At 63.8% G+C, this 56,599-nt stretch carries 51 protein-coding genes and 2 pseudogenes (2 of these 53 cut by a window edge); 19 read left to right on the plus strand and 34 right to left on the minus strand.

Annotation, left to right across the window (positions count from 1 at the left end):
• The 13 genes from ACPJXG_RS18810 to flhD all read right to left on the minus strand — a co-directional run.
• Nucleotides 1-439: the 5' portion of a protein-glutamate methylesterase/protein-glutamine glutaminase gene (locus ACPJXG_RS18810; RefSeq protein WP_035826603.1), read on the minus strand. The gene continues 632 nt to the left of window position 1, outside the view; 439 of the gene's 1,071 nt are visible here — the first part of the coding sequence; the start codon lies at nt 437-439; the stop codon falls past the left edge of the window.
• Nucleotides 440-548: 109 nt separating this feature from the next.
• Complete coding sequence (gene cheD, locus ACPJXG_RS18815) at nt 549-1,157, minus strand: chemoreceptor glutamine deamidase CheD (protein WP_034758343.1); 609 nt, start codon at nt 1,155-1,157, stop codon at nt 549-551.
• Nucleotides 1,158-1,166: 9 nt separating this feature from the next.
• Nucleotides 1,167-2,039 (minus strand): CheR family methyltransferase, encoded by an 873-nt coding sequence (locus ACPJXG_RS18820; protein WP_035826600.1) that lies wholly within the window; start codon nt 2,037-2,039, stop codon nt 1,167-1,169.
• 71 nt (nt 2,040-2,110) lie between these two features.
• Entirely contained in the window at nt 2,111-3,832 is a 1,722-nt protein-coding gene (locus ACPJXG_RS18825; RefSeq protein ID WP_425251979.1) for a methyl-accepting chemotaxis protein, read from the minus strand.
• Nucleotides 3,833-4,020: 188 nt separating this feature from the next.
• Nucleotides 4,021-4,527, minus strand: a complete 507-nt coding sequence (locus ACPJXG_RS18830; protein ID WP_034758356.1) for a chemotaxis protein CheW — start codon at nt 4,525-4,527, stop codon at nt 4,021-4,023.
• 30 nt (nt 4,528-4,557) lie between these two features.
• On the minus strand, nt 4,558-6,747 hold the full coding sequence (gene cheA, locus ACPJXG_RS18835; protein ID WP_425251980.1) for a chemotaxis protein CheA: 2,190 nt from the start codon (nt 6,745-6,747) through the stop codon (nt 4,558-4,560).
• 43 nt (nt 6,748-6,790) lie between these two features.
• Complete coding sequence (locus ACPJXG_RS18840; protein ID WP_034758362.1) at nt 6,791-7,156, minus strand: response regulator; 366 nt, start codon at nt 7,154-7,156, stop codon at nt 6,791-6,793.
• An 83-nt stretch (nt 7,157-7,239) separates the two neighbouring features.
• Complete coding sequence (locus tag ACPJXG_RS18845; RefSeq protein WP_034758366.1) at nt 7,240-7,788, minus strand: hypothetical protein; 549 nt, start codon at nt 7,786-7,788, stop codon at nt 7,240-7,242.
• A gap of 46 nt (nt 7,789-7,834) precedes the next feature.
• Nucleotides 7,835-8,812, minus strand: coding sequence for a flagellar motor protein MotB (gene motB / locus ACPJXG_RS18850; RefSeq protein WP_034778017.1), 978 nt, complete (start codon nt 8,810-8,812; stop codon nt 7,835-7,837).
• A gap of 58 nt (nt 8,813-8,870) precedes the next feature.
• Entirely contained in the window at nt 8,871-9,731 is an 861-nt protein-coding gene (gene motA, locus ACPJXG_RS18855) for a flagellar motor stator protein MotA (protein WP_034758373.1), read from the minus strand.
• A gap of 218 nt (nt 9,732-9,949) precedes the next feature.
• Nucleotides 9,950-10,756, minus strand: a complete 807-nt coding sequence (locus tag ACPJXG_RS18860) for a class I SAM-dependent methyltransferase (protein WP_425251981.1) — start codon at nt 10,754-10,756, stop codon at nt 9,950-9,952.
• Nucleotides 10,757-10,832: 76 nt separating this feature from the next.
• Nucleotides 10,833-11,396 carry a flagellar transcriptional regulator FlhC gene (gene flhC / locus ACPJXG_RS18865; protein WP_035826585.1) on the minus strand — a complete coding sequence of 188 codons (564 nt, stop codon included), beginning with the start codon at nt 11,394-11,396 and terminating at the stop codon, nt 10,833-10,835.
• Between the two features lie 59 nt (nt 11,397-11,455).
• Nucleotides 11,456-11,773 (minus strand): flagellar transcriptional regulator FlhD, encoded by a 318-nt coding sequence (flhD, locus tag ACPJXG_RS18870; protein WP_034758381.1) that lies wholly within the window; start codon nt 11,771-11,773, stop codon nt 11,456-11,458.
• 606 nt (nt 11,774-12,379) lie between these two features.
• On the opposite strand from flhD, the gene kynU reads away from it, so the two are divergent.
• The 5 genes from kynU to ACPJXG_RS18895 all read left to right on the plus strand — a co-directional run bounded on the left by kynU (nt 12,380) and on the right by ACPJXG_RS18895 (nt 18,272).
• Nucleotides 12,380-13,630: a kynureninase gene (kynU, locus tag ACPJXG_RS18875; protein ID WP_425251982.1), complete on the plus strand. Its 1,251-nt coding sequence runs from the start codon at nt 12,380-12,382 to the stop codon at nt 13,628-13,630.
• 8 nt (nt 13,631-13,638) lie between these two features.
• Complete coding sequence (gene kynA / locus ACPJXG_RS18880; protein WP_176390346.1) at nt 13,639-14,526, plus strand: tryptophan 2,3-dioxygenase; 888 nt, start codon at nt 13,639-13,641, stop codon at nt 14,524-14,526.
• 15 nt (nt 14,527-14,541) lie between these two features.
• Entirely contained in the window at nt 14,542-15,087 is a 546-nt protein-coding gene (locus ACPJXG_RS18885; protein ID WP_425251983.1) for an RBBP9/YdeN family alpha/beta hydrolase, read from the plus strand.
• 102 nt (nt 15,088-15,189) lie between these two features.
• Entirely contained in the window at nt 15,190-17,244 is a 2,055-nt protein-coding gene (locus tag ACPJXG_RS18890; protein ID WP_425251984.1) for a hypothetical protein, read from the plus strand.
• A 2-nt stretch (nt 17,245-17,246) separates the two neighbouring features.
• Nucleotides 17,247-18,272, plus strand: coding sequence for a hypothetical protein (locus tag ACPJXG_RS18895; RefSeq protein ID WP_425251985.1), 1,026 nt, complete (start codon nt 17,247-17,249; stop codon nt 18,270-18,272).
• A gap of 2 nt (nt 18,273-18,274) precedes the next feature.
• Here the strand turns inward: ACPJXG_RS18895 and ACPJXG_RS18900 are convergent, their stop codons facing one another.
• The gene (locus ACPJXG_RS18900) at nt 18,275-19,312 is read right to left on the minus strand and encodes a hypothetical protein (RefSeq protein WP_425251986.1); all 1,038 of its coding nucleotides are present in this window, start codon (nt 19,310-19,312) and stop codon (nt 18,275-18,277) included.
• 134 nt (nt 19,313-19,446) lie between these two features.
• Here ACPJXG_RS18900 and ACPJXG_RS18905 point away from each other — a divergent pair, with 134 nt between their 5' ends.
• The gene (locus tag ACPJXG_RS18905; RefSeq protein ID WP_425251987.1) at nt 19,447-20,178 is read left to right on the plus strand and encodes an alpha/beta fold hydrolase; all 732 of its coding nucleotides are present in this window, start codon (nt 19,447-19,449) and stop codon (nt 20,176-20,178) included.
• Here ACPJXG_RS18905 and ACPJXG_RS18910 read toward each other — a convergent pair.
• The gene (locus ACPJXG_RS18910; protein ID WP_035828967.1) at nt 20,155-20,520 is read right to left on the minus strand and encodes a hypothetical protein; all 366 of its coding nucleotides are present in this window, start codon (nt 20,518-20,520) and stop codon (nt 20,155-20,157) included. The genes ACPJXG_RS18905 and ACPJXG_RS18910 overlap by 24 nt on opposite strands.
• Before the next feature lie 165 nt (nt 20,521-20,685).
• On the opposite strand from ACPJXG_RS18910, the pseudogene ACPJXG_RS18915 reads away from it, so the two are divergent.
• From ACPJXG_RS18915 to ACPJXG_RS18930, 4 genes and pseudogenes are all read left to right on the plus strand, one after another.
• Nucleotides 20,686-21,780: pseudogene (locus ACPJXG_RS18915) on the plus strand (alkene reductase); the annotation flags it as partial.
• Nucleotides 21,781-21,801: 21 nt separating this feature from the next.
• Complete coding sequence (locus ACPJXG_RS18920; RefSeq protein WP_425254768.1) at nt 21,802-22,347, plus strand: OsmC family protein; 546 nt, start codon at nt 21,802-21,804, stop codon at nt 22,345-22,347.
• A 63-nt stretch (nt 22,348-22,410) separates the two neighbouring features.
• Nucleotides 22,411-22,743, plus strand: coding sequence for a carboxymuconolactone decarboxylase family protein (locus ACPJXG_RS18925; protein ID WP_176390353.1), 333 nt, complete (start codon nt 22,411-22,413; stop codon nt 22,741-22,743).
• 88 nt (nt 22,744-22,831) lie between these two features.
• Nucleotides 22,832-23,482, plus strand: a pseudogene (locus ACPJXG_RS18930) (DsbA family oxidoreductase); the annotation flags it as partial.
• Here the strand turns inward: ACPJXG_RS18930 and ACPJXG_RS18935 are convergent.
• Nucleotides 23,479-24,108: a TetR/AcrR family transcriptional regulator gene (locus ACPJXG_RS18935; RefSeq protein ID WP_425251988.1), complete on the minus strand. Its 630-nt coding sequence runs from the start codon at nt 24,106-24,108 to the stop codon at nt 23,479-23,481. The pseudogene ACPJXG_RS18930 and the gene ACPJXG_RS18935 overlap by 4 nt on opposite strands.
• 80 nt (nt 24,109-24,188) lie before the next feature.
• Here ACPJXG_RS18935 and ACPJXG_RS18940 point away from each other — a divergent pair, with 80 nt between their 5' ends.
• Nucleotides 24,189-24,605, plus strand: a complete 417-nt coding sequence (locus ACPJXG_RS18940) for a hypothetical protein (protein WP_425251989.1) — start codon at nt 24,189-24,191, stop codon at nt 24,603-24,605.
• Between the two features lie 15 nt (nt 24,606-24,620).
• Here the strand turns inward: ACPJXG_RS18940 and ACPJXG_RS18945 are convergent, their stop codons facing one another.
• From ACPJXG_RS18945 to ACPJXG_RS18955, 3 genes are all read right to left on the minus strand, one after another.
• A complete protein-coding gene (locus ACPJXG_RS18945) occupies nt 24,621-25,184 on the minus strand; it encodes a TetR/AcrR family transcriptional regulator (RefSeq protein ID WP_046684796.1) in 564 nt (187 codons plus the stop codon).
• Nucleotides 25,185-25,385: 201 nt separating this feature from the next.
• Complete coding sequence (gene htpG / locus ACPJXG_RS18950; RefSeq protein WP_425251990.1) at nt 25,386-27,305, minus strand: molecular chaperone HtpG; 1,920 nt, start codon at nt 27,303-27,305, stop codon at nt 25,386-25,388.
• 88 nt (nt 27,306-27,393) lie between these two features.
• A complete protein-coding gene (locus ACPJXG_RS18955; RefSeq protein ID WP_425251991.1) occupies nt 27,394-28,827 on the minus strand; it encodes a PLP-dependent aminotransferase family protein in 1,434 nt (477 codons plus the stop codon).
• Nucleotides 28,828-28,963: 136 nt separating this feature from the next.
• On the opposite strand from ACPJXG_RS18955, the gene ACPJXG_RS18960 reads away from it, so the two are divergent.
• The 3 genes from ACPJXG_RS18960 (at nt 28,964) to ACPJXG_RS18970 (ending at nt 32,890) form a co-directional block, all read left to right on the plus strand.
• Nucleotides 28,964-29,875, plus strand: a complete 912-nt coding sequence (locus ACPJXG_RS18960; RefSeq protein WP_425251992.1) for a DMT family transporter — start codon at nt 28,964-28,966, stop codon at nt 29,873-29,875.
• Between the two features lie 175 nt (nt 29,876-30,050).
• Nucleotides 30,051-31,244: a PLP-dependent aminotransferase family protein gene (locus ACPJXG_RS18965; RefSeq protein WP_099402695.1), complete on the plus strand. Its 1,194-nt coding sequence runs from the start codon at nt 30,051-30,053 to the stop codon at nt 31,242-31,244.
• A gap of 287 nt (nt 31,245-31,531) precedes the next feature.
• Nucleotides 31,532-32,890: a diguanylate cyclase domain-containing protein gene (locus ACPJXG_RS18970; RefSeq protein ID WP_425251993.1), complete on the plus strand. Its 1,359-nt coding sequence runs from the start codon at nt 31,532-31,534 to the stop codon at nt 32,888-32,890.
• Between the two features lie 4 nt (nt 32,891-32,894).
• Here the strand turns inward: ACPJXG_RS18970 and ACPJXG_RS18975 are convergent, their stop codons facing one another.
• Genes ACPJXG_RS18975 through ACPJXG_RS18990 form a run of 4 tightly spaced genes read right to left on the minus strand, consistent with a single transcriptional unit; the run spans nt 32,895 to nt 37,998 of the window.
• Entirely contained in the window at nt 32,895-34,475 is a 1,581-nt protein-coding gene (locus ACPJXG_RS18975) for an FGGY-family carbohydrate kinase (RefSeq protein ID WP_425251994.1), read from the minus strand.
• Between the two features lie 4 nt (nt 34,476-34,479).
• Nucleotides 34,480-34,917 carry a hypothetical protein gene (locus ACPJXG_RS18980; protein WP_425251995.1) on the minus strand — a complete coding sequence of 146 codons (438 nt, stop codon included), beginning with the start codon at nt 34,915-34,917 and terminating at the stop codon, nt 34,480-34,482.
• Nucleotides 34,823-36,391: a glycerol-3-phosphate dehydrogenase/oxidase gene (locus ACPJXG_RS18985; RefSeq protein ID WP_425251996.1), complete on the minus strand. Its 1,569-nt coding sequence runs from the start codon at nt 36,389-36,391 to the stop codon at nt 34,823-34,825. Before ACPJXG_RS18985 ends, ACPJXG_RS18980 begins: the two co-directional genes overlap by 95 nt.
• Nucleotides 36,388-37,998, minus strand: a complete 1,611-nt coding sequence (locus tag ACPJXG_RS18990) for an FAD-binding oxidoreductase (RefSeq protein WP_425251997.1) — start codon at nt 37,996-37,998, stop codon at nt 36,388-36,390. The genes ACPJXG_RS18985 and ACPJXG_RS18990 overlap by 4 nt, the downstream gene beginning before the upstream one ends.
• 165 nt (nt 37,999-38,163) lie before the next feature.
• On the opposite strand from ACPJXG_RS18990, the gene ACPJXG_RS18995 reads away from it, so the two are divergent.
• The 3 genes from ACPJXG_RS18995 to ACPJXG_RS19005 all read left to right on the plus strand — a co-directional run bounded on the left by ACPJXG_RS18995 (nt 38,164) and on the right by ACPJXG_RS19005 (nt 41,013).
• Complete coding sequence (locus ACPJXG_RS18995; RefSeq protein WP_278318380.1) at nt 38,164-39,225, plus strand: AraC family transcriptional regulator; 1,062 nt, start codon at nt 38,164-38,166, stop codon at nt 39,223-39,225.
• Between the two features lie 92 nt (nt 39,226-39,317).
• Nucleotides 39,318-40,100 carry a 3-hydroxybutyrate dehydrogenase gene (locus tag ACPJXG_RS19000; RefSeq protein WP_070257772.1) on the plus strand — a complete coding sequence of 261 codons (783 nt, stop codon included), beginning with the start codon at nt 39,318-39,320 and terminating at the stop codon, nt 40,098-40,100.
• Between the two features lie 64 nt (nt 40,101-40,164).
• Complete coding sequence (locus tag ACPJXG_RS19005; RefSeq protein ID WP_425251998.1) at nt 40,165-41,013, plus strand: DUF2071 domain-containing protein; 849 nt, start codon at nt 40,165-40,167, stop codon at nt 41,011-41,013.
• Here ACPJXG_RS19005 and ACPJXG_RS19010 read toward each other — a convergent pair.
• The 4 genes from ACPJXG_RS19010 to ACPJXG_RS19025 all read right to left on the minus strand — a co-directional run bounded on the left by ACPJXG_RS19010 (nt 40,985) and on the right by ACPJXG_RS19025 (nt 45,395).
• Nucleotides 40,985-42,628, minus strand: coding sequence for a methyl-accepting chemotaxis protein (locus tag ACPJXG_RS19010; protein ID WP_425251999.1), 1,644 nt, complete (start codon nt 42,626-42,628; stop codon nt 40,985-40,987). The genes ACPJXG_RS19005 and ACPJXG_RS19010 overlap by 29 nt on opposite strands.
• A gap of 145 nt (nt 42,629-42,773) precedes the next feature.
• Nucleotides 42,774-44,000 carry an HD-GYP domain-containing protein gene (locus ACPJXG_RS19015; RefSeq protein ID WP_425252000.1) on the minus strand — a complete coding sequence of 409 codons (1,227 nt, stop codon included), beginning with the start codon at nt 43,998-44,000 and terminating at the stop codon, nt 42,774-42,776.
• A 377-nt stretch (nt 44,001-44,377) separates the two neighbouring features.
• Nucleotides 44,378-44,968, minus strand: coding sequence for a hypothetical protein (locus ACPJXG_RS19020; RefSeq protein ID WP_425252001.1), 591 nt, complete (start codon nt 44,966-44,968; stop codon nt 44,378-44,380).
• A 61-nt stretch (nt 44,969-45,029) separates the two neighbouring features.
• A complete protein-coding gene (locus tag ACPJXG_RS19025) occupies nt 45,030-45,395 on the minus strand; it encodes a winged helix-turn-helix transcriptional regulator (RefSeq protein WP_051959517.1) in 366 nt (121 codons plus the stop codon).
• A 115-nt stretch (nt 45,396-45,510) separates the two neighbouring features.
• On the opposite strand from ACPJXG_RS19025, the gene ACPJXG_RS19030 reads away from it, so the two are divergent.
• Together ACPJXG_RS19030 and ACPJXG_RS19035 are read left to right on the plus strand one after the other, a co-directional pair.
• Nucleotides 45,511-46,218, plus strand: a complete 708-nt coding sequence (locus ACPJXG_RS19030) for a glutathione S-transferase family protein (RefSeq protein ID WP_425252002.1) — start codon at nt 45,511-45,513, stop codon at nt 46,216-46,218.
• 117 nt (nt 46,219-46,335) lie between these two features.
• A complete protein-coding gene (locus ACPJXG_RS19035) occupies nt 46,336-48,420 on the plus strand; it encodes a prolyl oligopeptidase family serine peptidase (RefSeq protein WP_425252003.1) in 2,085 nt (694 codons plus the stop codon).
• Between the two features lie 154 nt (nt 48,421-48,574).
• Here the strand turns inward: ACPJXG_RS19035 and ACPJXG_RS19040 are convergent, their stop codons facing one another.
• From ACPJXG_RS19040 to ACPJXG_RS19070, 7 genes are all read right to left on the minus strand, one after another.
• Nucleotides 48,575-50,629: an esterase-like activity of phytase family protein gene (locus ACPJXG_RS19040; RefSeq protein WP_425252004.1), complete on the minus strand. Its 2,055-nt coding sequence runs from the start codon at nt 50,627-50,629 to the stop codon at nt 48,575-48,577.
• A 71-nt stretch (nt 50,630-50,700) separates the two neighbouring features.
• Nucleotides 50,701-51,627, minus strand: a complete 927-nt coding sequence (locus tag ACPJXG_RS19045) for a helix-turn-helix domain-containing protein (RefSeq protein WP_051959516.1) — start codon at nt 51,625-51,627, stop codon at nt 50,701-50,703.
• 55 nt (nt 51,628-51,682) lie between these two features.
• Nucleotides 51,683-52,600 carry a helix-turn-helix domain-containing protein gene (locus ACPJXG_RS19050; RefSeq protein WP_035826523.1) on the minus strand — a complete coding sequence of 306 codons (918 nt, stop codon included), beginning with the start codon at nt 52,598-52,600 and terminating at the stop codon, nt 51,683-51,685.
• A 15-nt stretch (nt 52,601-52,615) separates the two neighbouring features.
• Nucleotides 52,616-54,097, minus strand: a complete 1,482-nt coding sequence (locus ACPJXG_RS19055) for a mannitol dehydrogenase family protein (protein WP_425252005.1) — start codon at nt 54,095-54,097, stop codon at nt 52,616-52,618.
• A 1-nt stretch (nt 54,098) separates the two neighbouring features.
• Nucleotides 54,099-55,145 carry an ABC transporter ATP-binding protein gene (locus ACPJXG_RS19060; protein ID WP_176390915.1) on the minus strand — a complete coding sequence of 349 codons (1,047 nt, stop codon included), beginning with the start codon at nt 55,143-55,145 and terminating at the stop codon, nt 54,099-54,101.
• 23 nt (nt 55,146-55,168) lie between these two features.
• Nucleotides 55,169-55,987, minus strand: coding sequence for a carbohydrate ABC transporter permease (locus ACPJXG_RS19065; RefSeq protein ID WP_035826517.1), 819 nt, complete (start codon nt 55,985-55,987; stop codon nt 55,169-55,171).
• A 10-nt stretch (nt 55,988-55,997) separates the two neighbouring features.
• Nucleotides 55,998-56,599: the 3' portion of a carbohydrate ABC transporter permease gene (locus tag ACPJXG_RS19070; RefSeq protein ID WP_099402681.1), read on the minus strand. The gene runs 259 nt beyond the window's last position; only the last 602 of its 861 coding nucleotides appear in the window; its start codon lies beyond the right edge, outside the window; it ends in the stop codon at nt 55,998-56,000.

A 56,599-nucleotide genomic window follows, 5' to 3' on the forward strand; every position in this document is an offset into this window, starting at 1 on the left:
CCACCTTGTCGCCGGCCGACGGCAGGGTGCGCGCGCGGATGCGCGCCTTCGAGGCGGCGCGGATCTTGTCGGCGATCATGTCGGTGTACTCGCGCATGCCGCTCTGGATGGAAATTTTCGGCTTGGTGACGAAATCGACGGCGCCCAGTTCCAGCGCCCGCATGGTAATTTCCGAACCGCGTTCGGTCAGCGACGACACCATCAATACCGGCATCGGGCGCAAGCGCATCAGTTTTTCCAGAAAGTCGAGGCCATCCATCTTCGGCATCTCGACGTCGAGGGTCAGCACGTCGGGGTTGGTCTGCTTGATCATCTCGCGCGCCACCAGCGGATCGGGCGCCGCGCCCACCACTTCCATGTCGGGCTGGCTGTTTACGATTTCCGTCATGACGCTGCGGATCAGCGCCGAGTCATCCACGATCAAAACCTTGATCTTCATATTCTTCCTTCCAGGCCTTGCGGCCCTTATTCTTTATTAAATTAGTACACCGGACAAAACCGCCGCAAGCCGCACAGCGCGACGCGCAGCAAGTTTGGCCTGGTGTGTGTCAGAACAGTTCGACTTCGCCGCCCACCGGCGCGACTTTCAAGCGGCTGGCGTAATCGAGTTCGCGGCGTACCAGCGTATCGTTATGCGTCTGCATCAGCTTTTTCACCAGCACCTTGCCGCTGCGGGGGAAAAAATACACTTTGCGCGGGTGGATGTCGTTCAGGTCTTCCGCCACCACGCGCATCTTTTCCGCCTTCAGGTAATTGATAACGAAGGCCGCATTGCGTTCGCCGACGTTGATCGCCGTGAAGCCGCGCAGCACGGCGCCGCCGCCGAACACTTTCGCTTCCATGTTCTCGCGCCGTGCGCCCGCCTTCAGCAAATCGTTGATCAGGATCTCCATGGCGTAGGTGCCATAGCGCATCGACGCGGAAATCGGGCTGTTCGGGTCGCTGCCGCCATCGGGCAGCATGAAATGGTTCATGCCGCCCAGGCCCGTGACGCGGTCGCGGATGCAGGCCGAGACGCAGGAGCCGAGCACGGTGACGATCAGCATGTCCTTGTTGGTAAAGTAGTACTCACCAGGCAAGATCTTGGCGGCGTCACAATTGAACGTCCTGTCGTAATAGACGTTAGTGGCGAATTGCTCTTTGGATTCCAGGCTCATATTTCACTCTCATGTACGATGCGACGATGCCTTGGGCGCGGCGCCCCGAGGCTGATCGAGCTCATAGACTGTTTTACCGCGCAGCTTCAATGAATCCGACACGTACAGAAAATTCTCCGAATGGCCCGCAAACAGCAGGGCATCCGGCTTCATCAAGGGCACAAAGCGCGACAGGATCTTGCGCTGCGTCGCCTTGTCAAAATAAATCATCACGTTACGGCAAAAGATGACGTCGAACTGCCCCGTCAATGGCCAGCCGTCGGCCAGCAGGTTGAGCGGCTTGAAGGTGATCATCTGGCGCAATTCCGGGCGCACCCGCACCTGCCCCTCGCGATCACCCTTGCCGCGCAAGAAAAAGCGCCGCGCACGGTCGGCCGGCATCTTGTCGAGCCGGTCCAGGTTGTAGACGCCATTGGCGGCCGTGGCCAGCACGTTCGTGTCGATGTCCGTGGCGATGATGGTGACCGGCGGCGTGAGCGTATTGAACGCCTCGCACACCGTCATGGCGATCGAATACGGCTCCTCGCCGGTGGAACTGGCTGAACACCAGATGGTGATCGGCCCACTCAGTTTTTTCACATGTTCGGCCAGCAGCGGGAAATGATGCGCCTCGCGGAAGAACGACGTCAGGTTGGTCGTCAGCGCATTCGTGAACGCTTCCCACTCGTCGCCCATGCGGCCAGCCTCCAGGTCGTCCAGGTAGCGGACGAACGAGGAGATGCCGGTCGCGCGCAAGCGCCTGGCCAGACGGCTGTAGACCATCTCCTGCTTGCTGTCGGCCAGCGCGATGCCGGCCCGCTTGTAAATCATGGCGCGGACCCGCTCGAAGTCCTTGCCAGTGAAATCAAATTCCTTGACCGAATCCGTTTTAGTTTGCGGCATTTTATTTTTACCTCTCTATGACTACTCTGACCAATGCCTTTGCAAGTATAACTAGCGGGACCGGGTTGGCGTCAGAACTCTTCCCAATCGTCGCCGCCGGCTGCCGCCAGCTTTTTCGCGGGCGCTGGCGTGCCGGCTTGCGCCGTCTTTGCCAACCGCCGTGTATTTGCCGCCACAACAGGCGCCGGCCGTGCCGCCGCCTTGACTGCTGGCGCGGGTACGGGCATGGCCACCTGCGCCGCGCTCTCGCCATCGAGCTTGAAGATGCGGACGGCGTCGGCCAGTTTCTGCGCCTGATCCTGCATGCTTTCGGCCGCCGCAGCCGCTTCCTCGACCAGCGCCGCGTTCTGCTGCGTCATCTGGTCCATCTGCGCGATGGCCTGGTTCACTTCCTCGATACCATGGCTCTGTTCCTGCGTCGCCGCCGTGATCTCGCCCATGATGTCGGCCACCTGCCGGATCGACGTGACGATCAGGCCCATGGTCTGCCCCGCCTCGTCCACCAGGCGGCTGCCCGCATCAACCTTGTCGACCGAGTCGCCGATCAGGCCCTTGATCTCTTTCGCCGCGCCGGCCGATCGTTGCGCCAGATTGCGCACTTCCGACGCCACCACCGCAAAACCGCGTCCCTGCTCGCCTGCCCGCGCCGCTTCAACGGCCGCATTCAATGCCAGGATATTCGTCTGGAACGCGATGCCGTCGATGACGCCGATGATGTCGACGATCTTGCGCGAACTGTCCTTGATGGAGCCCATGGTATCGACCACTTGCGCCACCACCTTGCCGCCCTGCTCCGCCACCGACGACGCCGACACGGCCAGCTGGTTGGCCTGGCGCGCGTTGTCCGCATTCTGCTTCACGGTCGACGTCAGTTCTTCCATCGACGATGCCGTCTCTTCGAGCGAACTGGCCTGCGTTTCCGTGCGCGCCGACAGGTCCGCATTGCCGCTGGCGATCTCGCGCGATGCCACGGTAATCGTGTCCGTTCCATTGCGCACGTCGCTGACCGTTTGCACCAGGCTCTCGTTCATGTCCTTGAGCGCCTGCTGCAAGGCGCTCGTTTCATCCTTGCCTTCGACCACCACGCGCGACGTCAGCTCGCCGGCCGCCACCTTCTGCGCCACGGCCAGAGCGCCGGACAATGGCACCGTGATCGAGCGCGTGATGAAGATGGCGCACCAGGCGCCGATCGCCACCGCCGCGCCGCCCAGGATGAACAGTACCGTCATCAGGCGCGCATCGGCCGCCAGCGAGTCATCCATGAAGCTTTGCTGCGCCACGTGCTGCAAGTCGAGCAGCTTGTTGATATCGGCCAAGGTCGTCTTGTTCAATGGATCGATGCGGGTGGCAATCACCTTCGCCGCGCCCTCGCTGTTAAACGCCAGCACCTGCCCCATCGCTTCCTTGAAGGCCGCATCGACATCGCCGTCGACCTTGGCGATATTGGCCAGCAGCGCCTTCTCGCCATCGGACAGGCCCAGGGTGGCCAGCTTGCCGCGCGCGCCGTCATACAGCTTGCGCTGCTCGCGCACCTTGCCCTCTTCCGCCTGCATCAGGGCCACATCGCCCTGCAGGCCGATATTGCGCATGGCGATGCCGGTTTCCAGCATCGCGCTTTTCATCAGCGACGCCTGCGTATTCTTTTCGCTTGCCAGCGCCAGGCCCGTGAGCAACTGGGCCTTGTTACGGTAATTCAGTGCATTCGCCGAAACGATCACCACCACCAGGATGGCGAGGATGCTGCCAAAACCTATCCCCAGCCGGGTGCCTATCTTGAAATCGCGCAAACTCATTACAGTCTCCAATATTTATGTGAACGGCGCCCGTTCAACCGGACGGCGCCGTGTTGTGGCCTGGTCTCTGACGGACCTTGCAGCCTGCCGGCGCGCCTCTGGCCGCGCCGGTACATGCATATCTGTAGTGATTCTTTGCGTGCCAAAACGGCGGCGCACCGGGCGCCGCCTTGCTGCCATGCGGAGGCTTACGCCGCCAGCTTGTCGATCAGGCCCATCTCGCTGCTCGACATCAGCTTGTCAATGTCGACCAGGATCAGCATGCGCTCGTCGATGGTGCCCAGGCCGATCATGTAGTCGGTCGAGAAGGCGGTGCCCATTTCCGGCGCCGGTTTCACCTGCTCCGGCGTCAGGGTGGTGACGTCGGAAACGCTGTCGACCACCATGCCGACGATGCGCCCGCCGATGTTCAGGATGATCACCACCGTGAACTGGTCGTACACGGGCGTGCCCAGGTTGAACTTGATGCGCATGTCGACCACGGGAATGATGATGCCGCGCAGGTTGATCACGCCCTTGATGAATTCAGGCGCGTTGGCGATGCGGGTGACCGCTTCGTAACCACGGATCTCCTGGACCTTCAGGATATCGATGCCGTACTCTTCGGAGCCCAGGGTGAAGGCCAGGAATTCACGGCCGGCGATGTCCTTGCCGTCGCCCGCATTGCTTCCGGATGTTTGTTGAGTATCTGACATGGTGCGTTTTCCTATCTTTATCTATCGGTATTACGAAAAAATGGACTCGTCGGCCAGCTGGCGAGAGGAACGGATCAGGGCGGCGACATCGAGAATCAGCGACACGCCGCCATCGCCCAGGATGGTGGCGCCGGAAATGCCCACCACCTTGCGGTAATTCGATTCGAGGTTTTTCACCACGACTTGCTGCTGTCCCACCAGGTCATCGACAAACAGGGCCGCCTTGCGCCCTTCCGTCTCGAGGATCACGCAGATGCCTTCCGAGGGGCTGGTAAAGCGCGGCGCGATGTCGAACATCTGGTACAGCGGGATCAATGGCAGGTATTCGCCGCGCACTTTCACCACCTGCCCCTTGCCACTGATGTCCTTGATATCCTCAACGGCTGGCTGCAGCGATTCGATGACAAAGCCCAGCGGTAAAATATACACTTCGTCGCCGACCCGGATCGACATGCCGTCCAGGATGGCCAGGGTCAGCGGCAGCGAGATCGAAATCGTCGTGCCGAAACCCTTGGCCGAACGGATGTCGACGACGCCACCCATGGCGCTGATATTGCGCTTGACGACATCCATGCCCACGCCGCGGCCCGACACGTCGGTGACCGCTTCGGCGGTGGAAAAACCGGGCGCGAAAATCAGCTGCCACACGTCGGCGTCGCTCATCGTCTCGGACACGTCCAGACCCTGCTGAGCGGCCTTGGCCAGGATGCGCTCGCGGTTCAACCCAGCGCCGTCATCGGATACTTCGATGATGATGTTGCCACCCTGGTGGCTGGCCGAGAGGAACAAGCGGCCCGCCTCGGTCTTGCCGGCGGCCACGCGGGCGGCAGGCATTTCCACGCCATGGTCGATACTGTTGCGCACCAGGTGCGTGAGCGGATCGACGATGCGCTCGATGAGGCCCTTGTCCAGTTCCGTGGCGGCGCCATTCGTGATGAAATCGACCTTCTTGCCCAGTTTCGTCGCCAGGTCGCGCACCATGCGCGGGAAGCGCGAAAAGACGAAATCCATCGGCATCATGCGGATCGACATCACCGCTTCCTGCAAGTCGCGCGTGTTGCGCGTCAGGTGGCTGACGCTGTCGAGCAGTTTTTCATGCAGCATCGGATCGAGCGCGCTGGCGCGCTGCTCGATCATCGCCTGCGTGATCACCAGTTCGCCCACCAGGTTGATCAGCTGATCGACCTTCTCGATCGAGACGCGGATCGACGACGATTCGGCGCCGGCCTTGTCGCCTTCTTTCTTGGCCGGTTTCTTTTCCTGCTCCGCTTCGGCCACGGCGCTGGCCACGACCGGCGCGGCGGCGCTGGCGTTGCCCGCCGTGGCCGCGTCGGCGCGTATCTGTTCGAGCGGCTGGAAGAAACCGTAGCCCTGTTCGGCGTCGCTCTGCACGCCGGCGGCGGCGCGGATATCCTCGAGCGGCTGGAAGAAGCCATAGCCGGGATCGGCCGCGCCAGGCACGCCTGGCAGCGGGTCGAAGAAACCGTAACCTTGCGCCTTTTCCTGCGCCGCGCGGGCCGCTTCGGCTTCGCCTGGCGCCAGTGGCGGCGCCTGCGTGATCACCATGTCGTCCGGATTGAGCACGAACGAGCAGATAGCCAGGATATCGTCCAGGCTTTCATGCGTCGTCACTTCCAGCACCTTGCGCGCGTCGGGCAAGGCGGACACCACGACGTCACCGAGCAAGCCCAGTTCGGCCGCCAGCGCCTCGACTTCGCGCGGCTCCATGGCAGGCAGCTCCAGGCGGATGCGATGGCCGCCGGCATGGCTGACGGCGGCCTTTTCCGCCGTATGGAAGGCTGGCGCGACGGGTGTAAGCGCGGCCACGGGCACGTCCTGCGAGAACGACTGCAGCATCATGCGCACATTGGCCACGGCATCCTGATCGACGGCGCTGCCCAGACGATGGCCGTCGAGCTGCATCTTGAGGATATCCTTGGCCGCCAAAAAGGCGTCGACGTGTTCCGCCGTCAGGGCCATCTGGCCCTGGCGGATGCGGTCGAGCAGCGACTCGAGGATGTGCGTCACCTCGCTCATGTCGGAAAGGCCGAACGTCGATGCGCCGCCCTTGATCGAATGGGCGGTGCGGAAAATGGCATTCAGGTCTTCGGCGTCGGGCGCCGCAATATCAACGGCCAGCAGCAGCCGTTCTTTTTCAGCCAGCAGTTCTTCGGCCTCATCGAAAAAGACCTGAAAAAACTGGCTAATATCGATGGTCATAGGGTGACTCCGTCAATTGCATCGTTGTGCTGCGCGGCTGGCATCAGCCGATCACCTTCTTGACCACTTCGATCAGGCGTTGCGGATCGAATGGCTTGACCAGCCAGCCATTGGCGCCGGCGGCACGTCCCTTCGATTTCATCTCGTCCGACGACTCCGTCGTCAGCATCAGGATGGGCACCTTCTGGTAGGTCGGCAGTTCGCGCAGCAGCTTGATCAGCTCCAGGCCATCCATGCGCGGCATGTTCTGGTCCGTCAAGACCAGGTCCACGGTTTGCAGCTTGGCTTTTTCCAGTCCGTCCTGGCCGTCGACGGCCTCCACCACCTGGTAACCGGCGGCTTTCAGGCTGAACGCCACCATCTGGCGCAATGAGCTGGAATCGTCCACTGCAAGTATCGTTTTGGCCATCTTTGCTCCCACTTATTCCGGGCATCCTGCCCGAGTATTTGATTAATCAATCCATGCAACCACAAGCGTTCAGCACTGGCATGCTAGAACAGCTCGATGTCGCCACTTTCCAAATGCTGTTGACTGACAGCCTTGCGCAGCACGCTGCGCAACTCCAGGCTTTGAATCGCCAGCGCCATGCTGACCCGCCCCAGCAAGGCGACAATTTCTTCATTGTCGCTCTCCGGCAACATCTCCGCGCCATGCTCGCCCAGGGTCCCGAGGAACTCGCGCAAGCCCGTCACGCGCTTCAAGGTGCGCTCGATCAGCTGGCTGGTCATGTCCTGGAACTGCAGGCTGGTGATGGCGGCATTCACGTAGCCCCCCACCTCATCCTGCAACGCCAGCAGTTTTTCGCGCTGCTGCTCGGCCGGAATACCGCCGTCGAGCAGCAGGGCGATGGTGTCTTGCTGCGCAGCGACGGCTGCATGTATCGCCATGAAATTGAAGGACAGCTTCTCGATCGCCTCTTCCAGCAAGATGCCGGTCTGCACCAGGTCGGTTTCCACCTCCGTCAAGTGCTTGCGGCCATGGTCCGACACGCCAGACAGCAGGCGCTTTACATGCGAGCCAAGTATTTTCTTTCTTGTCATAAAGGTCTCATTGTTTCAATACATCACGCGTCGACAGCCTTGCGTGTTATTTTTTCGCCGCTACCGGGCTGGGGGCTGGCGCCGCCGCGGGCGGCGCGCCGGCCGCCAGCCCTGAAGCGACAGCGGCGGAAGCGGCATCGGTCACCGGCAGCTCGATCGCCGAGCCATCGCGCAGGACATTTTCTTCCGTGCGCTTGTTCATGACGATGATGCTGATGCGCCGGTTGATCGGATTGAAGGGATCGAGCTTGTCCAGGTGGGCGGCCGAGCCCAGTCCCACCACGCGCAATACTTTCTCTTCCTTCATGCCGCCAATCACCAGTTCGCGCCGCGACGCATTCGCGCGGTCGGCCGAGAGTTCCCAGTTGCTGTAGCCGGCATCGCTCATGTAGGGCGTCGAATCCGTATGGCCGGACAGGCCGATGCGGTTCGGCACTTCATTGAGCACGAAGCCAATGGCGTGCAAGATTTCCTTGGTGTACGGTTGCAGGTTCGCATTGGCCAGCGCAAACATCGGACGGTTCTGCTCGTCGACGATCTGGATGCGCAAGCCTTCGCTGGTGATATCGAGCAGCAACTGGTTCTTGTATTTTTTCAGCAGGGGATTGGCGTCGATGGTCGCTTCGATGCGCGCCTTGAGCGCCTGCAGGCGCTTGCCTTCCTCGCGTTCGAGCGCGGCCTTGGCGGAATTGAGGTCGAACGATTTGCGCTGCTGCTCTTCCTGCGCCTTGCGCACTTGCCCATCCTGGCGCGACAGGTCCTGGCCGCCGCCCTGGATCACGGAATTGCTCTCGCCGCTGCCGGAACCGCCCGCCATCGCCACTTTCAGCGGCGTCTTGAAGAATTCGGAAATGCCGTTCAAGTCGCCCTTCGAGGTGGAGCCCAGCAGCCACATCAGCAAGAAGAAGGCCATCATGGCCGTGACAAAGTCGGCGTAGGCGATTTTCCACGCCCCGCCATGGTGTCCGCCAGCCGTCTTCTTGATACGCTTGACGATAATCGGGCGCATGCCTTCATCGGCCATGGCGTCCCCCTTCCGTGTGCTGCAAATGACTCATGGTGTCCAGGCGTATATTCACTGCTTACTTCGTTTTCGATTTCTTGATGTGGTCTTCCAGCTCGTTGAACGTCGGACGCTCGGTCGAGAACAGCACCTTGCGGCCGAACTCCACGGCCAGCGCCGGCGCATAGCCGTTCAGGCTGGCCAGCAGGGTCACTTTCACGCACTGGAACATCTTGCTCGACTCTTCCAGCTTCTGTTCGAGCAGGCTGGCCAGCGGACCGACGAAGCCATACGCCAGCAAGATGCCGAGGAAGGTGCCGACCAGCGCGTGCGCGATCAGCATGCCCAGCTCGGCCGGCGGGATGCCCACCGATTCCATCGTGTGCACCACGCCCATCACGGCGGCGACGATACCGAACGCGGGCAAGCCATCGCCCACCTTGGCGATCACGTGGGCCGGCACGGCGCCTTCGTGATGGTGCGTCTCGATTTCGTTGTCCATCAGGTTTTCGATCTGGAACGCATCCATATTGCCCGATACCATCAGGCGCAGGTAATCGGTCATGAATTCGACGATGTGGTGGTCGGCCAGCACGGCCGGGTACTTGGAAAACAGCGGGCTCTCCTCGGGCTTGTCGATATCGCCTTCGATCGACATCAAGCCTTCCTTGCGCACCTTGCTGAGCACTTCGAACAACAGCGACATCAGTTCCATGTACAGCTCTTTGGTATAGCGCGAACCCTTGAACAGGCTGGGCAAGGCGGCGATCGTCGCCTTGATGGCCTTGTTATTGTTACCAACAAGGAAGGCGCCCAGGGCGGCGCCGCCGATCATCAGCAACTCCAGCGGCTGGAACAGCGCCGCCAGATGGCCGCCGGCCATTGCGAAGCCGCCAAAGACCGAGGCGCAGACGATGATGTATCCGATTATGACTAACAAGTGCCCTGACTCCCAATAATGGCCGGGGCTGTACGCCCGGCATGTTCAAACCTGTTCTGTCTTCTGGCGGCTGCGCCGCCGGCAAAGACAGCGGCAAAAAAAGCAACCGGAAGTTAATTGAAATGTGCTGCTTTTCAATGCAATTCCGAGAAAATGCCGTGTGGAACTACAATAACGTGAGATTGCCCCACGGGCAAGCAAATAACGCAGACAATTGCTTAAAAGCACCATATGTAAAGTAAAGGGCCACCCTCTGTGGCGGCGATGGTCTTATCGGGCGCGCGTGCCGCGATCTGGAATTCGTAACTAAGAAGCATGCTACCGGGCAACATTTCCTTTTCCGCCTTGCACCACAAGGTCGCCATCGCCGCTGGCGACAGGTAGGCAAAGACGGCATCGTAGCCGCCGAAGTCGAGCGCCTCGTAGTCGCCGCGCAGGAAGCGCGCGCGGCTGCCCGCCAGCCGTGCGCGCAAGCGGCTTGCCAGCCACGGCAGCGGCGCCAGCTCGATGCCGGAAAACTGCCCATCGGGCCGGCGCCGCGCCAGGTCCAGCACCAGGCCGCCCAGGCCGCTGCCGATATCGATCAGGCGCACGCCGGGACGGTCCGCGATCAGCCCGGCCACCGCCTGCCACACCTTCGGCCCCGACGGGTAAAACGGCACTTGCGTGCGGAACGTCGACCAGTACAAGCTCAGCAGGAAAACAAAGGCCGCCAGGAACACGGCCGGCGGCAGCTCGAGCAGGCTGGCGGCCAGCAAGGCAGGCGCGAACAGCAGGCCGATGGCGCACCACCAGCGCGCCAGTCCCGCGCGCCACGTGATGAGCGCCGCCAGCACGCCCTGCACCAGCGCCACGGCCGGCAGCGACATGGCCACGCCGGCGCGCGCCAGACCATATACCAATAGCAACATCAAGGGAAAGGTCAGCACCTGGATCAGGATGGCCTTGAGCGCGGGCGCGCGCAGGATTTGCTGCAGCATGGGCAAGTTAAAGGAGGAAAACGCCAGTGTAAGCGAAAGCGCCATGAAAAAACCGGAGTCCGGTCTGGCGACCGCTCCGGTTTTCACTGAGGCTATTATTGGGACAGTAATTCGGGCAATATCAGGCGGCGACACTCGGTGGCGCGACAGCGGCCGCTTCATCGCGCGCCTTCTTCGTTTTGCCGGCACGCGAAGGCATGTGGCACAGGCCGCACACATAATCGGCGTTCAGGTCGAGGCAGTTGACGACGAACTTGCCGCCGCACTTGCCGCAAGGGGCCATGTCCAGCATCTTGCTGCTGAAAAAGCGCACCAGGGTCCAGGCCCGCGTCAGCGACAGCAGCGGCTCTTCGCCCGCTTCGGGCGGCATCTGTTCCAGATACAGTTTATACGCCTTCATCACGGCTTCGATGCCCGTGGCGCCGGCGTGGTCGACGAGGAATTTGTGGATGTTGATGAACAGCGAGGAATGGATATTCGGTTGCCAGGTGATGAACCAGTCGGTGGAAAACGGCAGCATGCCCTTGGGCGGCGAGACGCCCTTCAATTCCTTGTACAAATTCAGCAGGCGTTCGCGCGACAGCGAGACTTCGGTCTCCAGCAGTTGCAAACGGGCGCCCAGCTGTATCAGTTCGATGGCCAGCTGGATTTCCTGCGCTTCCGATACGACACTTTTTTTGGCCATGCTGTGTACTCCGCGACTGACTGATACTAACTAACTGCTACTGACTGAAGATTGCTGAATCAAGCGATTTCTTCGACGCCCTGGCCTGCCATCAGGATAGCCGCGTGCGATTGCGCCAGCGAACGGTCTTTATTGTAGTTCGTCAACATGCCCAGGATGGCGCTGTCGTCGAAGCGGAAGCGGGCCAGCATCATGTTGCCGCCAGCGAGCTTCAGGATCTGCGCATTGCTCATGCCTTCGATCAGTTCGGCGATTTCGGCGGCAATGCCCAAACGGAAGATGGCCGTTACCTTGTCCGCACGAATCATTTGCTGGGCCAGCATCAGGTAGCTCAGGTTAGCGTCGCGAATCTCAGCCATCATATCGTTAGCAGTCATTTCCATCTCCTCAATCCGTTGAATTCAGCTGGCGTTGTGTGTTGCCAGTGAGATACATTCTGCAGGAGCAACATTAAATGCAACAGAGGCGTAGCGCTGTATTTTTGGTCGGGCAATAGCGGATGGGATCGTAGGTGTTTGTCTGACAAACACTACTCGATCATGGTCGCGCGCCAGCAACGGCGCGGGTATGGAGGGTTGGCTCTGGGCCGGATTTAGCCAATTTTTGGCCTGTAAAAAATATCACTTTTTTACAACAACTTGATCGGAATCAAACCTGTCTACCTAGATAACGGCTGCCCTGGCGGGAACTTTAGGGCTTTTTTGAAAAATATTTCAAAAACCCGCATTCTTTTTCCGTCGGTTTGACACCGTTCATGTAATCGTTGACGGCGGCGAATCGCAGAACTTTAGGGCTATTTGAAAATATTTTTAAAAATCGTGATTTTTTTCGTTGACGCCCCGCAGGCAGGTACATTCCGCGCTTCAACCCGAGCGGAAATTCCGCTTTCCAGCGTGAATTTGCTACACTGCCTGCTTCCGCACAATACTTTAAGCTTCAAGCAATATCGTGCCACTGAGACAAGTATCAATATGAAAGCCACCATGATTTCTCGACAAGACTGCAGGGCGCGCGACCTCGACGATCCCCTGGCGCCCCTGCGCCAGCAATTCGACTTGCCGCAAGGCGTGATTTACCTCGACGGCAACTCCCTGGGCGCGCGGCCGAAAGCGGCCCTGGCCCGCGCCCAGCACGTCATCACGGCGGAATGGGGCACGGACCTGATCCGCAGCTGGAATACGGCCGGCTGGTTCGACCTGCCCAAGCGCCTGGGCGACCGCCTGGCCCCGCTGCTGGGCGCCGGCACGGGGGAAGTGGTGATCACCGACACCACCTCCGTCAACCTGTTCAAGGGCCTGGCCGCTGCCCTGCAGATGCAGGCCAGCGATCCCGCGCATGGCGAGCGGCGCATCATCGTCAGCGAACGCAGCAACTTCCCCACCGACCTGTACATGGCGCAAGGCCTGGCCGCCTGGCTCGACCGCGGCTACCAATTGCGCCTGGTCGACAACCCCGACGAACTGGCGCAAGCCATCGATGCCGATTGCGCCGTCGCCATGCTCACGCACGTCAACTACCGCACCGGCTACCAGCATGACATGGCCGCCATCAGCAGCCATTGCCACGCGCAAGGCGCGTTGGCGCTGTGGGACCTGGCCCATTCGGCCGGCGCCGTGCCGCTGGACCTGAACGGCGCCGGCGCCGACTTGGCCGTCGGCTGCACCTATAAATACCTGAACGGCGGCCCCGGCTCGCCCGCCTTCATCTGGGTGCCGGAAAAACACCAGGCGCGCTTCCGCCAGCCTTTGTCCGGCTGGTGGGGCCACGCCACGCCGTTCGCCATGGAGCCGGGCTTCGCGCCCGCCGACGGCATCGCCCGCGCCCTGTGCGGCACGCAGCCGATACTCTCGCTGGCCCTGGTCGAATGCGGCCTCGATATCTTTGCGCAAACCAGCATGGAAGCCATCCGCCGCAAGTCGCTGGCCCTGACCGATCTGTTCATCGCGCTGGTGGAGCAGCGCTGCGCCAGCCATCCGCTGGGCCTCGTCACGCCGCGCGAGCATGCGCGCCGCGGCAGCCAGGTCAGCTTCACGCACCCGCATGGCTATGCCGTGATGCAGGCACTGATCGCGCGCGGCGTGATCGGCGACTACCGAGAACCGGCCATCATGCGCTTCGGCTTCACGCCCCTGTACACGAGCTTTGCCGACGTGTGGGATGCCGTGGAAATTCTGCGCGACATCCTCGACACACTAGCCTACGACATCGCCGCCAAGCGCGATGCGGTCACCTGAAGCATCCCATGAGCGACGACAAGAATATGAACAAGGAAAACACCAGCGGCTGCCCCATGCATGCGGGCGGCCAGGATGCGCAGTGGCATGGCGCGCAGATGGATTTCAGCGAATCGATGAGCTACGGCAATTACCTGGCGCTGGACCGCATTCTCACGGCCCAGCATCCGCTGTCGCCGAACCACAACGAAATGCTGTTCATCGTGCAGCACCAGACGAGCGAATTGTGGATGAAGCTGATGCTGCACGAAATGCACGCCGTGCGCGCCAACCTGCAAAGCGGCGACCTGGCGCCCGCCTTTAAAATGCTGGCCCGCGTGGCGCGCATCATGGACCAGCTGGTGCACGCCTGGGACGTGCTGGCCACCATGACGCCGCCCGAATACACGGCCATCCGCCCTTACCTGGGCGCCTCGTCCGGCTTCCAGTCTTACCAGTACCGCGAGATCGAATTCATTTTGGGGAACAAGAACGCCGCCCTGCTCAACGTGCATACGACGGCGCCGGAAACCTACAAGGTGCTCGACGCCGCCCTGCGCGCGCCCTCCGTCTACGACGAGTCGATCAAGCTGCTGGCGCGCAGCGGCCTGCCCATCTCCCCCGAGCGCCTGAACGCCGACTGGACCCTGCCGACCAGCACCGACGCCTCCGTCAAGGCGGCGTGGCTGGAAGTCTACCGCGACCCGTCGAAACACTGGGCCCTGTACGAACTGGCCGAAAAGCTGGTCGACCTGGAAACGGCCTTCCGCTTCTGGCGTTTCCGCCACGTGACGACGGTCGAACGCATCATCGGCTTCAAGACGGGTACGGGCGGCACGGCGGGCGTGAGCTATTTGCGCAAGATGCTCGACGTGGTATTGTTCCCCGAACTGTTCGCCCTACGCACGGAGTTATAACTTTAAGGAGCATCGATGTCGTCTCTCGTCCTGACCCTGGCCGGCTTGTGGAATTCCGGGCCGCAGCACTGGCAAACCCATTGGGAAGCGCGCCACCCGCAATGGTCGCGCGTGCTGCACCGGGAATGGCAGACGCCGGACAAGGACGAATGGGTGGCGGAGCTCGACCGCGCCATCGCCGCCTGCGAGCGCCCGCCCGTGCTGGCGGCGCACAGCCTGGCCTGCACGCTGGTGGCCCACTGGGCGGCCAGCGGCTCGCCACACAAGATCGCCGGCGCCTTCCTCGTCGCCCCCAGCGATGTGGAAGCACCCTCCTACCCCGCCGGCACGACGGGCTTTGCGCCGATGCCGCTGCTAGCCTTGCCGTTTCCCAGCCTGCTGGTCGCCAGCGGCGACGATCCCTACGTCAGCTTCGCGCGGGCACGCGCGTTTGCCGCCGCCTGGGGCAGCGATTTCACCATGATCGGCGATGCCGGCCATATCAACGGCGACGCCGGCTACGGCCCGTGGCCGGACGGCGAACAGCTGCTGCTGGACTTCTGCGCCGCGCACCAGCCCTGAACGGGGGCGCGCACACGATAGACGCGCGCCCATTTGCCCGTAAGTAAGAACGCAGGCAGAATCGTGGCCTTTCCATTGCGGCGCCCCGGCGCCAGCCTCACGATGAAACGTCTGCTTCTGCCCTTGCTGCTTTGCTCCGCGCTGGCCCACGGCGCGCCCTTTTATGAAGGCAAGAGCCTCGCCCATCCCGCCATCAGCGCCGCGCAGGACAGCGGGCTTGACGTCGCCTTCCTCAAGGAAAAAGAAGGCGTCAATGGCTATTACTGCGAGTGCAAGAGCGGCACCTCGAAACCCATCCTGCTCGACCAGTTCGGCAATGCCGTCATCCGCTCCGTCTTCTACGCCTCGCTGGACCAGGAGACGAACGACAGCGTGCAAACCATGCTGGTGCTGTTCCGCCAGGACGGCAAGAATGGTTTGCGCGCCTACCGCTACGACCGCAGTTCCAGCAAGTACCGGCGCCTGGACGGCTTGCAGCCGGCGTTGAACCGCATCGTGGCGCAAAGCGCCTCGCCCAACGCGGGCCAGGTCAAGGCGGCGCTGGCGAAACTGGCGCCGATGGACTACAGCGTTGCGCGCGGCAAGAGCGGCAATGCGGACTTCGACGCCATCGACCATACGCAGGGCACCATCGTCGGCTACTACAGCGATGAGGGCAAGCCCGTGGCGGCCGGCAGCCAGGAGGCCATCATCTACAAGAAAACCTTCGAGAAGAAAGGCGAGCGTTTTCTCACCGCCAGCTACACCCTGTACAGCGATGTCGGCGCCGGCATCCTGCGCAATTACCGCCTGTGGCAAGTGACGTGGGAAACGGCGCCGAAGCAGTTCACGGGCAGCCAGGAAGGCCCTTCCGTCATCTACAGCCTGGCCTGGGACGACGGCTCGGTGGTCGAGCGGGGCCAGTACGTGAAGGGCAAGCGCCAGGGCCTGTGGGTGCGCGACGGCATGCACGAAGGCAGCGAAAAGGGCCATTTCGTCAACGGTCTGCAAGAAGGCCTGTGGTCCTTCAATTATCCCAAGCAGAGCGAGAGCGGCATGTACCGGGCCGGCAAGCGCGAAGGCCGCTGGACGGTCGTCAACTATGCCGATGCAGAGGAAGTGACGGGCTTCGACACCTACGCGGGCGGCCAGCTGAACGGCCCGCACGAACGCAGCATGGGCGGCAAGCTGCAAACGCGCGGCAACTACGTCAACGGCGCGCGCCATGGCGCGTGGATCACGGAAGACGGCGACGGCAGCTTCATCGAAGGCTTGCGCGACGGGCCGTGGAAGCTCAAGCTCAAGGACAAGGCCACGCAAAGCGTCACTTTCGTGCAAGGCAAAAAGCAGGGTGAAGCGATCGACACGGATGCGCAAGGCGCGCTGCGCCAGCGCGACCATTACCAGGCCGGCGTGCTCGAAGGCAGCCGCACGCGCTATCTGGGCCCGGCCGGCAAGGAATACGCGGTCTACACGGCCTCCTACCGCAGCGGCCAGCTCGATGGGCGCGAACAGGCGTTCGACGACAGCGGCAAGATCCTGCGTCTCGACACCTTGTGGGACATGGGCAAGAAGCAGGGCCTGGACGCGCGCTACTACCCGAACGGCAAGCCGGAGCGCCTGGCCGTCATCGACCAGGGCCGCCTGCTCACGCACCTGCGCGAGTACTATGAGGACGGCCAGCTGTTCAACGACATCCACCGCTGCACCTTCAAGGAGTACGGCAGCACGCGCGACGACGTATGCGAGTACCACCACATGTACTACCCGGACGGCAAGCCGCAGTATTACTACGCCTTCCAGTACGGCCAGCGCCAGGAAGGCTATTCGAACTACCCGAACGGCAAGCGCAAGGACGAACTGCTGGTCGACCGCGCCGCCGACACCTCCGTCCTCAACGTCTATTACGAAAGCGGCCAGCTCAAATGCACGGAGCCGCGCAGCGGCCACAGCACGCGCACGGTCAATGGCGAGACCATGATCAGCTACGCTTCGACCGACCGCGACGGCGACAATATCTGCTACCACCCGAACGGCAAGGTGGCCAGCATCTACACCTTCCGCAAGCGCGTGCTCGTGGAGTGCGGCAAGCGCTACGACGACACGGGCAAGCAGACGTTTCCGGGACCGGAAGGCTGCCCTCCCCCCAGGAAAGTCGACTATCCGATAGGACTATGACCATGACGCAAACAACACAGCCGCTACGCATCCAGAACCCCGGGCGCATCGACGCTGCGGCGATCCGCGCCGCCATCGCGGGCGGCCAGCAGGTGCTGGTGCAGTTCGATACCCTGGGCGAGCCGGAGCCGCTGCTGGCCGACCTCGACGCCCTGGCCGCCACCTGCGGCACGGCGCTGACCATCCGCATCTACGGTTACGACCCGAGGGTGTTCGACGCCCGCATCCTGCGCGCGCTGCCGCATGTGGCCAGCCTGTCCATCGACTGCCACTGGCAAGCCATCCATCTGGAAACCCTGGGCGAGCTGCGCCACCTGAAGCGCCTGAGCCTGGGCGTGTACCAGCTGGCGCAGGCCGACATCTTGCAGCTCGATAATTTGCGCGGCCTCGAATACCTGAACCTGGGCGAGTCGGCCAAAAACAATATCGACCTGGCGCCGCTGCGCCACTATGCGCAGCTGGCCAGCCTGGTCATCGAGGGCCACCACCAGCACATCGACACTGTGGCCGGCCTGCCGGCGCTGCACGAGCTGTCGCTGTACCGCATCAAGAACAAGGTGCCGTTGGATTTCATCTCGGAGATGGCCCGCCTGGACCGTCTGCTGTTGCAGCTGGGCGGGCGCGAATCGCTCGCGCACGTCGAAGCGCCCCTGTTGCGGAAACTGGAAGTGATACGCGTGCGCGGCCTGGAAACGCTGGGCGACATCGGCCGCTTTCCGCTGCTGCAGGCGCTATGGGTGGAAGACCAGATCAAGCTGCGGCAGATCGCGCTGGGGCCCAATCCCGTGCTTGAACGCCTTAGCCTGCACACCTGCAAGACGCTCGACAGCCTGCCAGGCCTTGCCGCCCTACCCGCCCTGCGCCAGCTGTCGGCCTCCGAAACCATGCTCGACATCGACGCCTTGCTGGCGCATGGCTTGCCCGCGTCGCTCACGCATGCGCGCCTGCGCACCGGCAAGAAAACCCGCGACGACGCCATCGCCGCGCAGCTGGCGCAACTGGGCTACGAAGAGGCGCGCCCTAATTGAATTCAGCGGCTGGCCGCCAGCTTGCGCTGCCACAGGGCCACGTCGATCATCACGCCATCGGCGCCCGTGTTGCGGATATAGACGCGGTAGCTGCCCTGCCCCATGTTGCCATCGAGGTAGGCCGTGCGCTCGTTGCGCTGCAGCCTGGCGCCCTTAGCCAGCTGGCGGTAACGCTCGACCACCGTGTCGAAACTGGCATAGCTGCGCAGCGCCACTTCCAGGTCGCGCGGGGGGCGGCCTTCCGCATGGTCGAGCACATTGTTCTGTTTCTTGCCCTTGAGGGTCAGCGGATAGGCAAACACGCCGGCGCCGGCCGACGTCAGCACCGTCGATTTATCGAGCAGCAGCGGCAGCAGCGCCGGCGGATACGCGGGCGGCAGCTGGGCGCGATTCCAGCCCGGCAGGGCAGGCTGCGCCAGCACATATTCAACGCTGGCGATCTTTTGCCCATCGGCGCCCGCTTCCTTGTCGCCCGCGATCAGCGCCAGCATGGGCGGCAATTGCCGGGCCCAGGCCAGCAAAGGCGCCGCATCCCCGACCAGCATGCCCTTGCGGTGGAACACCGTCAGCACGGCATTCGGATCGGGATTGCAGACCTTCGCCAGCGGTTGTCCCTCCAGGCGGCAATGGCCGTTGACGAGGCCAAAGGCGATGATGGCGCCGCGCTTGTCGAGCAGCATGGCGCCGCGTTCACGGCCCTGCTTGCGGTCATTCATCGACGCCAGCAACTGGCGGCCATCGGCCAGCACGGTGCGCGTGGCGTCGCGCTTTTCGCTGATCGCTTCGAGCGCCTGCGCCAGCAGCAATTCATCGTCTTCCGTGTAGCTGCCGCGCGCGTAACCGAAGAAGTCGAACAGGGCCGCGCGCACTTGCGGGTCTTCGCTCAATCGCGGCAAGGGTCCGCCGGCCAGCAAGGACGACAGGCTTTTCCCGGCCGGCGCAGAGGGCGCCGCCGTGGCGTGGGCAGGCTGGGAAAGGACGCAGGCCGCTGCCAGCAAGGCGCCGCCCAGGGTGCGGTAATTCGAAAAAATGATATGCATGATTCTGTCTGTCGGGGATTAGACCGCGATTACGGCCACGCATGGCGCGCCGGCGATTCTAGCATGGCGCCAGCCCCCATGCGGTGCGGCTGGCGGACGGCGCGTTCGGCGGCGCGGCTGTTATGATGGCCGCAATGACGACCTCTTCTCCCGCTTCGACACTGCTCGTCCTCCTGCCCGGCATGGATGGCACGGCCAGCCTGTTCCACCGCTTCGACGCCGCCTTGCGCGCGCACAGCGCCATCGCTACCCTGTCCATCGCCTATCCGGCCGCGCCGCTCGATTACGCGGCGCTGGAAGCCTTCGTGCGCGAGCGCCTGCCGCGGGACCGTCCTTTCGTCGTGCTGGCCGAATCGTTTTCCGGGCCGCTGGGGGCAGCGTTGCGCGCCGATCCGCCGCCCGGCATGCGCGCCCTGATCCTGTGCTGTTCCTTCGTGCGCAATCCGCGCCCGATGCTGGCGCCGCTGCGCCACTTGCTCGGCCTTGTGCCCTTTGGCGCCATGCCCGGCTTCGCGCTGCGCCAGGCGCTGCTGGCGCCCCACTCCACGCCGCAACTGCAGGCGGAACTGGCAGCGGCGCTGGCGCAAGTGCCGCCCAGCGTGCTGCGCCAGCGCCTGCGCGCCGTGCTGGAAACCGACGCCTCGCGCAGCTTCGCACGCGGCAGCCTGCCCGTGCTGTATCTGCGCGCCCGCCACGACCGCCTGGTGCCGCCGGCGAACGCCGTACAGATACTGCGGCAGGCAGCGGACGCGCAAGTGACTGACATCGCCGCGCCGCACATGCTGCTGCAGGCGGCGCCGGAAGCGGCCGCCGTCGCCGTCGCCGCTTTTGTCAACGGCCTGTCAGCCGCGCAGGTATCCGCTTAAACGCGCGCTGGCCAGCACCGCCAGCCAGCTCAAGCCGCCCGCCAGCACACTGAAGTAAATCGCCCGCAGCGGATGCTGGGGCAGCAGATACGCGAGCACGGCCGCGCCCAACAAGGCGCACAGCACCGGTTTCCACCTGCCGGGCGGCAACAGCGCCAGCAGCAAATTCGTGCCCGCATACACATAAAACACGAGCAGCAAGGCCAGACCGCCGGCCACGCCGCGCGAGCCGAGGCTGCCGAACAGTTGCGTGTACAGGAAAAATCCCAGCCAGCTCAACACAATAAACAGCAGGCAGCCCAGCGCGTGCGCGCCCAGGCCCGCCATCAGGCGGTTCTTCATGGCAATCATCCGTATCGTCCCGTGCAAAGCCGCATCATAGCGATTTTGCTGGCGCTACCATCGATTGACGAATCTACCTACTAGATGGTAGACTTATTTCAAGCCGGGTATTTCAGCCGGAATCCTTTCGCGCCACGGCGCATTCGACTCTTTGCGAGGCATCACATGCAACAACTGTTCACCCCCTATGACCTGTCCGGCATTTCCCTGGCCAACCGCGTCGTCATGGCGCCGATGACGCGCACGCGCACCCTGGAAAACAATCCCGACGCGCTCACCGCGCTGTATTACGCCCAGCGCGCCTCGGCCGGCCTGATCGTCACCGAAGGCTTGCCCGTCTCCGATGAAGGCCGCGGCTATTTGTACACGCCGGGCATCTACAGCAGCACCCAGGGCCAGGGCTGGCGCCAGGTGACCGATGCCGTGCATGCCAAGGGCGGCAAGATCTTCGCCCAGCTGTGGCACGTGGGCCGCATGTCGCACGTATCGATCCAGCCGGGCAACGCGGCGCCCGTCGGCCCCAGCGACGTGGCGGCGGAAAACACCACCGTCTACGCCTGGACCGAAGAGGGCAAGGCGGGACCGGTGCTGCCCAGCGTGCCGCGCGCGCTGACCGTCGACGAGATCGCGCGGGTCACCGCCGACTTCGTGCATGCGGCAAAAGTCGCTATCGACGCTGGCTTTGACGGGATCGAGATCATGGCGGCCAACGGCTTCCTGTTCGACCAGTTCCTCAGCAGCGCCGTCAATACGCGCACGGACCAGTACGGCGGCAGCATCGCCAACCGCCAGCGCTTTTTGCTCGAAACGGTAGACGCCCTGTCGGCCGCCATCGGCAGCGGCAAGGTCGGCGTGCGCATCTCGCCGTTCGGCCGCCTGTACGACATGCGCGCCTATGCCGACGAAGCGCAGGTGTGGAGCAGCGTGGCGCAGGCGCTCGATACGAGGCAGCTGGCCTATGTGCACCTGAACTACCAGCCCACCATCACGGCGGCGCAAGTGCCGGCCGGCTTTGGCGCGCAGTTCCGCCAGGCCTACCGCGGCACCCTGATCGGCGCGGGCGGCTTCACGCAGGACCTGGCGCGCAGCGAGCTGGAAAAAGGCGACCTCGATCTGATCGCCTTCGGCATGCCGTTCATTTCCAACCCGGATCTGGTGGAACGCATGCAAAACAACTGGCCGCTGGCCGACAGCGACCGCTCGACCTATTACGGCGCCAGCGGCGCCCCGTCCCAGGGCTACACCGACTATCCGGCGTATGGCGCGGCGGCCGGCGCCAACATGCTTAACGGCATCAACGTGGCAGCATTGCAGCAATTCGCCCAGGGCGTGGCAGACCATCCAGACAAAGGCGAAGCCCGTTTCAACGTCAAGACCCGCTGGCAACACCAGACGCGCAGCGTGGCCACCGTCAACCACTATGTCCTCGGCGGCGAAAAGCATGCGCGCCATTTCGAGATCGCCTCGGACGAACCGCATGAGTTGCTGGGCCAAAACACGGCGCCCAATCCGCAAGAGCTGCTGATGGCCGCCCTCAACGCCTGCCTGTCGGTCGGTTACGCGGCCAATGCGGCGGCCATGGGCATCACCGTGCACAGCCTGGAGATCGAAACGGATGGCAAGCTGGATCTGCGCGGCTTCCTTGGCCTGGACGAGAGCGTCAATCCCGGCTACGACGAAGTCAGCTACGTCGTGCGGCTGCGCACGGATGCTTCGCGCGAACGCGTCGAGGCGCTGCACCAGGCCGTCACCAAGACCTCGGTCAACCTGGCCAATTTCTCGAAGGCCATCCGCATGCTGCCCACCCTGGAAATTATCGAGGCCTGATTCCCCTCCCGGGAATCATCGAACCACCAACCCGCGCGCAAGCGCCTGCATAGCGAGGAAATCATGGAAGACTGGAAACAAGCTCGGCAAGACATCAACACGCGTGCGTTGCAACTGAACGCATTGACGCCCGACACCATGAAAGGCATCGCCGCACTGGGCGGCGCCGGCGACAAGACCAACCATCTCGATGCGAAAACACGGGAACTGATCGCGCTGGCCGTGGCCGTCACCACGCGCTGCGATGGCTGCATCGCCTTCCACGCGGCCGCCGCCAAGAAGCTGGGCATCACCACCGAGGAAATTGCCGAAGCACTCGGCGTGGCGATCAACCTCAATGCCGGCGCCGCCCTTGTCTACAGCACCCACGTGCTGGACGCGTTTGACAAGGCTTGATACAAGGCGTGATACCGCCGCCATTCAAGGAGCAACCATGAAAAACAACACACACGCGCTGGTCGTCGACATCTGATCCGATTTCGTCTGCCCCTGGTGCTGGATCGCCAAGCGCCGCTTCGAAAAGGCCCTTGCCGGCTTTGAACACAGGGACGTCGTGCAGGTCAGGCTGCGCGCCTACCGCATCGCGCCGAACCATCAGGGCGAACCGATCAAGGCAGCCTTGCTGAAAAAGTTTCGCGATCCGCTGGCCGCCGAGGGCATGCTGTATTCGGTGCAGTCGCATGGGGCAGCCGAAGGCCTGGACTACCGCTTCGATACCATGCTGTTTGGCGACACCATGGACGCGCACATGCTCGTCAAGGCTGCCGGCGACGCGGCATCGCAACAGCGCCTCGTCGAAGTGCTGTATGCGCAGAGTATTTCACACGGCAAGTCGCTGTTCGACCGCGATTCTCTCGCCCTGCTCGCGGCGCAGGCGGGCGTGCCTGCCGAAGTGGTGCAGCAGGCCTGGTCGACACCGCAATGGCGCCAGCAGGTGCAGGACGATGAGTACCAGGCCTCGCGCATCGCGTCCGGCGTACCGCTGTTCGTCTTTGGCAATGGAGCGCACATTTCCGGCGCGCAGCCGCCAGAGGTGTTCAGCCAGGCGTTGGAGAACCTCCATGCGCAATCGCGGCAGGATCTGGCCGCATCGGCCGGCGAGATGTGTGGCCTGGACGGCTGCATCCTCCCTTAAGCGCTGGCGGCGGCTTCCCTGGCAGGTCCCGCCGTGTCCAGGTAGCCGTGGACCGCGCGTCCCAGGCGCCGCGCAAGCGACGCCATATCCGTTTCTCCCCGCAGCGCCGCGGCGTCGATGATGCCGCGGCATAGCGCAATCACGTCGGCGGCGGCCATATCAGGATCGGCGACTTCATGACGTGCCAGCAGACCCGCGAGCTGGCCGGCAAGCGCCAGCCGCAAGGCCTCGTCCTCACGCTGCAAGGATGGCGACGACGGCGCCGATTCCAGCGCGAGCGCAAGCGCGGGACGCCTGAACTGGTGCGCCAGGCCGGCCATCACACCTTGCTCTATCGCGGACGGCAATTCGCCCTCCAGCGCCATGGCCAGCCCCACGTCGCGCAGCAGCATCGCGCGTTCGCGGCGTACCAGTTCGGCCAGCAGCGCCTCTTTCGACGGGAAGTACTGGTACAGCGAGCCGATGCTGACGCCAGAGAGCTCGGCAACGTGATTCGTCGTCAGCGCGGCCCATCCCCGCACTTCAATAATGCGAGCAGCCGCCTCCACCATCGCCGCGACGGTGGCAGCCGATCTGGCCTGGGACGGCCGCTTGCGGGGTTCTCCATGCGCTGCAGTTTTTGCCATGAATGCGAGTAGCGGAAGTGGGTAGTAAAACTTATTCTAAACGTTCCGCAAACAACCGTCCTTGCCGATACGAGAACGCCATGCACACCTATACATTCCTGCTGATATTGCACATCGTCGCCGCCATCGCCTTCATCGGTCCGATGATGCTGACGCCGCGCCTGCTGCATCTGATGCGCGAGCCTGCCGGCCGCGATACATTACATAAACTCCATCAGCAGATCGCCGTCGCAGGCTCGATACTGCTGATCGGCGGGCTGGTCCTGCTGTACCAGCAAGAATGGGCCTGGCTGCACATGGGCTGGATGCAGCTGTCCCTCGCGCTGTTTATCGGCGCGCAAGCCATCGACCATTTCTGGGCGGACAAGGTGGAAGCGAAGGTGGAACAGGGACACGCGCAGGCGGACGCCAGACTGGGAATCTGGCTGTGCATCAAGCTGGCCGTGTTTTTGACCATCTGCGCACTGATGATCGCCAAACCGGCCCTGTTGGCCTGAGCGGGCTTGCCAGCGCTACGCCAGATTGTCGAGCATGTAATGAAAAGCGGCCAGCGGATCGGTCGAAGGCCCCAGGGCCCAGCCGATAAAGCTGGCGCCTTCCAGAGCGCTGAGCAGCATGAAGGCATAATCCTTCGGCGCTTTCCGCAAGGTCCAGCCGTGCAGCTGCGCCGCCTGCACGAGATTGTTTTCCATCCAGTCCAGCTGCTGCGCCATCAACTGGCGGCCCAGGGCCTGCAGCGATTCGGGCAGCGCCGCCATTTCGGCCGCCAGCGCGCCGCACAGCGGCAGCAAATGATCGTTGGCGCTGGCCAGGAACAACCCGCCGAACTCGCGCAGGCGTTCGACCGGATCGGCATGCGCCGCATCGATCGCCTGCAGCTTTTCCGTAAACACCTCGATATATTGCGTGATCAAGGCCACGCCGAGGTTTTCCTTGGTCGGGAAATGATGGTGGATACTGGCCTTGCGTATGCCGATTTCTTCGGACAAATCGGCATAGCTGAAAGCGGCGTAGCCTTTCGAACGCAGGTGGATCTCTGCGCTTTTCAAAAGGGCGTCGCGGGTACTCACTGACATGACAGGCTCCTGCACCAACGGCCATGCCGGCCATTGACGGATTAAATTCAACAAGGGGCAATTATGCCTGAAGTCGCTGCGGCCAGGGTTTGAGGCATGTGCATGCGGCGCTGAACGTCGCGCATGAAAAAAGCCGGCCCTTTCGCGAGGAAAGGACCGGCCTTGATGCATCAGCCGCCGTGTCGGATTACGGCAAGGGAATTACTTCGCCGAATTGAGCAGCAATTCGTTGAGGCGTTTCACGAAACTGGCCGGGTCGGCCAGCGAGCCGCCTTCGGCCAGCATGGCCTGGTCGAACAGGATGTTGGCCCAGTCGCCGAATTTGCCGCCTTCGGCATCTTCGTATTTCAGTCGCGTCACCAGCGGGTGGTTCGGATTGATTTCCAAAATCGGCTTCGATTCCGGCGCGCTCTGGCCAGCAGCTTTGAGCATGCGCAGCAGGTTGCCCGACAATTCGTTTTCATCGGCCACCAGGCAGGCTGGCGAATCGGTCAGGCGGAACGTGACGCGCACGTCCTTGGCCTTGTCGGCCAGCACGGTCTTCATCTTGCCCACCAGATCGGCGTACGAGGTTTCCGTTTCTTCATGCTCTTTCTTTTCCGCTTCGTCTTCCAGCGCGCCCAGATCCAGGCCGCCCTTGGCGACGGAAACCAGTTCCTTGCCTTCGAAGTCCTGGATAAACGACAGCATCCATTCATCGACACGGTCCGTCAGCAGCAGCACTTCGACGCCCTTCTTGCGGAAGATTTCCAGGTGCGGGCTGTTTTTCGCGGCGGCGTAGTTGTCGGCCGTGACGTAGTAAATCTTGTCCTGGCCTTCCTTCATGCGCGCCACGTAGTCGGCGAACGAGGTGATTTGTTCGTCGCTGTCGTTGGCGGTCGACGCAAAGCGCAGCAGCTTGGCCAGACGTTCCTTGTTGGCCGCGTCTTCGCCGATGCCTTCTTTCAGCACCTGGCCGAATTCCTTCCAGAAGACGGCGTACTTGTCTTTCTTGTCCTGCTCGTCCGCGTTCGCCAGTTCTTCCAGCATGCCCAGCACGCGCTTGCTCGAGCCTTCGCGGATCACCTTGACGTCGCGCGATTCCTGCAGGATTTCACGCGACACGTTCAGCGGCAGGTCGGCCGAGTCGATCACCCCGCGCACGAAACGCAGGTAGGTTGGCATCAGCTGCTCGGCATCGTCCATGATGAAGACGCGCTTGACGTACAGCTTGATGCCGCCGCGCTTGTTGCGGTCCCACATGTCGAACGGCGCCTTGGCCGGAATGTACAGCAGCTGCGTGTATTCGCTGCGGCCTTCCACGCGGTTGTGCGTGTGCGTGAGCGGCGACTGGAAGTCGTGCGACACGTGCTTGTAGAATTCGTCGTACTGTTCCGGCGTGATGTCGGCCTTGTTGCGGGCCCACAGGGCGCTGGCCTGATTGACGGTTTCGAATTCGTCTTTGACGACGGTTTCTTTTTTCTCGTCGTCCCACTCTTCCTTCTGCATCACGATCGGCAGCGAGATATGGTCCGAGTATTTGCGGATGATGGACTTGATCTTCCAGCTCGACAGCAATTCGTCTTCGCCTTCGCGCAGGTGCAGGATGATGTCCGTGCCACGCGACGGCTTGTCGATCGATTCGATGCTGTAATCGCCTTCGCCGGCCGATTCCCAGCGCACGCCCTCGGAGGCGTCGACGCCGGCGCGGCGCGTTTCGACGGTGATCTTGTCGGCGACGATGAAGCCCGAATAGAAGCCCACGCCGAACTGGCCGATCAGGGCCGCGTCCTGCTGCTGGTCGCCCGACAGTTTGCCGAAGAATTCCTTGGTGCCCGACTTGGCGATGGTGCCCAGGTGCGAGATCGCCTCGTCACGGGTCATGCCGATACCGTTGTCGGAAATGGTGATGGTGCGCGCATCCTTGTCGAAGCTGACCTTGATCTTCAATTCGTGATCGTTGCCGTACAGGGCGTCGTTATCGATCGCTTCAAAGCGCAATTTGTCGGCCGCGTCGGACGCGTTCGAGATCAATTCGCGCAGGAAGATTTCCTTGTTCGAGTACAGGGAATGGATCATCAGGTGCAGCATTTGCTTCACTTCGGTCTGAAAACCCAGGGTTTGCTTTTCGGAGACAGCCATTTTTACCTCATAGTCTTGTGGATGGACGGATTCTACGGAGTTGGGGATGGTACAAGCGATTTCAAGAGCTCCCGAAAAATGTGCTGTTTCAGCCCAGTGCGCGGTCGAAAAACGCCCAGATGCGATCGTCCTGCACCGTGGCCAGGTTCAGGCGCATGCGCGTCGACGGCAGCTGGCGCGGCGAAAACAGGCTGCCCGGCGCCAGCACCAGCCCCTCGGCCAGCGCCTTTTCGGCCAGGACATTCGTGTCGCAGCCCGCATCGGCCCACACGAACATGCCGGCCGATGCCGGCTCGAAGCGCAAACCCGCCCGTTCGACCTTGCGGTAAGTACCGTCGCGCACCTTGTCGAGCCGTGCGCGCAGGCGTTCCGCATGCTTGCGGTACAGCCCCTGCGAGAGGATCTTATACACGACGCGCTCGCCGATGTCGCTGGTGGTGAGGGTGGCCAGCATTTTGCGGTCGGCCAGGCGCTGCGCCCGCTCATTTGATGTGGCGATGAAGCCCACGCGCAGGTTCGCCGCCAGGCTCTTGGAAAAGCCGCCCAGGTAAATCACGCGGCGCAGCTGGTCCAGCGCGGCCAGGCGCGTGGCCGGCTGCACCGCGCCACCCGGGTGCATGTCGCAATAGATGTCATCCTCGACGATGAGGAAATCGTGCTGTTCGGCCAGACGCAGCACCTGGAACGCCTTGGCCGCCGACAGCGACGTCGAGCTGGGGTTGTGCAGCACCGAGTTGATCACGTACAGCCTGGGACGGTGCAGGGCCGCCAGCTCGGTCAGCACGGCGATATCGGGGCCATCACCGAGGCGCGGGATGCCGATGACATTCATGCCCATGGCGGCAAAGGCGCCGAACATCAGCCAGTACGCGGGATCGTCGACGAAAATGGTCTCGCCGGGGCGGGCAAACTCGCGCGCCACCAGGTCCAGCGCCTGCATCACGCCCACCGTGGTGACGATCTGCTCGGGCGGGCAGGCGATTTCCAGCTCCGCCAGCTTCAGCTGCAACTGCTGGCGCAGCGGCAAAAAACCCTGCGGCGCGCCGTAACCGAGCAGCAAACTGCCGGGCTGGCGGCTGACGTCGCGCAAGGCGCGCGCCACCAGGTCGCCATCGAGCCACTCGGCGGGCAGCATGCCGGAGCCGGGCGCGGGGATGGACGGTGTCTGGCGAAACATGTTACGGATCAGCCACACCACGTCCATCGGCTGCGCCACCGCGTCCTGCGCGCCAGCGGGCGGCGCCGGCGTGTTCAGGGACGAGCGCTCGCGCACGAAAAAGCCGGCGCCGCGCCGCGATTCCAGGTAGCCGCGCGCCACCAGCTTGTCGTAGCTGGCCACCACCGTAGCGCACGACACGCTCAGGCTGGCGGCGCACTGGCGGATCGACGGCATGCGCGCGCCACCGCGCAGCAGCTTGTCGTCGATGCGCGCCGCCAGCGAGCGCGTGATCTGGTCGATCAGGGTTTCGCCCGAGGCGCGCGACAGCAAGGGCAGGGACGGAGAGGCGAGTGTATTGCTCATATGACCATCACAGTATGTGAAATTATGCGTAGAAGTGTATTTGTACTGTATTGCTATTGCGCCCTAGGATAGCAGTACCGGGCACATTCATCCACATCTGCCCGCCTTTATCTCACACACCCGCACCAGGACAGCCATGCCATCGCACGCCACCACCTCCTCCAGTCACCCCTTGCGCCTGGGCGCCGACCGCACAGGCCTGTTGCTGGGCCTCATCGCCGTCGCCCTCTTCAGCCTGACCCTGCCCTTTACGCGGCTGGCCGTGGCCGAACTCGACCCCACTTTTGTCGCGCTGGGCCGCGCCCTGGTGGCCGCCTGCCTGGCCGGCCTGTGGCTGTGGCAGCAGCGCGCGCCCCTGCCGCGGCGCGAACAATGGCTGCCGCTGGCGTTCGTGTCGCTGGGCTGCGTACTGGGCTTTCCGTGGCTGACGTCGATCGCCATGCGCAGCCTGCCCGCTTCGCACGGCGCCGTACTGGTGGGCATTTTGCCGCTGGCCACGGCCGTGTTTGCCGTGCTGCGCGGCAAGGAGCGCCCCTCGCCGGGATTCTGGCTGATGGCCCTGCTCGGCACGGCGCTGGTGGTGGCGTTCGCGCTGCGCCAGGGCGGCGGCAGTTTTCACCTGGCCGACTGGCTGATCTTTGCCGCCGTGCTGCTGGCCGCACTCGGCTATGCGGAAGGCGGACGCCTGGCGCAAGCCATGCCGGGCCAGCATGTGATCTCTTGGGCGCTGCTGCTGGCCGTACCTTTCGTGCTGCCCGTGGTGCTGTGGAACGCCTGGCCGCAGCGCGCGCTGATGGCGCAGGCCAGCGGCGCGGCCTGGCTGGGTTTTGCCTACATCTCCGTGTTTTCCATGTTTATCGCTTTCTTTTTCTGGTACCGGGGCATGGCGCTTGGCGGCGTGGCCCGCGTGGGACAGACCCAGCTGCTGCAGCCTTTCCTCACCCTGCTGGGCGCGGCCGTGCTGCTGAACGAGCCACTGACGGGTGAAAGCCTGCTGTTTGCCGGCGCCGTGATCGCCGTGGTGGGGATCGGGCGCAAGCTGAAGTAAGCTTCCTGACGCCCATTTGCAACGCCCTTGCGCGTGCGGATGGGCACGGCGGCGTACAGGCCGTACAATACCGCAGCACCATGGCGACGCCTATCCGGCGCCGCTTGCGCAAGCACCGCCACAAGCGGGCCAACAAATCCAGCCGGCGCAGCTCGGCATCTTCTGTGAGACTCGTATGAAAATTGAAAATCCGAATCCGATCCAATGGCGCTTTGCCGAACGCGCGGAACAGCTGCAAAGCTCGTTCATCCGCGAAATCCTGAAGATCACGCAGCGTCCCGAGATCATCTCGTTTGCCGGCGGCCTGCCCTCGCCCGCCACCTTCCCCGTGGAAGAAATGAAGACCGCCTTCGACAAAGTCCTGTCGAACAATGGCAAGGTCGCCCTGCAATACGGCCCGACCGACGGCTACCTGCCGCTGCGCCAGTGGATCGCCGATTCGCTCTCGGGCAATGGCGGCACCATCATGCCCGAGCAAGTGCTGATGACGTCCGGCTCGCAACAGGCGCTGGACTTGCTGGGCAAGGTCCTGATCGACGAAGGCAGCAAGGTATTGGTGGAAACCCCCAGCTACCTGGGCGCCCTGCAGGCGTTTTCCGTCTACCGTCCCGAATTCGTTTCCGTCGACACCGATGATGAAGGCCTGGTGCCGTCGTCGATCAACCCCGTCGCCGATGGCGCGCGCCTCTTGTACGCGCTGCCAAACTTCCAGAACCCGACGGGCCGCAGCCTGTCCGTGGCGCGCCGCGTGGAACTGGTGGAAACCTGCGCCCGCCACGGCCTGCCGCTGATCGAGGATGATCCGTACGGCGCCCTGAGCTACAGCGGCGAGCCGTATCCGAAGATGATCAACATGAATCCCGATGGCGTCATCTATATGGGTTCGTTCTCGAAAGTGCTCACGCCAGGCATCCGCCTCGGCTACGTGGTGGCGCCGATGCCGCTGGTGCGCCGCCTGGAGCTGGCCAAGCAGGCGGCCGACCTGCACACGTCGCAGCTGACGCAGATGGTCGTGCATGAAGTGATCAAGGATGGCTTCCTGGACCGGCACATCCCCAGCATCCGCAGCCTGTACGGCAACCAGTGCCAGGCCATGCTGTCGGCGCTGGAAGAGCACTTCCCGGCCGGCGTCACGTGGACCAAGCCGGAAGGCGGCATGTTCATCTGGGTCACCCTGCCGAAGCACATCGACGCGATGAAACTGCTCGATGAAGCCATCGCCAATAAAGTGGCATTCGTGCCGGGAGCGCCGTTCTACGCGAACACGCCGGAAACGCACACCCTGCGCCTGTCGTTCGTGACGGTGCCGCCGGAACGCATCCGCGAAGGCATCGCCATCCTGGGCAAACTGATCGCCGCAAAAATGTAACTCGCCTCTTCACGCCCCGCAGCTGCGGGGCGTGTCCCAGCTGCCCCCGGCGCCGGGGGCACGCGCCTTTTCCGCCTAAAAACCGCCTTCACGACAGCAACTGCGTGTATTTATTTTTAAACATAGTATAAAAATAATACTTTCCACCTTGCGCAACGTCGATTTTTTACCCAAAAAATTGGCAAGGCGGTATGATTTGACCGCTGTATCCGATTTGAATCCGGTCAGCATCACCGACAGTGCGGCAAACGCTGGCAGCGCAAAGTACATCGAGAAGGCCGGAAGCAATGAGTTCAGGCAGTGTGGAACATTACCAGCGGCGCGACGCCGCCATTTTGATTGTCGACGATGCGCCGGCCAGCCTTGAGGTGCTGCGCAAGCTGATGAGCGAACAAGGCTATCAAACCTATGTCGCCACGTCCGGCGAACGGGCGCTGGCGATCGCCCAGCGCGCCCGCCCCGACCTGATCCTGCTCGACGTGCTGATGCCGGACATGGACGGCATCGAAACGTGCCGCCGCCTCAAGCAGCACCCGCTGACGCAGGGCATCCCCGTCATCTTCATGAGCGCCAGGACGGAAACGGAAGACGTGGTGGCCGGCTTCGACTGCGGCGCCGTCGATTACATCAGCAAGCCGCTGCGCATGGCCGAAGTGTGCGCCCGCGTGCGCGCGCAGCTGCAAATCCGCAGCAACAATGAAACCCAGCAGGAACAGGCCGAGCGCCTGCGCACCATCGTCAACAACATGGCCGAGGGACTGCTGATCATCGAGGCGGACGGCCGCATCCAGTACACCAATCCGGCCTGCGACCAGTACCTGGGCTACCGCGAAAACGAACTGTCCGGACGCTTCATCGGCGAGCTGCTCAGCCCCCTGGTGACGCAGGAATACCTCGATTACTTCGCCATGCACGCGGCCAATCCGGAAAAGGCGCACAACCACGGCACGCGCGAAGTGGCGATCCGCCACCGCAATGGCGAGGCGCTGAGCATGGATCTGACCCTCACGCCGATGTACCTGCGCCAGCCCCTGTATATCGGCCTGCTGCACGACATCACGCACCACAAGCAGTCGGAAGACGCGCTGCAGCGCGCCGCCTACCTCGACCCGCTGACGCAGATCGCCAACCGCCGGCATTTCGACAGCTTCCTGGAAAAAGAGTGGCAGCGCGCCGTGCGCGTCGGCGGCGCCCTGTCGCTGGTGGTGCTCGACGTCGACCACTTCAAGCTGTACAACGACAGCCTGGGCCACCCGGCCGGCGACAGCTGCCTGCAGCAGGTGGCGCAAGCGATCGCCTCGCACGCCGCCCGCCCGGGCGACCTGGCGGCCCGCTACGGCGGCGAGGAATTCGTGCTGCTGTTTGCCGACACGGATGCCGAAGGCGCCCTGCACCTGGCCGAAACCATCCGCACGCACATCGAGGCGCTGCAACTGCCGCACCCGCGCTCCGCCACCTCGCCGTGGATCACCGTCAGCATCGGCGTGGCGACCATCCGCCCGCACCAGCTGGACGACCGCGAAGCGCTGTTCGTCGCCGCCGACCGCGCACTGTACGTGGCCAAGGAAGGGGGCCGCAACCAGGTGCGCGTCACGCAGTCGGGCAGCGCGGCCTGGGAAACGGTCAAGGCGCTCGTCCAGCGCTAGCCGGTCACTTTTCAGGATAGCCGGTGATGTCGGCGATTTCACGGTACAGGGGCTGCAGCCGCGCATACATCTTGCGGTACACGCGCCGGTACAGTTTTTCATAGACCATGCTGTGCCCGGGATGCGGCTGAAATACCTTGCCCTTGCGCGTCATCGCCTGCACGGCGGCAGGAAAATCCGCATGCCAGCCCAGGCCCACGCTGGCGGCGATGGCCGCGCCCAGACCCGAACTTTCATACACGTGGGCGCGCGCGGCCGGCAAGCCGAAGATGTCGGCCGTCAGCTGCATGGCGGCGTCGCTTTGCGAACCGCCGCCCGCGATGCGCAGCTCCGTGATGGCGATGCCGCTGCGCTGCTCGATGCGCTCCTTGCCTTCGCGCAGCGCATACGCGAGGCCTTCGAGGATGGCGCGGTAGATGTGCGCGCGCGTGTGCACGTCGCCAAAGCCGATCATGGCGCCCTTCGCTTCCGGCCCCGGCACCTTGATGCCGGGACTCCAGTACGGCTGCAGCATCAGGCCCATGGAGCCGGGCGGCACGGCCTCGACCAGGCGGTCGAACAGCGCTTCGGCGGACAAGCCCGTGCCATCCTCGGCGGCAGCAGCCCGTTCGCGGTCGCCGAACTGCTCCTTGAACCAGTTGACCATCCAGTAGCCGCGGAAGATCTGCACTTCCGTGCTGTAGGCGCCCGGCATGGCGGCCGGATACGGCGGAATGAAGCGCGTCACTTCCACGTATTTGCGGTTGGTCGTGTTGATGGTGGCCGTGGTGCCGTAGCTCAGGCACGCCACCTGCGGTTCGACGCAGCCGGCGCCCAGCACTTCGCACGCCTTGTCGGCGGCCGCCGCCAGCAGGGGCGTGCCTTCCAAAATGCCCGTCGCCGCGGCGGCCGATGCCGTGATGGCGCCCATGCGCGTGCCCGGCGTCACCAGTTCCGGCAGCATCGATGGTTTAACGGCAAGTGCCTGCCATTTCCAGTCGAAGCGCCCGGCCCACGCATGGCGCTTGTAGTCGAAGGGAATATACGCCACCTGCGAGCCCGTCGAATCGACGTAGCGTCCGCAGAGGCGGTGGTTCAAAAAGCCCGACAGCAGCAGGAATTTATGCGTGCGGCGCCAGACGTCGGGCTGGTGCGCGCTGATCCAGTTGATCTCGGCCTCGCGGCGGAAGTACGCGATCGTGCCATCGAGGCGCGTGGCGCGAAACAGCGCGCGCCACCATGGCGCCAACTGAGGGATGTCGCGCGTGCTGCGCTGGTCCAGCCAGGTGATCGCGGGCCGCAAGGGCTGTCCCTCTTCATCCACGTTGACCACCGTGCCGCGCTGCGTGGTGACGGCCACGCCGGCCACCGACGATTTGGCGATGTCCGTGCCGCGCCACAGCTGCTGGCACGCTGCGCACACGGCTTGCCAGTAGCCGTCGGCGTCGTGCTCGGCCCAGCCGGGGTGCTCCGAGTAATACGCTTCCAGGAACACTTGCGCCTTCGCCGCCAGGTTCCCGTCCCGGTCGAACAGCAGCGCGCGCACGCTTTGCGTGCCATTGTCGATGGCGAGAATGTACGGCCCCAGGCCGGCTGCGCTGGCCATGGCCTCAGCCCAGGCTGGCCAGCGCGGCGCGCAGCGCGGCCAGCAGCGCCTGCGGATCTTTTTCCGGCCGCGCGCTGAACACGGGCGCTTCCCAGTCCTGGCCCCGCACTGCCACCACGCGCAAGCGTCCCTGTACATTCCAGGCCGGATACCAGCCCACGTCGACGATGTCGCCATTCGCGCACGTGATTTGCAGCAGGTCTTCGCCCAGGTCGTCGACGAGGACGTCCACGCTCTGGCGCAAGTCCAGCGGCGACAGGCTGTCGTAGGTGATGCGGGCGTCGCCCAGCGCCAGGGGCTGGCCAAACAGGGTGGTCTCGATGATGCTCTCCTTTTTTATCGTTGCTTTATTCGCCTTGCGGCACGCTGTAATGGCGGCGCCACAGGGCCAGGTAGCGCTGCTGCTCTTCTTCCCAGCGCGCGTCGTCCCAGCCCAGTTCATGCTGGCAGATGGCGCGCAGGCGCGGCATGATAGCAAGCCCACCGCCGGCCAGCTGCAAACCGAGGCGCGTGCGCCGCAGCAGCAGGTCGTCCAGGTGCTGCACGCCTTCCATGCGCGCGCCCCAGCGCAGCTGCGCCCACAGGGTCTGCGTGCCGGGAATCGGCGCCAGTTCGCCATCCTGCGCCGCCTCACACAGCGCTTGCGCCCCCGCGCCATGACGGCCCAGCAGCCGTTCGCGCTGCTCGCCGTCGAGCACCAGGGCCTTGCCCGACAACGGTGGCGTGGCGTCGAAAATCGGCAAGGGGCGCAAATCCGCCTGCCAGCCCGGCAGAAGGGGCGCGGCGCGGCGCAAGGCGTCGAGGGCGATCACGCGAAACGTCGTCAGCTTGCCGCCCGCCACCGTCAGCAAGCCGTTTTCCAGCCATAGCGCATGTTCGCGCGCTTCCTTCGACGGGTCAAGCTGGCCGCTGCCGATCACGGGACGCACGCCGGCAAACGTGGCCAGCACGTCGCCCTCGCCCAGCGCCAGCTGCGGGAACTGCCACTGCAAGGCGGCCAGCAGATACGCGAGTTCGCCGCGCGTGATGGCCGGCTCCACGTCCAGGCTGGCGCCGTGGTCGACATCGGTGGTGCCCACCAGGGTCACGCCCTCCCATGGATAGGCAAACACGGGGCGGCCATCGTGCGGATGCATCAGGCTGACGGCTTGCGCCAGCGGCAAACGCCAGGCGGGCAACAACAAATGGCTGCCGCGCAGGGGCCGCAGTTTCGGCGCTTCTCCCACTTGCCCCCGCAAGGCGTCGGCCCAGGCGCCCGTGGCGCTGATCACCAGGCGCGCGCGCACGGTGGAAAACGTGCCATCGAGCGCATCGTTCAAGGTGGCGCCGGCGACCTTGTCACCTTCACGTAACAGCGATGCCACGCCCAGGTAATTGACGGCCACGCCGCCATGGCGGCGCGCCTCCTGCAGCACGCGCAGCACCAGGCGCGCATCGTCCGTCTTCGCGTCCTGGTACAGCATGCCGCCCTGCAGATCTTCGCGCCGGATGTGCGGCGCCAGCATGGCAAAGTCCGCGGCGTCGACATAGCGGCGCGCGCGCCGGCCCGCCATCACGTCATAAATCGCCAGTCCCAGCATGAACTGGCGCCGCCCCGGCTTCCTGCCCGTGTAGTCGCCAAAGGCAAAGCCCTGCGGCTCGACCAGCCCCGCCGCATCCGTCAGCAAGGCTTGCCGCTCATGCACCGATTCGCGCGTCATGCCGAACTGGCCCTGCTTCAGGTAGCGCAAGCCGCCGTGCACCAGCTTCGAGGAGCGGCTCGACGTGCCCCAGGCGAAATCGCGCTGCTCCACCAGCAAGGCCTTCAAGCCGCGCCGCGATGCTTCCAGCAAGATGCCGGCGCCCGTGATGCCGCCGCCGACGATCAAGATATCCCACTCGCGCGCCAGGATGCCAGGCAACTGCGCCCTGTTCACAAGCCGCCTCCCGCCTCGGGCAGCAGTTTGCCGGGGTTCATCATGCCCTGCGGATCGAACTGGCGCAGCAGCGCGCGCATGGCGGCGATGCCCAGTTCACCTTTTTCGGCCGCCAGCCATGGCGCGTGGTCCGTGCCCACCCCATGCTGGTGGCTGATGGTGCCGCCGTTGGCGACGATGGCGGCACCGGCCGCGTCTTTCAGGGCACGCCAGCGCGCCATGTTGTCTTCAAAGGTGGGCGCCAGCCGGTACACATACGTGGTGTAGACGCTGGCGCCCTGCGCGTACACATGCGACAAATGTGTGTACGCGTGCACCTGTTCGCCGTGCGCGGCCAGCGCATTGACACCCGCCTGCTCCAGCGCCGCCATCATCGGGGCCACGCGCGGCCAGTCGACGGCCGTTTCCACCGTGTCGATCACATAGCCGTGTTCCCACGCGCCATTGCGCAGGTAGACGTTGCGAAAACGCCCCTGCTTCCACTTGTCGCCCATGTGGCTTCCCACGTGCACGCCCTTGTGCCGCCGCGCCAGCGCCAGCGCGCCACGCAGGGCCGCGCGCGCCGGTTTTTCTTCTCCGCTGACGCCCAGCATCAGCATGCACTTGCCGTCGCCGCAGCCGCGCAGCGACAGATAACGCTCCAGCAGTCCCACCAGTTTTTTATGCCCGGCCAGGGTCAGCATGGTTTGCGTTTCGACCGCGTTCGACAGGCGCAGCATGCACAGGGGCAGGCGCGATTGGGCCAGCGCCCGCACGGCAGCTTGCGCCTGGCCCCAGCCGGCGAAAAACACGGCGTGGAACGCCTCATAAGGCGGCAATGGCGAGATGCGCACCGTCGCCTGCGTCAGGATGCCCAGCCGCCCTTCGGAGCCGAGCACCATTTCGCGCAAGTCGATGCCGGCCGCGGAAGCGGGAAACGTGGGGATGCGCAAGGTGCCGGCCGGCGTTTCCACTTCGCCGCCCGCGAACAGCTGCTCGATGCGGCCATAGCGCAACGACTGCTGGCCCGACGAGCGCGTGACGATCCAGCCGCCCAGAGTCGAATATTCGAACGACTGCGGATAGTGGCCCAGGGTGTAGCCCTGCGCGCGCAGCTGCGCTTCCAGGTCGGGGCCATACACGCCGGCGCCGAACGTGGCCAGCTGCGCCTCGCGGTCCAGGTGGCCCAGCGCGCACAGGCGCGCGAGGCTGATCGACAGCACGGGACGCGGCCCCGCCGCTACCGTCAAATGCCCGGCCACGCTGGTGCCGCCACCGTGCGGTATCACGGCCACGCAAGCCTGGCGCGCATACGCGAGCAGCTGGCGCACCTGCAGCGCGCTATCGGGAAAGGCCACCCCGTCGGGCACCGCGCCGATGCGGCCATGGCGCAATTTGAACCAGTCGGGCAAGCTTTGGCCGAGCGCATGGCGCACGCGCGTGGCAGGTGTGGTGTCGATCAGCGGATGCGGCGCCAGGCGCGAGACGGGCACCTGGGCGCAGGCGTCGTCGAAGGTGGCGTCGGCAATGGCGCTGCCCGGCCCCAGGCGCTCGCGCAAAAACGCCAGCGCGTCCTCGCTCAGCGCATACGTGATGCTCTCATCTCCCCAGCCATTCCAGCGTTGCATCGACATCCCCTGTGTTCGGCCAGTTGCGCGCCACGGCGGCTTGCTATACTGTTCCTGCCTGATTTTCTTGCTTGATTTTCTTGCTAGATTTTCTTGCTTGATCGATAGCATATGCCGCCACAGACGAAGGGTATTGGTTTTTCATGACAATCGCATTGTTCCATCATGACAAATACTGACGGCCGGGTCGCCGGCGCCTATCTGCTGCCGCTGCTGGAAGCGGCCGGCGCGCACGGCATCGCGGCAGCCACCCTGGCGCAAGCGGCCGGCGTGGCGCCGCACAATCTGGAAGCGTCCGCGCCTGGCCTGCCTGCGCGCGACTACGTGCGCCTGCTCGATGCGGGCGCGCAGCTGGCGGGCGATGCGCATTTCGGCCTGCACGTGGGCCAGCGGGTGCGCATGGGCACGTACAGCGCATATGGCTTGATACTGCTCAGTTGCAGCAACGTGGGCCAGGTGCTGGAACAGACGGCCCGCTATGAACGGCTGGCGCACGACCTGGGCCGCTCGACCCTGCAGCGCGATGGCGCCGTCGCGCATTACGGCTGGACCAGCAATTACCCGGGCGCCAGCCGGCATTTGGTCGACAGCGTCTTTGCCGGCATCCGTGTCAGCGGCGACTGGCTGGCCGGCATGCCGCTGCCGCCGGCCCGGCTGGCGTTCAGCCACGATGGCGGCGGCGACTTGCTGCGCCACGCGGCCCACCGCGACGAATACGTGCGCGTGCTGGGCAGCCTGCCCGATTTCAACGCCGCCGCCAACACGGCCACCTTCGATGCGCAATTGCTGGACTGGCCCGTGCCAAACGCCGACGTCAGCCTGTACCCCGTGCTGTGCCAGCATGCGGAACAATTGCTGGCGCAGCGCCAGGCAGAAGCGGACACCGGCGGCGCCATCGACGCGCAAGTGCACGCGGCCATCGTGGCGGGCTTGCGCCACGGTTCGGCGCGGCTGGCCACCGTTGCCGCCACCCTGGCCGTCACGCCGCGCACCTTGCAGCGCAAGCTGGCCGACGCGGGTACCAGTTTCCAGGCCTTGCTGGACCAGGCCAGGTACGGCCTGGCGCGCGACTATCTGCGCGAGCCGCATTTGTCACTGGTCGACATCGCCTTCCTGCTCGGCTACCAGGAACAAAGCGCGTTCAATCACGCGTTTCGCACCTGGGCGGGCACCAATCCCGGCGCCTGGCGGCTACAGGAAATCCTTGACAGGCAGCAAGCCGTTTAGCCGTGCGCGGGGCATGCGCAGCCCGTTTTCTCGCTATACTGGCATAGTCAGATTTTCCACGATCACTCCAACCCGCAATGCAAAGGATTAATATGCAACTCAAAGACAAAGTCGCACTGATTACCGGCGCCGCCAGTGGTATCGGCAAGGAAATGGCCATTGAATACGCAAAACAGGGCGCCAAGGTCGTCATCGCCGACCTGGCCCTGGAAGCGGCCAGCAAGACGGCCGAGGAAATCAAGCAGTCGGGCGGCCAGGCGTTTGCCGTCGCCATGGATGTTTCGAGCGAAGAGCAAGTCGACAAGGGCGTGGCCGATGCCGCGGCCCACTTCGGCGGCATCGATATCCTGATCAGCAACGCAGGCATCCAGATCATCAGCCCCGTCGTCGACTACCCGTTCGAGCAATGGAAAAAGATGCTGGCCATTCACATGGACGGCGCCTTCCTCACCACGCGCGCCTGCATGCGCGAAATGATCAAGGCGGGCCGCGGCGGCGCCATCATCTACATGGGTTCCGTGCACTCCCACGAAGGCTCGCCGTTCAAGAGCGCCTACGTGGCCGCCAAGCACGGTTTGCTGGGCCTGGCCAAGGTGGTGGCCAAGGAAGGCGCGAAAGACGGCATCCGCGCCAACGTCATTTGCCCCGGCTTCGTGCGCACGCCACTGGTCGACAAGCAAATCCCTGAACAGGCGGCCCAGCTGAACATCAGCGAAGAAGACGTGATCAAGAAAGTCATGCTGAAAGACACCATCGACGGCGAATTCACCACCACGCAAGACGTGGCGCAAACGGCCGTGTTTCTGGCGGCCTTCCCATCGAACGCCTTGAGCGGCCAGTCGATTGTGGTCAGCCACGGCTGGCACATGCAATAAACAGGTAACGCATCCGGCAGGCGGCACCGTCCGCCTGCATCACCGCAACCGAAAGACTTCCCAATTGCAAGACAACACTTACCGTCACCCGCGCGCGGGCTGGCCGGGGCGATTGTTTGCCGCGCTCGCCAATAGCACGCGCTTCGCCAACCTACGCCAGGCTGCCATGTCGCGCCTGCCCTTCCTGACCCTGCACAGCGACGTGCGCGACGTCGTCTACGTGAGCTGGCTGGTCGACGCCGCTGCCGCGCAGCAACTAATGCCCGCCAGCGTGGCCCTGTGGCAGCGCGGCGGCAAGACGCCATTCACCGTGCTGACCTACCGCCACGGGCATTTCGGCCCGGCCCTGCTGGGCCCGTTACGCAAATTGCTGCCGTCTCCGCTGCAAAGCAACTGGCGCTTGTACCTGGACCACACGCCGCCGGGCGCGCCCGCCGTGCCCTGCGTGTATTTTCTGAAAAACATCATGGACAGCCTGCCCCATGCGCTGGGCACGCGGCTGTTCAGCGACATCCTGCCAACCCACCTGGCCGCCGGCATGACGCTGGAAGTCACGGCCACGCAAGCGCGCTGCCGCATAGCCAGCGGCGCCGGCAGCGCGCCGCTGCTCGACGTGCAGGCGGACATCGCGGCGGAGCATGGCCTCGATGCCGACTGGCAGCAACTGTTCGGCAACTGGCAAGACGCCGTCGCCTTCCTCGCCTGCCAGGATGCGGCCATCGCGCATGTGCCGCGCAACGGCAAGCTGGTCTTTGGCGAAATCGACTTGCCCGTTGATGTGGATCAGGTGCAAGCGCTGACGGCCTTGCGCGCCGACTGCGGCTTGCTGGGGCAACTGCCGCCCGTGTCAGCACCGTTTGCCTTTGTCGTGCCCAGGGTTGCCTTCAAGGCGCTGTCAGAGCGCCTGCTGTAGCGCGGCGGCGCTCGGGCGCGCGCGAAGGGGTAGCCTGGCCGCCCCTGCGCCGTTCCAGCTTGAACAGGGCCATCGCTTGCTCCAGCTGCAAGGTCTGGTCTTGCAGCGACGCGGACGCCGCCGCCGATTCCTCGACCAGCGCCGCGTTCTGCTGCGTCACTTCATCCATTTGCGTGACGGCCATGTTGACTTGACCGATGCCGTGGCTTTGCTCGCGCGACGCCGAGGCGATCTCTTCCATGATGCCGTGCACGCCCTGCACGGCGCCCAGCATTTCCGCGCTGCTGGCACCCGCCTGCTGCGCCAGCTTCGCGCCCGCCTCCACCTGCGCCAGCGATGCCGTGATCAATTGCTTGATTTCCGTGGCGGCCGACGCGCTGCGATGGGCCAGGCTGCGCACTTCGCCCGCCACGACGGCGAATCCCCGCCCCTGGTCGCCGGCGCGCGCCGCTTCCACGGCCGCGTTCAAGGCGAGGATATTGGTCTGGAAGGCGATGCCTTCGATAATGCCCGTAATGTCGCCGATCTTCTTCGATGAAGCGTTAATGTCCGCCATCATCGCCACCATCTGTCCGACGAGTTCGCCGCCGCGCCCGGCCAGGCCATGCACCTTGCCCGCCATGTCGCTGGCCTGCACGGCGTTGCCGCTGTTTTGCTGCACCGTGGCCGCCAGTTGCTCCATGCTCGACGCCGTCTGCTGCAGGGCCGACGCCTGCGCTTCCGTGCGGCCCGACAAGTCCATATTGCCGGCGGCAATTTCCTGGCTGGCCATACTGATGCGCAAGAAATTGCCGCGCACGTCGCCGACGATGGAATGCAGGTTCACGCGCAACTGCCGCAGCGAGCGCAGCAACTGCCCCATCTCGTCGCGCCGCGTCGTGTCGAGTTCGCCCGTCAGGTCACCGCCCGCCATCACGTCGCAGGCCTGGCGCGCCTGCTGCAACGGTTGCAGCACGGCGCGGTGCAAGCTGTGCCAGAAATACAGGGTGGCGCACACGGCCACCACGGACAAGCCCGTCAGCCAGCCGTGGCTTGCATCGGGCAACACGCCCGCATTCCACGCCAACTGCAGCAGCAATACCAGGCTCAGCAAACCCAGATTCCAGCCGATGCGCTTGCCCAGCGGCAGGTCGCGCAAGCTCGCCAGCCTGGCCAGCCAGCCCGTGCGCACGGCCGCGCCCTGGCTGATGACAAGGCCATCGGCCTGCCCCGCCCTGATGCGCGCGTACAGGGCGGACGCCTGCGCCACCTGCTGGCGCGTGGGCTTGGTGCGCACGGACATGTAGCCGACAGCCACGCCGTCTTCCACCACGGGCGTCACGTTCGCCAGCACCCAGTAGCAATCGCCGTTCTTGCAGCGGTTTTTCACCATGCCGCTCCACGACCGGCCCGAGCGGATGGTGGCCCAGAAATCGGCGAACGCTTCGACCGGCATGTCCGGATGCCGGAGGATGTTTTGCGGCGCACCGATCAATTCTTCCGCGCTGTAACCGCTGACGGCGATGAAATACGGGTTGGCATACGTGATATTGCCTTGCAAGTCGGTAGTCGAGACGATGGTCTCGGTATCGCTCAGATTGATTTCGGTATCGCTGACGGGAAGATTGAGTCGCATGGTCACATCCTCAGAAGTAGCCCGTACGGTGACGGGTATGCGGACAAGGAACGGTCGCCAGCCAGGAAAGCGGGCAAGGCACTGGCACCATTATTTTAATATTTTATTATTAACAAAATGCACTTTATTACGGCCGTGCCAGCCGTCATGCCATGGCCGCTTCGCCGGCCCAGTAACGGTCGACGTCCTGCAAACGCCAATCGGTTGCGCTTTCCGTGGAAACAATGCGCTCCTGGCAACCCGGCGCGGCCAGGTCGACGACGGCCGGCGCGATGCACGTGCCGGCGCGAATGGAAAAAAAGACGCGCACGGTGGGCGCGGTCAGCGGCTTGCCCGGCGCCTGTCCCACCACCACGGCCAGACGTTCCGACTGCAGCCGTACCAGGGTGCCCAGCGGATAGATGCCCAGGCATTTGACGAAGGCGGCGAACAGTTGCGCGTCGAGATGCCCGCCGCGCCAGGCGGCCATGCGGCGCAGCGAATCGGCCGGGCACCAGCCCTGCTTGTACGGCCGGTTCGAGGTGATCGCATCGTACACGTCGCAAATGGCACCCATGCGCGCAAACAGGCTGACTTCCTCGCCGCGCAATCCCTCCGGATAACCGCTGCCATCGAGCTTTTCATGGTGGTGCAGGCACACGTCGAGCGCCACCGGATCGATCTCGCCCACTTCGCGCAACATGCGGTGCCCGGCGGCCGGATGGGCGCGCACGGAAGAAAATTCCGCTTCGCTGAGGCTGCCAGGCTTGTTGAGGATGGCGGACGGCACGGCCATCTTGCCGATATCGTGCAGCAAGCCCGCCAGGCCGGCCGAGCGCACCTGCTCGGGCGCCAGGCCCAGCTCCCTGGCCAGCGCCGTCATCAGCGCGCACACGGCCACCGAATGCATATACGTGTAATTGTCGGCGGTTTTCAGACGCGCCAGGCCCAGCAGCACGTTGCCACCGCGCAGCACCGACGCGGCGATATCGTCGACCAGTGTATAGGCCTGCGCCGCAGACAAAGCCTTGCCCATGCGCACCTCGTCAAACATGGTCTGCACGGCCTGGTGCGAGTGTTCGATCAGGCGCCGGGCGTGCGCCAGTTCCTCGTCGCGCGACCTGGCTGGCGCCGCATTCGGGACGGGGCCGCTACCTGTTGCCGGCGCGGCGGCAGCCAGCGGCGCGGAAGGCGGCACGGCAACCGGCGGCGCCAGCCCCCGCGCCGTATCGATCCATACCTCGCAGAGGCGTGCCGCGCGGATACGGTCCAGGTCAGCCGGCGACTCGAGCAGGAAGGAACGCGTCCAGAACGGGTTATCGAGCCAGGAACGGCCCAGGCGCTCGACATACATTCCCAGCACCAGTTCACCACTCCTTATTTTTTTCAGCACGACGGTTCTCCACACAGTCAGATCGCGGCATTTACTTGCGCATTATCAATATCATACGCTGAAAAAATAATGATTAAACCGAATATTTATTTTATATGGCAGAATCGCAATAAATACAACAATAATCACCAATTCTATCGCTCTCATTGGAATAAATATTAAATCAATAAATATATCAATTAAGCCATATAGGATTTGCAGTTTTGTATGCATTCTGCCGATGATGGCGGCGCATGCCTGCCAGCGGCCTCATGGGCCGCCGCTTGGGCATACTGTGCGGGAGAGAAGTGCGCCAGCGCCAGGCGCCCCGGCGTGGGGCTGGCGCTATGGCGAAAGAAGTATCAGGCGGACGCGCGAACGGCGTCGCGGCCGGCGGCTTAGCGCGGCACGTAGCGCCAGCTGGCGTTTTCCAGCATAAAGGTCAGCTCCGTCTTGATGGCTTCCGGACGGCTCGGCACGCTCAATTCCGTCTCGCATACGAGGTAGCCCGTCTTGCGCTTGACGTCGCACTCGTTGACGGCCTTGACCTGCATGGTGCTTTGCGCTTCCTGCATCTGCACGTCCTTGGCCGCTTCCGGATTGCGCGCCACTTCTTCCTTGGCCCAGGCGCGTATCATCGCCTGCGCCTCGGCCGGCGACGGCCCCGTGAACTTGGCGTTCTTGCGTTCGACGCCGATCCAGGTGCCGCCCTCGTTCCGCAGCGGCAGTACGTTAAAAGCATCGCGCATGCCGGCGCTCATGCCCACCAGGCACACCACTTCGCCCGGCACTTCCTGCGACTCCTGGCAACCGGCCAGGCTGGTGACCTTGATGACGAACGGCATGCTCGACTGCGTCTTCGCTTGTGTCTTGGCCACGCCCGCCTGCACGGCGGCATGGATTTGTTCGAGTGTCGGCATGGTGGCGGCCTGGGCCGGCAGGGTGGCGAACAGGGCGGCGGCGGTCAGGGCGAGGGAAGTCAGGCGCATGGGTATCGGGAGTAGTGAGCTAAGGCCGGCAGTCTAGCACTTTGCATAACAACAGCTGTTTCTATTGAGAATGATCCTCGCCATCGGGTGCGAGAAAGGCGCCGCCCGCATCCGCCTGCCCGCGCAGGCGCAAGCCGATGGCGCGCAGCATCTCGACCAGTTCGCGCAGACGCAAACCCTCGTCCGTCAGCCGGTATTCCACCTTGACGGGCACTTCCGCATAAATCGTGCGCGTCAGCAAACCGGCCTCTTCCAGCGCGCGCAAGTCCAGGGTCAGCATGCGCTGCGAGATATTCGGCACGGCGCGGCGGATTTCGCTGAAGCGCTTCGGCCCCGCCATCAGATAGCTGAGCAGCACGGTTCTCCAGCGCCCGCCCAGCAAGCGCATGGCTTCTTCCACGGCGCAGCCGGAGACATTGTCTTTCATGGTTTGCTTCCCGCCTGGTATAAAAAATGTACCTATACCACATTATTCTGCCTTCTTCCAAATAGTAACCATTGCCCTTAGACTGCCCTTCCCTCACCCAACTTGGAGTTTCGACTTGGAAACCACCCTGATCTACAGCGTCCCGTTCGGCTGCTCGTTTGCCGCCATTGCCGCCCTCGAATGGAGCGGCTTGCCGTATCGTTTGGCCCGCGTGGAAGCGCGCGATCCGGCCAGCAAGCAGCATCCGGCCTTTCTCGCCATCAATCCGCTGGGCCAGACGCCGGCCCTGCTCACGCACACGGGTGCGCCGCTGCTGGAAAGCATGGCGATCCTGTTGCACCTGGCCGCCCGCGCGCCAAACAGCAAGCTGGGTTATGCGCAAGGCACGCCGCAATACGACCGCCTGAACAGCGTGCTGTCCTTTTTGCACACGACCTTTCACGCGGCCTTCATGCCCGCCTTCCAGGCGTCGCGCGCCGCCGATGGCGATGCGCGCGCGGCCGTCTGGCGCGAGATGGCCATCGAGAAGGTCAACAAAAGCCTGGTGCACCTGGAGCGCCTGCTCGCTGGCCGCGCCTGGCTGACATCGGACACGGCGCCGACCATCGCCGACGCCTATCTGGCGGCCACGGCGCGCTGGGCAGAACCGCTGCAGCTGGCCAGCCTGGCCGATTATCCGAACACGGCGCGCGTGCTGGCCGCGCTGGAACAGGACCCCGGCATCCGCTTCGCCCACGCCATCGAAGCTGGCTTGCCGGCCACCAGCCAGGGCGGTTTCCGGGGCCACGTGGCGCTCGACCAACTGGCCACTCAGGCCGGCTAACCGGCGGTCAACTCCCGCAGCTGGCGCGTCTTTATTGCTATGATGTCGGCCTGCCGGCGGTACAGCCGGCCACGTTCATATCACATCAACAACGTCGCAATAACATTGGGAGTTTGAATGAGTTTACGTCTGCTGCTCTTGGGAGCATTCAGTGCCGCCCTGGCCACCACTGCCGCCGTGCCGGCCTTGGCCGCGCCGCGCGGGTTCACCGTGGAAGACATGGTGGCCATGGAACGTGTGGGCAGCCCCGTGCTGTCGCCGGACGCCACGCGCGTCGTCTACACGGTGCGCACCACCAACCTGGACAAGAATCGCGGCAACACGCAGCTGTGGATGATCGACCTGCGCGCGCCGAATGCGGCGCCACGCCAGCTCACGCGCGGCGATGCCAGCGCCAGCGACCCGCAATGGTCGCCGAACGGCGACGCCATCTACTTCCTCTCGGGCCGCTCCGGCTCCTCGCAAGTATGGCAACTGCCCCTGAACGGCGGCGAAGCGGCCAGGGTCACCGACCTGGCGCTGGACGTCGACACCTACCGTTTGTCGCCACAGGGCGACCGCCTGGCCTTCAGCATGGGCGTCTTCCTCGATTGCGTGGACATCGCCTGCACGAAAAAGCGCCTCGATGACAAAGCCAGGAACAAGGCGAGCGGCATGGTCTACGACCAGATGTTCGTACGCCACTGGGATACCTGGGCCGATGGCCGCCGCAACGCGCTGTACTCGGCGCCGATCGATTCGACCGGCAAGGTCAGCGCCACGCCCGTGAGCCTGAGCGGCACCCTCGATGGCGACGCGCCGTCGAAACCGTTCGGCGACAACGGCGAATACCACTTCAGCCCGGACGGCAAGACGGTGGCCTTCTCCGTGCGCGTGGCTGGCCGCACAGAATCGTGGTCGACCAACTTCGACGTCTACACGATTCCTGCCGCCGGCGGCCAGGCGCCGCGCAACCTCACGGCCGACAATCCGGCCTGGGATGCGAAAGCCACCTGGTCACCCGATGGCCGCACCCTGGCCTATGTCGCCATGACCAAGCCCGGCTTCGAAGCGGACCGTTTCCACCTGGTGCTGATGGATGTCGCCACCGGCAAGAAACGCACCGTGGCCGACGACTGGGACCGTTCCGTGGCCGACTTCCGCTGGACGCCGGATGGCAAGGCTTTCCTCGTCGCCGCCGACGATGTGGGCCAGCACCGTTTGTTCCACATCGACGCGGCCAGCGGCAAGGTCGCTGCGCTGACGGGCAAGGGCGCCGTGGGCGACTTCGACGTGCGCGGCAATACCATCGTGCTGGCGCAAGCGAGCCTGACGTCGGGCGCGCAGCTGTACACGCGCAAACTCGACGCCAAGTCGGAAACCGCGCCGATGGTGCAGCTGACGAAGCAGAATGCGGCAGTACTGGCCGACGTGCGTTTCGGCGAATATGAACAGTTCTCGTTCGCCGGCGCGAATGGCGAAACCGTCTACGGCCACGTCATGAAGCCATGGAATGCCAAGACCGGTGAAAAGTATCCGGTCGCCTTCCTCGTCCACGGCGGCCCGCAAGGCAGCTTTGGCAACAGCTGGAGCTACCGCTGGAACCCGCAAGTGTATGCAGGCGCCGGCTACGCCACCGTCTTCATCGACTTCCATGGCTCCACCGGCTATGGCCAGAAGTTCACGGACTCCATCAGCGGCGACTGGGGCGGCAAGCCGCTGGTCGACTTGCAAAAGGGCCTGGAAGCGGCCACCAAGAAATTCCCATGGCTGGACCGCGAGCGCAGCTGCGCGCTGGGCGCGTCTTACGGCGGCTACATGATGAACTGGATCGCCGGTAATTGGCCGGACGGCTTCAAATGCCTGGTCAACCACGACGGCGTGTTCGACCAGCGCGGCATGGCGTACGCGACGGAAGAACTGTGGTTCACGGAATGGGAAAACGGCGGCCCGTACTACGACGCGCCAGCCAAGCACGAACAGTTCAATCCCGTCAACTTCGTGAAGAACTGGAAGACGCCGATGCTGGTGGTGCAGGGCGACCTGGACTTCCGCATCCCCACCGCGCAAGGCCTGGGCACCTTCACGGCGCTGCAGCGCCAGGGCATCCCGAGCAAGCTGCTGGTCTTCCCGGACGAAAACCACTGGGTGCTGAAGCCGGCCAATTCGCTGCTGTGGCATCACACTGTTTTGGATTGGTTGAATACCTACACAAAGAAGTAAGCGGATACATGTCGGATTACGGCCTTCGGCCTAATCCGACCTACGTAAAAAAGCCGCGCGGTGCAGAGATGCACCGCGCGGCTTTTTATCGTGCAAGTGGATGGTAGGTCGGATTAGCGGCGCGCAGCGCCGCGTAATCCGACACAGCAGCACATCAATACGTATTAAGCGCCTTGGCAAACTTCACGATCCACAAACGGCTAGGACGCTCGCGGTCGTCGCCGCGCGCCACGCGGATGGTGTTGGCCGCGTTGCAGCCGGCCGCGCTGCTCGTGACGATGGTACCGCTCGCATCGACCGTGCACTTGGTCACGTCGGCGCCATCGACTTCCACGCCGGCCGCGTCAAAGATCTTGGTTTTCAGGCCGAAGTCATTGTCGTTGGCCAGCGCGATGGTGGAGTCGTCGATCAGGGTCAGGCCTTCCGCCTTTTCCGCCGCCCAGCCGATGGCGTTCAAATCCAGCAGCAGGGTTTTCTTCAACGGCGTGACGGCCGTCCAGTCGGCGCCATTGACGGGGGCGCCGCCCATGCTGCTTTTCTCCAGGTCCGACGTCGCCGCGTTGAAAGCGGCGGCCGCGATATCCGTGGCGCCCTTCAATTCGACCAGCATCAGTTTATTGAACACCTTGCCCGACGGCGCTGCGCCCTGTTCGATGACGAGGAACTTGCCGCCGCCCAGCGCCACCATGTCGCCCAGCTTGGCGTTGCCCGTGCGGCCATCCTGGTAGTCGGCCGCATTGAGCGGATACGCATACATCTTGCCGCTGGTACCCGACGTCGGATCGAATTCGATCCAGCGCGTGAAGCGGGCAAAGCGCTCGACCTGTTCATTCTTCTTCGTCACCGAGTACGGCGCCGTGCCGTCGGACAAGGGGCTTTGCAGGAACGCATACAGCTTGTCGTTGCTCGTATCTAAGGTCATGCCTTCCATGCCGCGGTTCGCGCGGCGCTTGGCGAACAGCGCCGGCAAGCCCTTGCCCGGCTCGTATTTGGCCTGGATGATGCCCGTGGCGGCATCAATCTTGACAATGAAAGGGCCGTATTCGTCGGACACCCACAGCGCATTGCGCTTGGCATCGACGACGATGGCTTCCGAATCGAGGCCGCCCGCGTTGAAGACGGCCTTGCCGGCTGCATCGAACTTCATCGCATCCATGACGGGAATCTCGGCCGAATTGCCGACGGCGCCCACGGGCACGGGCAAGCCCGAGCTGTTGACGGTGGCCGATACCTTGATCGGCGTGCTCGATGACAGGACGGCTCCATTCTTGCCCACCGTGAGCACGCCAAACGAGGGCGTGAAGCTGGGCGACGGGAAGATCTTGCTGCCGATCGTGCCCTTGCCCGAAGGGTCGGGCACGATCGGGCCGTCGCCGTTCGGGCCACGGTCCGTCAAGCCGTAGAATTCCAGGTCGCCCGCCGCGTTCTTGCCCTTGTAAGCCAGGCCGGAACCGTACGACGGCAGGAAGCCGTTCGGGAATTCGCCCTTGATCTTGGCGTTGGCGCCTTCGTACGGCACGTAGAATTTATCGGCCGCCTGGATCTGGTAACGCGTCACCGTCACTTTCACTTCGCCCACCGGATTGGCTTGCGTCAGGACCTCGTTGACGGGCGCGCCCGCTTTCGAGGCGAGCGTATCTTCGAAATGCTCGCGCACGAGGGCGCGGCGCTCCGCATCGACCGTGCGGCCGGCGAATTTCGCGCCCACGGCAGTCAGATGCGCGGACAGGGCAGCGTTGAAAACGGCCGGGGCGGCGGCAAAGTCCAGCGTCTTGCCGGCCAGCGCGGCCTTCACTTCGGCCGTCAGCCTGATGCCGTTCGACGGATCGCTGTCCTCGTCGAGCAATTGCAGCGCCAGCAGGCGGTTGACGACCTTGTCGTCCGCCACATTGGTGCTGGCGGCCAGCGCCAGCGGCGTGACGATGGCGCCGCATGGGGCAGAACCCAGGGCCAGGCCGCCCACGGTGAAGGCCACCGTGTCGCCCGGATTGCACGTGAATTCGCCCTTGGCATTGGTGCTGGCCTTGGCCGCGCTGCCGGCCACGTAATCGAGTCCTTCCACCGCGCCGTCGAGGAACACGCCCGTTTGCGCCACGGGCCTGGAAGGCTCCGCCGGCGTGTTATCGCTGCCGCCACAGGCGGCCAGGGTCAGGCCGGCGGCGATGGCCAGCAGGGTCAGTTTCGGGATCGACGTTACGGCAGTGTTCATGCATTCCTCGGCTAAGGTGGGATTGAAGCCGTGGAGCATAACCAGTCAACGTGACAAGCCCGTGACAGTCCTCATGCCTGTGGCATATCCGCCACGGGCCCGCCGATGCCGCCAAAGCGGCCATCGGCCTGGCGCCGGAATTGCTTCGGCGTGACGCCCTTCACCTGCAAAAAGCGGCGGTTGAAGTTGGCCACGTTCTGGAAGCCGACGTCATAGCAAACGTTGGAGACGTATTGATCCGTGTCCATCAGCAGCTGGCACGCCTTGTTGATGCGCAAACGGCTGAGAAAATCCGTAAAACTGTTGCCCGTCGCCTTGCGGAAGAAGCGCGAGAATTTACTCAGCGACATGCCCACCTGCTCGGCCAGCATTTCCGCCGAAATCGGCTCGCGGTAATTGTCCGTGATGTAGTTGAGGACGGAATTGACCTTGGCCAGGGTGGCGTCATCGTCGTAGGAGCGCAGGGAGGCGCTCGACAGCAAGCGGTAATTGGCCGTGCGCGCCAGCTTGCTCATTAATTGCACGAATGCGGCAAAGCGTTCGGCGCCATGCGTGGCGCGGATGCGCGCCAGATGCTGCTCCGCTTCCGCGCCCATCCCGAAAAACTCCACGCCATAGCTGGAGCGTTCCAGCAGCGGCAGCAGTTCGCGCAATTCGGGGATGAGGCGCGCGGCGCCCGCCAAGGGCGCGTGGGCAAACTGCACGATCATGTCGCGCAGCGCCACGCCGCCCTCCGGCATGACGTTAGAAATCCAGTTGTGCGGCAATCGCGGGCCCGTCAGCACCAGGTGGCCGGGCGAAAATTCGCCGATATAGTCGCCCACGAACAATCGCCCGCTGGTGGCGACGATCAGGTGCAGCTCATATTCCTCGTGGCAGTGCCAGCGCACGCGCGAGCTGGGGTAGCCATGTTCCAGGTAATTGATGATGCCATCGTAGCTTTCGCGTTCCAGTTCGGGCGCCTTGCGTTCGCTGTCCCTCTGCCATAGGTGTTCCATGCTAGTCTCTCCCAGGCTGTCCCCGCCTGCGCCCTCGAATGTACCTCAAAAAACCTCAGGCGCCAAAACGGCCCAGCGCCTGCTGGCGAAACTCCTTCGGCGTCATGCCCTTGAGTTCCAGGAAACGCCGGTTGAAATTGGCCACGTTATTGAAACCGGACTCGTAGCAGATGTTGCTCACATACCTCTCCGTCTCCATCAGCAGCTGGCAAGCCTTGTTGATGCGCAGGCGGTTGACGAAGTCCGTGAAGCTGTTGCCCGTGGCGCTGCGAAAGAAACGCGAAAACGTCCGCTCGGGCATGTCCACCTGCTCGGCCAGCTGCTTCAGCGAAAACTGGCTGCTGTAATTGTGCACGATGTAGTTGATGGCCGAACTGATGCGCGCCAGCGCCACGTCGTCGTCGCTCGATTGCATCGGCACCGTCGACAGCAGCTGGTAGTCGCTGGTCTGCGCCAGTTCGCCCAGCAGGGTCAAAAATTCGATGAAGCGCGGCAGGCCGCTACTGTCGCGGATGCGCTGGAAACGGCGCAGCGACTGTTCGCTGACGCCAAAGAATTCCACGCCGTGCAAGGCGCGCTGCAGCAGCGGAAAAATATCCTTCAGTTCGGGAATGGCGGAAGCCATCGAGGCCAGCGGCGCATGCGAAAACTGGATCACCATGTCGCGCAAGGCCACGCCTTCGGGCGGCGTGCCAAGCGAGACCCAGTTGTGCGGCACGCGCGGCCCCGTCAGCACCAGGTGGCCAGGCGTGAACTGGCCGATGTAGTCGCCAACGAAGACCTTGCCGCTGCTCTCGACGATCAGGTGCAGTTCGTACTCCTCGTGGTAGTGCCAGCGCACCAGCGCATTCGGAAAGCCGTGTTCGAGGTAGCGGATGAAGCCGAAACTGCCTTTCGGCTCGAAGCCGGGCGTGGCGTCGCGCTGCTGTTCCAGCTCCATCTGCGGCAATGAGGCATCGGCTTTGCGTGGCATGGCGCACCCTCCCCGTCAGGCGACGATCTGTTCCAGCGCCGCGCGCGCGCCCAGCCCATACAGACTGGCCAGCGCATCGCTCACCGCCTGCGTGAACGCTGCTGTGTCGCTCAACTCGCCGAACAGTTCGCGCAAGGACAGCAAGGCCGCAGCGTCCGCCCCGCCCTGCAGCGCCAGCGCGCGCAGACGCGCCGCATACGGATCGTTCAAGGGCATCTCGCGCCCCGTTTCGTCATGGCCTTCCAGGTAGCGGAACCAGCACGCCACGGTAAACGCCAGCAGCTCGATGGCGCCCCCCCGGGCCAGCGCTTCGCGCACGGACGGCAGGACGAATTTCGGGATGCGCGCCGAGCCTTCCGTGCCGATGCGCGCCAGCTGGTCGCGCACGGCGGGGTTCGAGAAGCGCTCGATCAGGGTATCTTTATAGCGCGCCAGATCGATGCCTTCCACTTCGTCGAGCAAAGGCGTGACCTCGTCATCCATCATGCGGCGCACGAGCGCGCGGATGCCAGGGTCAAGCATCGCTTCGTGCGCAAACGTGTAACCGAGCTGCATGCCGATGTAGCACAGGGCCTGGTGGCTGGCATTCAGGAGGCGCAGCTTCATCTTTTCATACGGCAGCACGTCGTGCGTCATCTGCGCGCCCACCTTTTCCCAGGCCGGCCGGCCCTGCGGGAATTCGTCTTCGATGACCCATTGGCGGAACGGCTCGCACACGACGGGCCAGGCGTCGATGATGCCGAAGCTGTCGCGCACCAGCGCCCGGTGTTCATCCGTGGTGGCCGGCGTGATGCGGTCGACCATGCTGTTGGGGAAGCTGCCATAGCTGGCCAGCCAGCGCGCCAGATCCGCATCGCGCAGGGCGACAAAGGCCAGCAGCATCTTGCGCGTGACGTCGCCATTGTTTTGCAGGTTATCGCAGGACATGATGGTAAACGGCGCCAGGCCCCGCTCGCGGCGCAGGGCCAGCGCGGCGGCCAGGTAGCCGAACGAGCAGCGCGGCGATTCCGGATGCGCCAGTTCATGCACGATATCGGGGTGTTGCGCGTCGAATTCGCCCGTGCCCTGGTTCACATAATAGCCGCCCTCGGTGATGGTCAGCGCGACGATGCGCGTGCCAGGGTCGGCCAGCTTTTCCAGCACGGCTTGCGGCTCGTCGGGCGCATACAGGTAGTCGCCGATGCAGCCGATGATGCGCGCCGTATCGCCGGCCGCGCTGCGCTCGACCACCGTGTACATGCCATCCTGCGCCCTCATGGCATCGCGCATGGCCGCATCGTGCGCCAGCAAGCCCACGCCGCAATAGCCCCACTGCGCGTGTTCCTGGCCCGGCAAGGCCAGCAAATCGTCGAGATACACGGCCTGGTGGGCGCGGAAAAAACCGCCCACGCCGATGTGCACGATGCTGGGCACGAGCGTCTCGCGCGCATACGCGGGCACGGTCACGTTCCCTGGCAGATTTGCCAGGTTCGCCTGTTTCAGTTCAATGGCGCTCATTTCAAACTCCCTTGGCGGCGGCATAGGTCTTGCCGGCGCGGTCAAAATAATGGACGAAGCCCGGCTCGAACGTCAGATGCGTCTGCTGGCCCGGCTGCAGGCTGCTGCGCTCCGCGCCGCGCGACACCACCTGCACGTTGTTCGGCAAGCGCACATAGGTCAGGGTTTCCACGCCCAGGGACTCCACCAGATCGACGGTGACGGGCACGCTGCCTGGCTGCGCCGCGCCCAAGTGCACGTGTTCCGGGCGGATGCCGACAAAGCCGTCCGCCTGCGCCGCGCTGCCCGCCTGCGCCAGCAACTGCGGCGCCGCATCGGCCGGCACCACGTTCATGCTCGGCGTGCCGATGAATTGCGCGACAAAGCGGTTCGCGGGACGGTCATACAGTTCCAATGGCGAGCCATGCTGCTCGATCTGCCCATCGCGCAGCACCACGACGCGATCGGCCAGGGTCATCGCTTCGACCTGGTCGTGGGTCACATAAATCGTGGTGGCGCCCAGTTCGCGGTGCAGCTTGGCGATCTCGATGCGCGTCTGCACGCGCAGGGCCGCGTCGAGGTTCGACAGCGGCTCATCGAACAGGAACACTTTCGGGTCGCGCACGATGGCGCGGCCGATGGCCACCCGCTGGCGCTGGCCGCCCGACAGTTCCTTCGGCGTGCGCTCCAGGTATTTACCCAGGTCGAGGATGGCGGCCGCCTTGTCGACTTTCTCTCGGATGATGGCCGGATCGACGCCGGCCAGTTTCAAGGCGAACGACATGTTCTGGAACACCGTCATGTGCGGATACAGCGCATACGACTGGAACACCATCGCCAGGTCGCGCTTCGACGATGGCAAGGCCGTGATGTCGCGCCCGTCGAGCGACAGCTTGCCGCCGTCGATCGGCTCCAGGCCCGCGATCAGGCGCAGCAAGGTGGATTTGCCGCAGCCGGACGGTCCGACAAAGACGACGAACTCGCCCTGTTTGATCTCCAGGTCGATGCCCTTGATGGCGCGGTGCTCGCCAAAGAATTTTTCGATATTGCTCAGTTGAAGGTAAGCCATGATGTGTGTCTCTATTTTGTAGTTTATTTGACTGCGCCGAAGGTCATCCCCTGCACGAGTTGTTTTTGGCAGAACCAGCCCAGCGCCATGATGGGCGCGATGGCCATCAGCGACGCGGCCGACAATTTGGCCCAGAACAGGCCTTCCGGACTCGAATACGAGGCGATGAGCCAGGCCAGGGTGCCGGCGTTGGAGGCGCCCAGGTTCAGCGACCAGAACGATTCATTCCACGACCACACCATGCACACGAGCGCCGTGGAAGCGATGCCGCCCACGGACAGGGGCAGCACGACGTGGCGGAATTCATCCCACACGGTGGCGCCATCCATGCGCGACGCTTCGAGGATTTCGCGCGGCAGCTCCTTCATGCTCGTGTACAGCAGCCAGATCATGATGGGCAAATTCATCAGCATGAACATGATGGTCAGGCCGATGCGCGTGTCGAGCAGGCCGAAGTACTGGTAACAGATATAGATCGGCATCAGGGCGCCCACGCCGGGCATGTAGCGCGAGCTGAGCATGAATTTCAGCAAGCCGATGGTGCCGCCCGTGGGAAAGAAGGCCATCGAATACGCGGCCGGGATGGCGATCAACAGGCCAATGGCCGTCGAGAGCACGCTGGTAAACAGCGAGTTCCACGCGTAGCCGAAGTAATTGTCGCGCGCCAGCACTTCGCGGAAGCTGTCGAGCGTGGGCGTGAAGAACAGCAGCGGCGGCGTGGAAATGGCTTGCCCTTCCGTCTTGAAGGCCATCAGACCCAGCCAGAAGATGGGAAAGAACAGCAGCAGCGCGACCAGCCAGGCGGCGGCTGTGCGGCCATATAGATTGAGTTTGCTATGCATCAAGGTCTCCTTATTTCGACAGATTCTTGCCGATGACGCGCATCAGGAAGAAGGCGGCGATGTTGGCGATGAGCACGGCGAACAGGGCGCCGGCCGAGGCCGCTCCCACGTCATACGACAGCAGTGCCTGCTGGTAAATCATGAAGGTGATGGTGGTCGTGTCGAAACCGGGACCGCCGCCCGTGGTGGTAAAGATTTCCGCAAAGATCGACAGCAAGAAGATCATCTCGATCATCAGCACCACCGAGACGGCGCGGCCCAGGTGGGGAATGTAGAGGTAGCGCAGCTGCTGCAGATAGGTGGCGCCATCCATGCGCGCCGCTTCCAGCTGTTCCCGGTCCATCGATTGCAGGGCCGTCATGAAGATCAGGCAGGCGAACGGCAGCCATTGCCACGAGACCATCATGATGATGGAAAACAGGGGGTGGGCCGACAGCCAGTCGACGGGCGTGGCGCCAAAGAACAGGCTGATCTGCGCGAACAGGCCGTAGATCGGGTTGAGCAGCATGTTCTTCCACATCAGGGCATTCACGGCCGGCATGACGAGGAAGGGCGATATCAGCAGCACGCGCACGATGGCGCGTCCCGGAAACGCTTCATTGATCAGCAGGC

Source organism: Janthinobacterium sp. NFX145 (assembly GCF_049810325.1).
In the GTDB taxonomy this organism is placed as follows: domain Bacteria; phylum Pseudomonadota; class Gammaproteobacteria; order Burkholderiales; family Burkholderiaceae_D; genus Janthinobacterium; species Janthinobacterium rivuli.

What these genes read in the sequence shown, in the direction of transcription:
- flhC (WP_035826585.1), bottom strand. Translation starts at nt 11,396, where the DNA reads ATGGCCAAAAAAAGTGTCGTATCGGAAGCGCAGGAAATCCAGCTGGCC.
- ACPJXG_RS18945 (WP_046684796.1), bottom strand. Translation starts at nt 25,184, where the DNA reads ATGTCAGTGAGTACCCGCGACGCCCTTTTGAAAAGCGCAGAGATCCAC.
- ACPJXG_RS18845 (WP_034758366.1), bottom strand. Translation starts at nt 7,788, where the DNA reads ATGACAAGAAAGAAAATACTTGGCTCGCATGTAAAGCGCCTGCTGTCT.
- ACPJXG_RS19055 (WP_425252005.1), bottom strand. Translation starts at nt 54,097, where the DNA reads ATGAGCGCCATTGAACTGAAACAGGCGAACCTGGCAAATCTGCCAGGG.
- ACPJXG_RS18920 (WP_425254768.1), top strand. Translation starts at nt 21,802, where the DNA reads ATGCTTAACGGCATCAACGTGGCAGCATTGCAGCAATTCGCCCAGGGC.
- ACPJXG_RS18980 (WP_425251995.1), bottom strand. Translation starts at nt 34,917, where the DNA reads ATGAACTGGGCTGGGACGACGCGCGCTGGGAAGAAGAGCAGCAGCGCT.
- ACPJXG_RS18895 (WP_425251985.1), top strand. Translation starts at nt 17,247, where the DNA reads ATGACGCAAACAACACAGCCGCTACGCATCCAGAACCCCGGGCGCATC.
- ACPJXG_RS19045 (WP_051959516.1), bottom strand. Translation starts at nt 51,627, where the DNA reads ATGGAACACCTATGGCAGAGGGACAGCGAACGCAAGGCGCCCGAACTG.
- ACPJXG_RS18910 (WP_035828967.1), bottom strand. Translation starts at nt 20,520, where the DNA reads ATGAAGAACCGCCTGATGGCGGGCCTGGGCGCGCACGCGCTGGGCTGC.
- ACPJXG_RS18960 (WP_425251992.1), top strand. Translation starts at nt 28,964, where the DNA reads ATGCCATCGCACGCCACCACCTCCTCCAGTCACCCCTTGCGCCTGGGC.
- ACPJXG_RS19000 (WP_070257772.1), top strand. Translation starts at nt 39,318, where the DNA reads ATGCAACTCAAAGACAAAGTCGCACTGATTACCGGCGCCGCCAGTGGT.
- ACPJXG_RS18890 (WP_425251984.1), top strand. Translation starts at nt 15,190, where the DNA reads ATGAAACGTCTGCTTCTGCCCTTGCTGCTTTGCTCCGCGCTGGCCCAC.
- ACPJXG_RS18820 (WP_035826600.1), bottom strand. Translation starts at nt 2,039, where the DNA reads ATGCCGCAAACTAAAACGGATTCGGTCAAGGAATTTGATTTCACTGGC.
- kynU (WP_425251982.1), top strand. Translation starts at nt 12,380, where the DNA reads ATGATTTCTCGACAAGACTGCAGGGCGCGCGACCTCGACGATCCCCTG.
- ACPJXG_RS19010 (WP_425251999.1), bottom strand. Translation starts at nt 42,628, where the DNA reads ATGCGACTCAATCTTCCCGTCAGCGATACCGAAATCAATCTGAGCGAT.
- ACPJXG_RS18990 (WP_425251997.1), bottom strand. Translation starts at nt 37,998, where the DNA reads ATGCAACGCTGGAATGGCTGGGGAGATGAGAGCATCACGTATGCGCTG.
- ACPJXG_RS18905 (WP_425251987.1), top strand. Translation starts at nt 19,447, where the DNA reads ATGACGACCTCTTCTCCCGCTTCGACACTGCTCGTCCTCCTGCCCGGC.
- ACPJXG_RS18900 (WP_425251986.1), bottom strand. Translation starts at nt 19,312, where the DNA reads ATGCATATCATTTTTTCGAATTACCGCACCCTGGGCGGCGCCTTGCTG.
- ACPJXG_RS18830 (WP_034758356.1), bottom strand. Translation starts at nt 4,527, where the DNA reads ATGTCAGATACTCAACAAACATCCGGAAGCAATGCGGGCGACGGCAAG.
- ACPJXG_RS18995 (WP_278318380.1), top strand. Translation starts at nt 38,164, where the DNA reads ATGACAAATACTGACGGCCGGGTCGCCGGCGCCTATCTGCTGCCGCTG.
- ACPJXG_RS19025 (WP_051959517.1), bottom strand. Translation starts at nt 45,395, where the DNA reads ATGAAAGACAATGTCTCCGGCTGCGCCGTGGAAGAAGCCATGCGCTTG.
- ACPJXG_RS18965 (WP_099402695.1), top strand. Translation starts at nt 30,051, where the DNA reads ATGAAAATTGAAAATCCGAATCCGATCCAATGGCGCTTTGCCGAACGC.
- cheA (WP_425251980.1), bottom strand. Translation starts at nt 6,747, where the DNA reads ATGACCATCGATATTAGCCAGTTTTTTCAGGTCTTTTTCGATGAGGCC.
- flhD (WP_034758381.1), bottom strand. Translation starts at nt 11,773, where the DNA reads ATGACTGCTAACGATATGATGGCTGAGATTCGCGACGCTAACCTGAGC.
- ACPJXG_RS18935 (WP_425251988.1), bottom strand. Translation starts at nt 24,108, where the DNA reads ATGGCAAAAACTGCAGCGCATGGAGAACCCCGCAAGCGGCCGTCCCAG.
- cheD (WP_034758343.1), bottom strand. Translation starts at nt 1,157, where the DNA reads ATGAGCCTGGAATCCAAAGAGCAATTCGCCACTAACGTCTATTACGAC.
- ACPJXG_RS18925 (WP_176390353.1), top strand. Translation starts at nt 22,411, where the DNA reads ATGGAAGACTGGAAACAAGCTCGGCAAGACATCAACACGCGTGCGTTG.
- ACPJXG_RS19060 (WP_176390915.1), bottom strand. Translation starts at nt 55,145, where the DNA reads ATGGCTTACCTTCAACTGAGCAATATCGAAAAATTCTTTGGCGAGCAC.
- motB (WP_034778017.1), bottom strand. Translation starts at nt 8,812, where the DNA reads ATGGCCGATGAAGGCATGCGCCCGATTATCGTCAAGCGTATCAAGAAG.
- ACPJXG_RS19040 (WP_425252004.1), bottom strand. Translation starts at nt 50,629, where the DNA reads ATGAACACTGCCGTAACGTCGATCCCGAAACTGACCCTGCTGGCCATC.
- ACPJXG_RS18885 (WP_425251983.1), top strand. Translation starts at nt 14,542, where the DNA reads ATGTCGTCTCTCGTCCTGACCCTGGCCGGCTTGTGGAATTCCGGGCCG.
- ACPJXG_RS18860 (WP_425251981.1), bottom strand. Translation starts at nt 10,756, where the DNA reads ATGGCGCTTTCGCTTACACTGGCGTTTTCCTCCTTTAACTTGCCCATG.
- ACPJXG_RS18825 (WP_425251979.1), bottom strand. Translation starts at nt 3,832, where the DNA reads ATGAGTTTGCGCGATTTCAAGATAGGCACCCGGCTGGGGATAGGTTTT.
- ACPJXG_RS18975 (WP_425251994.1), bottom strand. Translation starts at nt 34,475, where the DNA reads ATGGCCAGCGCAGCCGGCCTGGGGCCGTACATTCTCGCCATCGACAAT.
- ACPJXG_RS18970 (WP_425251993.1), top strand. Translation starts at nt 31,532, where the DNA reads ATGAGTTCAGGCAGTGTGGAACATTACCAGCGGCGCGACGCCGCCATT.
- htpG (WP_425251990.1), bottom strand. Translation starts at nt 27,305, where the DNA reads ATGGCTGTCTCCGAAAAGCAAACCCTGGGTTTTCAGACCGAAGTGAAG.
- ACPJXG_RS19035 (WP_425252003.1), top strand. Translation starts at nt 46,336, where the DNA reads ATGAGTTTACGTCTGCTGCTCTTGGGAGCATTCAGTGCCGCCCTGGCC.
- ACPJXG_RS18840 (WP_034758362.1), bottom strand. Translation starts at nt 7,156, where the DNA reads ATGGCCAAAACGATACTTGCAGTGGACGATTCCAGCTCATTGCGCCAG.
- ACPJXG_RS19065 (WP_035826517.1), bottom strand. Translation starts at nt 55,987, where the DNA reads ATGCATAGCAAACTCAATCTATATGGCCGCACAGCCGCCGCCTGGCTG.
- kynA (WP_176390346.1), top strand. Translation starts at nt 13,639, where the DNA reads ATGAGCGACGACAAGAATATGAACAAGGAAAACACCAGCGGCTGCCCC.
- ACPJXG_RS19050 (WP_035826523.1), bottom strand. Translation starts at nt 52,600, where the DNA reads ATGCCACGCAAAGCCGATGCCTCATTGCCGCAGATGGAGCTGGAACAG.
- ACPJXG_RS18940 (WP_425251989.1), top strand. Translation starts at nt 24,189, where the DNA reads ATGCACACCTATACATTCCTGCTGATATTGCACATCGTCGCCGCCATC.
- ACPJXG_RS19020 (WP_425252001.1), bottom strand. Translation starts at nt 44,968, where the DNA reads ATGCGCCTGACTTCCCTCGCCCTGACCGCCGCCGCCCTGTTCGCCACC.
- ACPJXG_RS18955 (WP_425251991.1), bottom strand. Translation starts at nt 28,827, where the DNA reads ATGAGCAATACACTCGCCTCTCCGTCCCTGCCCTTGCTGTCGCGCGCC.